Source organism: Metabacillus niabensis, from assembly GCF_902829255.1.
Lineage (GTDB): Bacteria > Bacillota > Bacilli > Bacillales > Bacillaceae > Metabacillus > Metabacillus niabensis.
On sequence record NZ_CADEPK010000033.1, the window covers coordinates 57672 to 100982 of the forward strand.

The window sequence follows — 43311 nt, forward strand, 5'->3', positions numbered from 1 at the left end:
TTAAGCAAAGTTGTCTTCAGAAAGAAGCTAAAATCAAATGCTCAAGATTTGTCGAATTTTGAACAAATATAGCAAAAAAAACACCGTAAAAGCCTTTACACAATCTGTTGATTCTAACATAATACTAGTAAGGGCTTGTTTTTATCATAATTTAAGACCAACCTATAATGATTGGTCTTTTATTATTCGCGTAATCTATTCTACAGCTCGAATATTCTTGGAAAAAGCCGAGAAAAATAATCACCAATATCATATTAAATCGTATAGATTGAACGATATCCTCTCATTAAGCTTCTCGATGGGAACTCGCTTTTCCACGTTTAAACGCTAATTGTAATATAAATAAAAATAATTAGGATTAGTACATACTTTAGAGGTGCTGTTTAATGAATGAAAAAGAACCCTACTATATAACTGAATCAAAACAATTATGTCGAGAACGTGGTATGGATCCCGATATTATAGCAAGTCCGAAGGTGAAGATGACCGAACTAGAACTAGCTAGTAAGAGAAAGTCATACAGTGAGATTTTATCTGTTGTTAGTTTTTTCTCCAAAAAGCTTTTGGATTCACTGAAAGGTACTCCTATCTTAATCGTCATTTCTGATGAGAAAGGATTCTTGTTGGAAATGGTTGGTGATGAAACGATTAAATCCACTGTCGAGCAGTTCGGCATCCAAATCGGCAGTCTATTTACACAAGAAGACACTGGGACGAATGTAATTAGCCTCGCTTTACAGCAAAAACATCCTATTCGATTAATTGGCGAAGACCATTTCCATTCATTTCTCCATGGAATTGCGTGTTACGGTGCTGCGTTTCATTATACAGATGAAAATAGCTTATTAGGCAGCGTTTGTTTAATGATGCCAATTGCCCTTCAAAATCCCCTTTTCCTTACAATGCTCGCACATGTTGTTGATTCAATTGAAAGAGAGCTGCTATTAAGAAAGCAAAATAGAAAGCTAAATATTATGAATCAAATTATGCTCAGCAGAACACGTAATGGAATTGTGATTACCGATGAAAAAGGGATTACAACTGAATTTAATGATTTCGCTGAAGAAATCTCTCCTTTTTATAAAAATGAGGTAATTGGAAGATGTATTTACGAATCAGGCATAACAGGCGAATACTTCAAACGAGTATTACAACATGAAGAAAAATTTGAAAATGTTGAACTAAAATATACTGGTAAAAAAGGCAACCTTATTGTTTGTTTATTTGATGCTCAACCTATTTATGAAAACGATCGAGTTATTGGTGCCTTTGGTCAATTTAGGGATATTACTGACCGCTATTTAATAGAAGAAAAATATAATTATTTAGCCTATCATGATGACCTTACAAATTTACCAAACAGACGATATTTTCAAAAAGAGCTACAAGCATTTATTAAAGCGAACAAAAAGAAAAAGCAGTCGTTAGCTGTCTTATATTTAGACTTAGATCGCTTTAAGGTCATCAACGATACTTTCGGTCATTCAAAAGGTGATCACCTTCTAAAAGAAGTGGCGAAAAGATTATCAAGCTGTATAAGCGAGAATTCTCAATTAGCACGGATGGGTGGAGATGAATTCATTATCACCATCACTAATTTTAAAAATCCGCAGGAGATCACTAAATTAGCTGATAAAATATTGGCGAAGTTTTCAAAGCCGTTTCGCCTTAAATCGATTGAAATACATACATCTGTAAGTATCGGTATTGCCATATACCCAGATTATCCATTAAATCTTGAAGAATTTATGATTTATGCTGATAACGCAATGTATCAAGCAAAGGAACAAGGAAAAAATGGGTATGCCATTTATACAGATGAGTTAATTCATCTTTTAACTGAGAAAATAACGCTTGAGTCTGACCTTAAAAGGGCATTAAATGAGAATGAGTTTTTCCTCCAATACCAACCACAAATTTGCTCTAAAACAGGAGAAATAGTAGGTGTTGAAGCATTAATTCGTTGGAATCATCCTAAATTAGGGATTATTTATCCAGATAAATTCATTCAATTAGCTGAAGAAACAGGATTAATTATTCAGCTTGGTGAGTGGGTAGTTGAGCATGCCTGCTTACAAAACAAAAAATGGCAAGATTCCGGACTAAAGTCAATTAAAGTATCTGTTAATCTCTCTACTCAACAGTTTTTAAAGCAAAATTTGGTAGAATTTATGAAAAAAGTATTAGACAAAACCAAGCTTGATCCTAGATACTTAGTATTAGAGATAACTGAGTCAATGGCAATGGATTTTGATTATTCCTTAAATGTCCTTGAACAATTGAAAGGGATTGGTGTTGGAATTAGCATCGATGACTTTGGAACAGGCTATAGTTCCCTTAGTTATTTAAAGAAATTCCCGATCGATTATTTAAAAATCGATAAATCATTTGTCAGGGATATAAATGATGATGAAAATGATGCAAATATCGTAAAAGCCATCATCACATTAGCGCATAATCTTAATCTTCAAGTCATTGCAGAGGGGGTTGAGACAAACGAACAATTGCAATTTTTAAAGAAAAACGATTGCGATCACATCCAAGGGTATATTTTTAGTAAACCACTTACATCGAGCCAAATTGAGCAGGGGTTTCTTTCATAACTATCAAAAAAGAGAGAGAAAATGGGGAGGAGAAACTTTAACAATGGAATCATGTGCATCAGTATTAGTCAGAAATTTTAAAAGATGGGGAGTTAACCATATTTTTGGTATTCCAGGAAAAGCGGTGTCCCCTTTAATTTTTGCTACGGACAAGCATGATATTGAATTTGTTCTCAGCAAGCATGAATCAGGGGCAGGCTTTGAAGCGACAGGCTATTCAATGATGAATCAAAAAATCGGTGTTGCGCTTGGTACCTCTGGTCCAGGTGGGACAAACTTGCTTACTGCTGCAGGACAAGCAAAATCATCAAATATTCCACTATTGATCATCACTGGCCATCCAGGATTAAAGGATACTGGTAAAGCATTAGGACAGGATTCTTCTATCTTTGGTACAGATTTAGCGGAAATGTTCAAGCCTGTTACGAAATTTAGCGCAAGAGTCGAACGCGGTGATATGCTGAAAATCTACTTACAGCATGCACTCGAAAAAGCATTAACAGGAGTAAAGGGTCCTGTACATTTATCGATTGCATTCGATATCATGCTCGAAGAAATTGAACCATTTGATCTTGATCTACCAGAGTCAAACGAAATGGTATCACCACATATCGACGAAGTTGTTGAATTATTAAATTCTGCAAAGCGTCCTCTATTGTTTTTAGGAAAAGGTGTTCACTCAAGTAAAGCTTATGAAGAAGTTCGTTTATTAGCTGAGCATTGGAACATCCCTGTTATAACAACTCCTGGTGGTAAAGGGACGTTTATTTCCAACCACACTCTTTCTCTTGGCGCCTTCGGATTAGGAGGTACACAAGAAGCAAGTGATTATCTTAAACAAGGTGTCGATCAACTAATCGTCATTGGCACAAAATTAAGTGATATGTCAGTTGCGGGGTTATCAAAAGAAATGTATCCAAAATCAATTATCCACTTTGATTACGATCCAACCTTTATGGGAAAAACACTCAATGTCCCAACAACACCAGTTCTTGGTGACATCCGCTCTAATTTACAGGCAATCCTGAAGGATGTTTCCCCAACTGAGCATAATGAATTTATAAAGCCTAAGCAGCTAAATCAAGTGGAAAATAACTCTGCTGAGGAACGAATGACTGCAGAAACTACATTAAAGGTCGTTAGAAATTCCCTTCCTGATGACGCAATTATTTTTGGCGATGATGGAAGTCATACCTTTTTTGGTATAAAATATTTTGATATCTATACACCAGGTACGTTTTTCTTCGACGATGTTTTCGGTGCAATGGGACATGCTATCGGATATTCAATTGGCGCTAAGCTAGCTGCTCCAGATAAAACGATTGTCTGTTTAGCTGGTGATGGCTGTATGTTCATGCATGGAACAGAAATTTCTACCGCATTAAACTATCAATCACCTGTATTATTCATCGTATTAAATAACGGTAGATTAGATATGGTTGAAAAAGGAATGCGGAAAATGATTGGAAAGTCGATTGGAGCAGTATTTGAAACCCCGCTCGATGTAGCAGCCTTTGCAGAGTCAATGGGTCTCCAATCTTTTAAATGCTTTAATCCTAACGATTTACAAATTGCCCTGCACCAAGCCTTACAAACGATTGCCGATACAAACAAGCCAGTTGTTGTGGAAGTAATCGTTGACGGCGAAGAAATTCCACCAACGATGGGGAGGCAGTAAGATGGAACAGAACAATAGATTTGAAAAAGGAATTACTACCGTAAAGGAAATGGTTCCTGAAGAAACCTTTAAAATGATGGAAAACATGGAAAAGGTATCTCCAGACTTTTGGGAAATGATTGTCGGCTTCGGATTTGGTGAAGTCTATTCAAGAAAAGGACTTTCCTTAACTCAAAGAGAAATCATCACACTAACAGCACTTATTACCCAAGGTGCATTTGACCAGCTTGAGGTTCATATCCGCGCAGCCTTACAAGTCGGCTTAACCCAAGATGAAATCAAAGAAATCATTATTCAATGTGCGGCATATGCAGGATTTCCAAAGGCAACACAAGCGATGCAAATTGCCGGTAAAATCTTTGAATCAGTAAAATAATCCTTATTTATAGGGGGTGTTTGTACTATTTTTGTACAAGCACCCCCTTTCTACTTCCCCCCCTAAAGACTAAGATTACCATTTCAAGTCATACTAACTATTGAACATTAACAACTTTAACAATTTGGGGGTATCAATTTTTTCATGGGTGCAATTGAACGAAGTGGTTATCGATTTGAACCTGAGTATAGTGTTATTGAACAGAATGGTGCAATCCATGTCTACAAAAAAGGAACCTTTATTGAAGAACTTCCCTTCACATTTTCCGGACAAGCTCCAAATTTAGGCGAAATTGAAAAGCTCATCGATCAATATTGTGAGGAGCAAGGCATTTAATACTTTAAGCAGCTAGGTGTTAAATTTAGACACATCAATATAGGAGGAGCTGCTTACCTCTTCCCTGGTGTGTCTCAAGCTCAAAGAAGTGCTTATTGTCTTCTATTCAAGAGTGACTTATGACTCGTGAGGCTAGGTGCTGCAGCTTTAAAAAAACCTACTTTTACATACCTTAATGAAAAGCTTTGACAATATAATGAAAATGATGTAAAGTACCAATGGGCGAACATTTTTAGTTTAACTAAAAATAAATATTCGTGTTTAGGGGTGTTATTCATGGAAAATGTATTTGATTATGAAGATATTCAATTAATTCCGGCAAAATGCATTGTAAACAGCCGCTCTGAATGTGATACAACCGTAACGTTAGGTGGACATACGTTTAAATTACCTGTAGTTCCTGCTAATATGCAGACAATTATTGATGAAACGATTTCAATTTATTTAGCTGAAAATGGCTATTTCTATATCATGCATCGTTTTGAACCAGAAAAGCGAATCGATTTTATTAATATGATGAAATCACGCGGTTTAATCGCATCAATTAGTGTAGGTGTTAAAGAGGAAGAGTATGGGTTTATTGAACAATTAGCAAGTGAACAGCTAATTCCTGAATTTATAACAATTGATATTGCACACGGGCATTCTAATGCTGTTATTGCAATGATCCAGCACATCAAAAAGCTCCTTCCAACTAGCTTTGTCATCGCAGGGAATGTTGGAACACCTGAAGCAGTTAGAGAATTAGAAAACGCTGGTGCTGACGCAACAAAGGTTGGGATTGGACCAGGAAAGGTATGCATTACAAAAATTAAAACTGGCTTCGGAACTGGAGGCTGGCAATTAGCTGCACTTCGTTGGTGCGCAAAAGCTGCAAGCAAACCAATTATCGCTGACGGCGGAATTCGCACTCACGGTGATATTGCTAAATCAATTCGCTTCGGTGCTTCCATGGTTATGATCGGTTCATTATTTGCAGGTCATGAGGAATCACCAGGAAGAACAATTGAAAAAGACGGAAAACTTTATAAAGAATACTTTGGTTCTGCATCAGAATTCCAAAAAGGTGAAAAGAAAAATGTTGAAGGTAAGAAAATGTATGTTGAGTATAAAGGCTCATTGCAAGATACATTAACCGAAATGGAGCAAGACCTTCAATCGTCAATTTCCTATGCAGGTGGAAAGAGATTAGATGCAATCCGTAATGTTGATTATGTGATCGTAAAAAATTCAATTTTTAACGGTGATAAAGTATATTAATAAGCTAAGAAGAGCGAGGGTGTTATTCCTCGCTCTTTTCTTTTTTATGATAATGAAATTTTCACATAAACTGACTGCTTTTATATTAAATATTTCATACATATGACGATATAAGGAATAATGATGAATTTTGTCGAAAAAACACTATTACCATTTAATTAAAGGGGTGCAAACACAATGAAGTTACTCAAGAATCTAAAGATTAGCTATAAAATTGTTGTTTTAATCATTATTTCACTTATTAGCTTATTAGCAGTTGGAACAATAGGCTTTGTACAAATAAAGGATATGGGAAATAAGCTTGATGATATGTATACAAATAAGCTTCAATCAATAGACACTGTAAGCTTACTAAAAACGAATAACCAAATTATCGAAAAATCATTAATTGAGCTGATGATTACTACGGACGACACACGAAATAAAGATTTATTAACTGATATTGAAAAAAGACTAACAGAAATAGAAAAAATATTAGCTTCCTATCAAACAAATAACACAAAGGAACTAGAGACATTAGATAAAATTTCAGCATTATCTGATGAAATCGGAAAATCCTTTCCAAACATACTGGAGTTGTCTGCTAGTAATCAAAATGAAGAAGCATACGAAATCTATGTAACGACTACAGGACCAATTTTAAGACAAATTGATGACAATTTCACAAATTTAATACAGATTAATCGGGATGATGCAAAATCAGTAAATGAACAAAATAAAAGTGATGTTCATTCTTCAATCATCTTAATCATTAGTATTACAATCCTTTCATTGGTTCTCTTTGGCTTAGTGAGCTGGATTATTTCAGCATTGATTGTTAAGCCAGTTAAGCAAATGGAGTCATTAATGAAGCAAGCCGAGAATGGGGACCTAAGTGTTCAAAGTACGTACCAATCAAAGGATGAAATTGGTTTCCTTTCACAATCCTTTAACAATATGTTAAGGCAATTAAACGAAGTAATATCAAAAATTCAATTAGCATCAAGCCAAGTTGCCGCTTCATCGGAGCAATTAATGACAAGTGCAGAAGAGACAAATCGTGCGTCAGAGCATATCGCTGAGGCAAGCACAGTCCTTTCTACTTCTGCTGAAACTTCTGTGAGAGAAACTGAAAATGCTTCAACAGCAGTTCAAGAAATGGCAATGGGTATTAATCACATTACCGAGTCTATCTCACTCGTATCTGAGCATTCGAATACGACCACTGCAGAATCTGAAAAAGGGAATATTTCACTAAAGAAAACGATTGATCAAATGGATTCTATTAACAAAACGGTCCTGTCATCATCAAGTATTATAAAAGACCTAGGTGAACGTTCAAAGGAAATTGAAAATATAGTCGCAATGATTTCTGGCATTTCAAATCAAACAAATCTATTAGCCTTAAATGCAGCAATCGAAGCAGCTCGTGCTGGCGAACATGGAAAGGGTTTTGCCGTCGTTGCTGATGAGGTAAGAAAGCTTGCAGAGGAATCAAATCGTTCTGCAGAACAAATCACTCACCTTATTCAAGAAGTCCAAAACAATACTTTAAATGCAGTAGATGCAATGGATAAATGCATGCAGGAAATGAAGACTGGCCTCGAACTAATTAATGAAACTGGCACATCCTTCAATCACATTCTTCAATCTGCTACAGATGTTTCAAAGCAATCGGAAGAAGTAACAGCAGCTGCTGAAGAGATGTCGGCAAGTGTCGAACAAACAGCATATGGTATTTTAGAAATTTCTAAAAATGCCGAAACCTCCGCCTCTACATCTCAAACAGTGGCCGCTGGAACCGAGGAGCAGCTAGCATCAATGGAGGAAATCACAGCTTCTGCACATACACTAGCAAAAATGGCAGAAGAGCTTCAAACAATGGTTAGTATGTTTAAAATAAAATAGAAAAATATGATAGTTAATGTATTCACAAAAACTACTTTCTCTACTTTATAAATGAGGATGACTCAAAAAGGGTCTCCCTCATTTATTTTGTCTCTATAATTTTTAAAGCCACTCTACGATTAAAGTTGTAAAAACACTAGAAAAATAACTCTATTTTTAACGTTTATTAGAAGAGCAGGGATACTTCCTTGCTCTTTTTAATATCGCTATTTTAAGTAACAAATAGATTTTTTTGGAATTTTTCACATTAAGATAAACATTTCATTATTAATTTCTTCAAAATTATGTCGATATAAAAACTATTGATAAGTTTAATCGAGGAATTGGCACAACATGAAGGAGAGACTATATCTATGAAATGGCTTAAGGATTTAAAAATCATCTTTAAAATTACCATTATAGCAGTAATTTCGTTAATCGGTATTGTCATTGTAGGATTAACAGGTTTTAGCGAAATAAGAAATATGGGAAATAAGCTAGATGATATGTACACGGATAATCTAAAACCGATCGAAACAGTAAGTAAGATAAAATCAAATCTACAATATACTCAACAAAACCTTATTGAATTAATGGTGAATACTGATGAAAGCCGAAACGAGGAATTATTAGCTGAACTCACTGCCAAATTAGAGGAAAATGAGAAGCTATTAGAAACGTATCATACGAATGACCAAGATCAATTAGAAAAGCTAGACAGGGTGACAAATTTATCTAACCAAATCACTGATTCCGTAGCAAAAGTAATCGATCTTGCTTCAGCTAATAAAAACAATGAGGCTTATGAGCTCTATGTTGCTGAAACAGATCCAATTTTGCAATTAATCGATGAAACTTATACAGATTTAATTGAATTAAATAGTAATTTTGCAAAAGCAGTTAATAATCAAAACAGTAAGGATATTCAATATGCAACAATCATTATGATCAGCATTACGATTGGTTGCATTATACTATTTGGTTTAGTTAGCTTAATCATCGCAGGTCTTATCTATAAACCTGTGAAACAGATGGAAGGCTTGATGAAAAGAGCCGAAAACGGAGATTTATCTGTCCAAAGCGATTATCAATCAAAGGATGAAATCGGTTCTCTATCTACATCCTTTAATAACATGCTTATTCAATTAAATCAATTAATCTCAAAAATCGGATTATCTTCAGACCATGTTGCAGCTGCATCTGAACAATTAATGACAAGTGCCGAAGAAACAAATCGTGCATCAGAGCATATAGCTGAGGCAAGTACAGTCCTTGCGTCATCTGCTGAAACTTCAGTAAGAGAAACGGAACAAGCATCAACCTCGATTCAAGAAATGGCAATGGGCATTAATCATATTACAGAGTCTATCTCACTCGTATCAGAGCATTCAAATACAACAACTGCAGAATCTGAAAAGGGGAATGTTTTTCTTAAGAAAACAATTAATCAAATGGATTCTATTAACCAAACAGTTCTTGAATCCTCAAGCATTATAAAAGACCTTGGGCAACGTTCAAAGGAAATCGAGAACATCGTTGCGATGATTTCTACTATTTCTAATCAAACAAATCTATTAGCCTTAAACGCTGCAATTGAAGCTGCTCGGGCTGGAGAACACGGGAAAGGCTTTGCTGTTGTAGCTGATGAGGTTAGAAAGCTTGCCGAGGAATCGAATCGTTCTGCAGAGCAAATCACACAACTCATTCAAGAAATCCAAAACAATACATTAAATGCAGTCGAGGCAATGGATAAATGTATGACAGAAATGAAGGCTGGCCTTGACTTGATAAATCAAACAGGGGAATCCTTTAACCAAATTCTTCACTCCGCGACAGACGTATCGAAGCAATCCGAGGAAGTAACTGCAGCAGCACAGCAAATGTCTGCAAGTGTTGAACAAACAGCCTACGGCATATTAGAAATTTCCAAAAATGCAGAAACCTCTGCTTCTTCATCACAAACAGTAGCAGCAGGAGCCGAAGAACAGCTTGCATCAATGGAGGAAATTACAGCCTCTGCCCAAACATTAGCTAAAATGGCTGAGGAGCTTCAGACAATGGTGAGTACGTTTAAATTAAAATAAACTACTAAAAAACTTAACAGTAGTTTTATCTAATTTACAAATGAATTTGCCAGTTAAGCTTTCACCTTGCAAAGGTCGTCTCACATAAATGAGACGGCCTTTTATTGTACATAGAGAAGAAAATAAAACATTTTCTTCTTACATTTAGAGCTTTTCTATTAGTTCAATTATTTTTGATTCTAGTTTATGTAACCTTTCATTCATTCCCTTCCATTCCCTTTCTAAATATTCAATTCTCCCTTCCGTCTCTTCTTTAGTTGATTCTCTTTCACTATGGTCAGCAGAAGAGGAATTTATAGTACTATTTTTTTCAATTGCATAGCCTTGTTCACCCAGAATTGAAATGAGTTTTTTCCTTTCAGAAGGGTGTAGTGCATTAATTTGTGTAATAATATGTTCTATTCGATTATCCTGTAATTTATCTAAACCAACTTGTCTATCAGTAATAACCTTTACGAAAGGAATTTCGCTCGTTAATTCCTGTATTGTCTCTTCAATTAAGCCCATATACCTTGATTCTAACCAATCTCTAGAGAATTCATTTTGAGCAATAATTGTCCAATTATTCCCCTCTATTTTTGCATCAGTTGCCTTTAACCATGTTTCAAAGGATGGCTTACTTAATTTTCCTTCTATCAGTTTCAACACTTCTAACCAACGTTCATTCATAAGTAGAAACAGCTCCTTTAATTTTTCAATGATTCATAGCAAAACAACATTTATACCATCCAAACAACAAAGGTCTAACAAGATGACTTAACATCTTGTTAGACCTTTGATTTTAGTTATCCTGTACTTCATTCCGTTTTTTCTTAAACATCTTCGATAAAACTTCGTACACGATTGGGACGATTATTAATGTTAATAACGTTGAGCTTGTTAATCCACCGATAACGGTAATTCCAAGTCCCTTCGAAATTAAACCTCCACCGCCTCCTGTGCCAATTGCTAATGGAATTAATGCACCAACTGTAGCAATAGCTGTCATAAGGATTGGGCGTAGACGCGTAGCTCCTGCTTCAAGGATCGCTTCACGCATTGACATACCGTCACGTTCCATATGAATGATTCGGTCAACGAGTACGATCGCATTCGTTACAACAATACCAATTAACATGAGAAGACCCATCATAACCGATACAGAAATTGTTTCTCCTGCGATTAAGAGACCGACAAAGGAACCAATAACCGCAAATGGTAACGAGAATAGAATCGCAAACGGCGCAACCCCTTCACCAAATGTAACTACGAGGATGAAGTATACAATCGCGATCGCTGCAAGCATCGCTACACCTAGCTGTGTAAAGGTTTCTTGCATATCAGCAGTAACCCCAGCAACATCCATTGTTACTCCTTTAGGTAAATCAATATCATCAAGCTTTTTGTCTAGCTCAGATGATACTTTTGAAATATCATCACCAATAACAGTACCTGATACTGTTGCATAATATTCACCTTTACTACGAGCAAGTGTATTCATTGTTGTGCCCTCTTCAACCGTCACAAGCTCAGATAAAGGCATTGCTCCAGCCTGTGTTTGAACAGGTGTTTCTAACATTTCATCGATTGATTTAGGCTCTGCTTCTTGGTCCTGTTGAACAATCACATCAATTGCTTCTCCATCTTTTTCAACAGTTGTTAATACGTCTTTTGTGTTATTCGGACTTAACATCATGACGATTTGACCAGTAGTTAATCCGTATTGCAGCAAATGATCTTGCTCTACATTAAAGACATATTCGACATATGCATCTTCTGCACTTGATGAAACATCTTCAAGCTTTTTGTTATCCTTCATAATGTCTTCAGCTTTTTTAACTGTTTCATTCAGCTTATCTAAATCTTCACTATAGAAGGTGTAGCTAACCTCATTTGTTGAACCCGACATTGAACTAAAGTTTTGGCTCTTCCATTCACCAGACTGACCGATATTGAAAACATAATCTTCAATTTCTTCACGAACCTCTGGGAAGTTTTCCATATCAGGATCAAAAATTAAATACATTAATGCGCCACCAGCGCCGCCACCCATCATAGCCGTTTGCACATCTGCTTCTTCATTAACAGATAACTGAAGAATGTCGATATCATCTCGTTTTAATAATTCTTCCTCAACCTTAGCGACATTCTCTAACGTTTCATCCTTTAGCTCACCTGTCGCAGGAGTATACGTTAGATACATGACCTTTTCCTCTTCACTACCCATAAAGCTAAAGCCAATTAACGGAGTTAAGCTTAAGCTTCCTACTAAAAGAATGATCGCTGCAAGTGATGTCACAATTTTATGATTTAATGTCCATTCAAGCACTTTCTTGTAGACGTTTGAAAGCTTCCCTTGCTCTTTATGGCCACCCTCTGTTTTTTCACTATATAAACGCTTTTTAAATAGGAAGTGTGATAAAGCAGGAACAATGGTAATCGCCACAATTAACGATGCACCTAACGCAAATGTCATCGTTAAAGCAAATGGCATGAACAATTCACCAACCATACCGCCAACGAAAATTAGTGGTGCAAATACCGCAACCGTTACTAATGTTGAAGATAAGATCGGTTTAAACATTTCAATTGTTGCCTCACGTACAAGCGCACGTCCTGATAATTTTTCTTCTTTTAAATGAAGCCGTCGATAAATATTTTCAACAACAACAATCGAGTCATCGATAACACGACCGATTGCAACTGTTACCGCACCTAATGTCATGATATTTAGTGTAATATCAAGCCAGTTCAATAGCAGGAGCGCCATGAAAATCGATACTGGAATAGAAATAATTGAGATAATTGTTGACTTAAAATCACGTAAGAATAGCAAAATAATCAATACAGCGATTAAACCACCAAACAATGCCTTTTCAACCATCGTATGGACTGATTTCTCAATTGGCTCACCTTGGTCAAGTGAGATATCAATAACAAGTCCATCAATTCTCTCTTGTTCTTCTTCTACTAACTCTTTTACCTCATTTACGACATCAACTGTATTATCTTGCTGACCTTTAACGATTTGAATCGCTATTGCATCCTCACCATTTGTTCGTGAAACAGATTGAACCTTACCAACCGTCTCAATCTTCGCAATATCACCAAGCTTAACAAAAGGTGTTTGGACTGTTTCAGAAGGAGTTACAGGAATAACCATTTCTTTTAGTTCATCTGCTGTCATGAACTTACCATCGATCGCAACGGCTTGTTCACCTTCTTCAAACTCGTAAAGACCTAATGATACAGCCATATCACTAGCTTGGATCATTTCCTTTACTTTATCTTCAGTTAGACCGTATTGGGCCATTTTTTCCTTATCATACGTTAATTGAACTTCATCGATATGCTGTCCAGAAATCGTTGCTGAGGCTACACCGTCGAGCTTTTCAATTTTCGGAAGTAAAATATCATTTACTGTTGATGTAAGCTCAACAATATCTTCCTTTGTACTACTAACACTTAACGCAACGACAGGCATCATATTCATACTGATTGCCGAAATCGTAGGTTCTTCTACATCCTCAGGCAAAGTTACATTGCTTAAAGCTGATTCAAGCTGGCGTTTCTTTTCATCCATATCAACACCATAATCATATTCAACTTGAATACTAGATAAGTTAGAGGATGAATTTGAGTAAACTGCATTTACATCTTCTAGTCCTTCTACTGCCCTTTCAATCGGCATGGACACATCTTCCATTACTTTTTCAGGTGTTGCACCAGGATAAATACCTGTTACCATTAAGTATGGAATCGAAATATCTGGTATCGTTTCTGTTTTCATCTGTGTACCAGAATAAATACCTGAAACCGTAATAATTATCGTAAGTAACCATACCGCAAGTTTATTTTTCAGTACAAAATTTACTATAGATTTCACCTTTACACCTACCCTATTTGACTTAATCAATCTATTTATTTATACTAATGACTAATCGGTCATTTGTCAACAACATTACCTAGGAGAGAGATAGAATGTTGAAAAAACAATTAATTATGGAAAAGGCCTTGGAACTATTTGCAGAGCAAGGGTTTGAAGCAACATCAGTACAACAAATAACCGAACGCTGCGGCATTTCAAAAGGTGCATTTTACTTGTCCTTTAAATCTAAGGATGAGCTGATCATTTCATTAATAGACCATTTCATGACGCAAATCGTCAGCGAAATTGACTACAAGGTCAGAACGATAGAAAATGAAAGCCTTTTATATGATTTCTACTATTCAAGCTTTCATGCACTAAGTAAATACTCAAATTTCGCTAAATTATTTATTAAAGAACAAACTCATACGCTTAACGAGGAGTTACTAGCGAAGCTTCACGGTTACAATCAACTACAAGATAAAACAATTTTATCGATGGTCGAAAGATTATATGGCAATAACGTCGAACATTCAAAATATGATTTAGTATATTGCATAAAAGGATTTATTCAAACTTATTTACCACTACTATTATTTACTAATATATCTCTAGATTTAGTAGCTCTAGCAAAGTCACTTACCGAAAAAACGGAGATATTAGCGAAACATGTGACCATCCCTTTTATTACGAATGAGCTAATACAAATCATAAACCAGCCTTTAGAGGAGCACTTCTCAGAAGAACAAATCATTGAAATGATTGATCGAAACCTCGAAGTTATGGAAGAATCAATCGAAAAAGAATCTCTCCTTATATTGAAGGAAGAATTAGTAGAACCTAAACTAGGCCGGGCACTAACAAAGGGATTATTAGAAAACATAAGAAACAATCCACACTGTAAATGGACTTCTTTTATACTTAGAAATTACTTTAATATTTGATTCACTACAAAAGTAACACACGTAAAAAGGCAACTGTATAACGGTTGCCTTTTACTATGTTTTCTCTTTTCATCGCAACATTTATTCAAAACGAATTCTTGTCATTCCTATCACTAAAAAAACAGCAGTGAATGCGAGAAGAATCCCAACTGGTACTAATATGTCCAATACTGTTCCTCCCCTTGCCGAAAGCTCTGCAAAGCCTTCAAGTCCCCAATATTGCGGAACAAACTTAGCGAGCTGCTGCATGAAGTCTGGCATAATCTCAAGGGGCCAATAAACACCTCCAAGCATACATGTCGAAACAATAATAAGATTCCCAAACACAGATTGTTGCTCTGATGATTTAACAATGCTAGCGATGAATAGACCTAATCCAATCGTACAAAGTAATAGGCTTGATACAAGGATAATGTTACCTACTACATTTCCCCACTCGACGTGAAATACAAACTTCGAGACGAGCATAAGAATACCAAATTGAATCCAGCCAATTACGAAAAAGGCAAACAAATACCCAATCAACAGTTCACTTTTCATTGTAGGAGTGGACATCATTCGATACCAGACACCAGTTTGTCTAGCCTCTAATATTACCCCTGTACTTACAAGCATTGTCATCATGACGAACATAATTGAAAAGCCTGCGGAACGGGCAGTCATATCATTCATCATTTCAAGTTCTTTACCTTTCATTATTGACACCATTTCAATTCCATCTGGGGTTGTGGCAAGTTCTTTGGAAACTTTCTCTTGAACTACCTGCAAATCATCCCCTGTCACATTATGATACGTATTTGAAGCCTTTGCCGTCATCAATAGGTTAACGATACTATCGTTGATGACTTGCTCAATTATCGCCGCACCCTCAAATGAAGGTGATGCGATAAACGTAATTTCCGGAACCTCTATCTGCAAAACGTCATCCTCAAAGCCTTCATTGATCTGAATATACCCTGTTATTTTTTGTTCAGAGAATTTGTCACTTGCTTCCTGATGATTTTCAAGATTTATCGTCATGATCTCCTTACTCTCTATCTCTTGAATGAATGCCTCCGAAAAAGAAGACTGATCAAGATCAACGACAGCAATGGTTGGCTTTTCCTCCTCTTCCTCATTAGAAAAGAGCCCCCCAAAAATGAACGTAAATAACAAAGGCATGCCAAACATAAGGAGGTATGATTGCGGCTTCTGAAAAATCCTCTTTAGTTCAAATAATGTAATAGCACCAATCTTTCTCATCGTTTCTCCTCCTTAGCTCACCTTTAATTTAAGCGATCCTAAAATCAAGGCGATTAATCCACTTAAAATAAGTATTGCAATAGGTAAAGCAAGTGTATTCCAGGTCGTTCCGTTCATTACTTCTAAAAAGCTATTAAGAGCCCATTTATTAGGAGCAATATTCGCAAGTCTTTGTAGACCCTCAGGAAAAGCTGTAAGTGGAACCATTGACCCGCCTAAAAGTGCCAAAATTTGAATACCAAGTCCACCAACTGAATCGGCCGTTTTCTCTTCTGTCAACAGCCCTGCAATAATCATTGAAAAGCCTGCAACAGAAATGGAATAAGCTAAACCAATGGCGACGATTTGCAATAGGTTATTCCCCCAATTAACACCAAATAAAAAATGGGTAGTCAGAACAAATATGAAAAACTGGATGATTGAATAATAGAGAGTTCCTAAAAACTTCCCAAATATGATAGAGGAATATCTTATCGGACTGCTCAATAATCTAGCTAATGTTTCAGTTTTCCTCTCTTGAATTATCGATTTTGCACCAATCGTTATATTGAATAATAAAAACATTGCCGCCATCGCAGCTGCATAGTACTGCATTCCTGAAATAGGCTCCTTTCCATCCTTCTCAGCTGTTACCGCATCGACTTTAGAAGACGCTATTTTAGTAAGCTCATCAGCAATTTGCATCGATATGTCAGCAATGTTTATTTTCTGATTAGACGCTGGAACTGCCGTTGCTAGCTCCTCCGTTAAGACTCCTGTTGCAATCGAGACAGATGTCGCTTTTTCTACAAAGGATGTCGTGATTGTCTGAATAATCTTCGACTGAATCTCCTTCTCAGGATCATGATAAATTGTTAAATCATGTACATCACCATTTGCTAGACCTTCTCCCCAGCCAGCAGGAAGGAATAACCCGACATCCACTCTCTGCTGCTCCACCTCTTCTTGTAAACGTTCCTTTGAATCAATTTGCTTAACAGTTAAGCTTTCTTTTAATTCATCACCTTGCAATACGTCATGTATAAATTGATCTGTTAACAGATCATCTGGTGACAATACGACGATACCGACCGTTGTTTTCGGAATCGAGCCATTCTCTCCAAAAACACCGCTAAGTGCTGAACCAAGGATAGCTGTTAAAATAATCGGCATAAGCAGCATCATCACAAATCCTTTTCGGTCGAACAGGCGAATTTTTATATCCTTCAGCGCAATTGTGAAAAAACTCATCCTTTATCCTCCTAATCTCGTAATGAACGCCCTGTTAACTGTAAGAAGAGCGTCTCTAGATTAGGCTCTTTTACTTCAACGGCACCAATTTTCATTCCATGATTAACAGCAGTGGTCATAATATTTCCTAATGTCTCATGAGGATTTTGTACAAAAACCTCAACGACATCGCTTTCCTCTTTCGTCACAACTTGATTAATATTATCTAAGCTCCTTAACGCTTCTACTGCTTCAATCGAAGCTTTTTCAATTGTTAGCTGCACAACCGAGCCACCAACTAAACGGCTGCATAGCTCCGTTTTCGTTCCAATGGCAATAACCTCACCATGGTCAATGATGCCAACACGGTTACAAAGATACTCTACTTCCTCCATATAATGACTTGTGTAAATAATCGTCATTCCTTGTTCATTAAGCTTTTTGACTGTTTCTAAAATATGATTTCGTGATTGCGGGTCTATCCCTACTGTCGGTTCATCCATAATCAGCAGCTCAGGCTCATGCATCAAGGCTGCACCAATATTAATCCGCCGTTTCATCCCACCTGAAAATGTTTCGATTCGCTCCTTTGCTCGGTCGGTAAGTCCCACAAAATCCAACACTTCTTCCACCCGACTCTTCGCCTTCGTCCCTGTTAACCCGTACATCTTCCCCCAAAATAGCAGATTATCTCTAGCAGACATTGTAGGATAGAGCGCAATTTCCTGTGGGACAACTCCGATCTTTTTCTTAATATGCATGGGGAATTTTTTAACAGATCGATCGCTAACAAGCACTTCTCCTCGGTCATATGGGAGAAGGCCACATATCATTGAGATCGTTGTTGATTTGCCAGCTCCATTTGGTCCAAGCAAACCGAATGATTCCCCTTTATCAATTGTAAAGGAAACATTTTTAACTACTTCTTTATTCCCGTAGCTTTTCTTAAGCTCTTTAACCTCTAACATATTTCCACATCCTTTTGAACGATTCTGTTGATTTGAGTATTAACATTTCACTTGATGTTTAAATTTTAGCTTTTAACTTCTCTTTACAAATCTCTCTCTAGATAGATTTTTCCATAAAAAAATACAGCTATGTTAGCTGTATGTCATAGAGTCGATTATGCCGAAAGTCATGATGAAAATGTTGTAATGTTATATCTAACAGCAAAAATAGCTGCTTGTGTACGGTCTCTTAGCTCAAGTTTATTTATAACGTTTGATACGTGATTTTTAACCGTCCCCTCTGAAATAAACAGTTCAGCTGCGATTTCCTTGTTATTTAAGCCTAAACCGAGCTTATGTAACACTTGTAGTTCACGCTCTGTTAATTCGCTTATTTGTTTTTGTACTTCATCATCAGTGACAGTCTCATCAGATGATTGATTCCTTCTCATTTCTCTAACAATATCTGCAGTTAATTCTTTTGGTAAGACCATACCACCTGATTGGACCGTTTTTATCGCTTGAACAATCGTGTCAGTAGGCATATCCTTTAACAGGTAGCCACTAGCTCCTTCTTCAAGCGCTTCAAAAATTAACTCACTATCATTAAAGGTTGTTAACATCAAAACCTTCGAATCTGGTAGGGCGGCTGTAATCAGCTTTGTCCCTTCAACCCCATTTGCAACAGGCATGCGAATATCCATTAACACGATATCCGGCCGATGCTGCATCGCTTTCTCTAACGCCTCTCGTCCATTTACTGCAACATCGACAACATCTAGATCAGATTTAAGATTTAGAATTGTCGCAAGCCCATCACGCATTAGTTCTTGATCATCTGCAATTATTATCTTAATCATTGTCCCCCACCTATCTGCCACCTAATTTCCTTTAAAGGAAAGCTTGCTTTCACGATAAAACCTGTATCAGGCATGCCTTCAAACACAATTCTCCCGCCATGCTCAATGACTCGTTCTCTCATATGCTTCAAGCCAAAGCCTGGACTTATCTCTGATGAACCTTTCCCATTGTCGTTGATCATCGCCTCTACCGCCATATCGGTTACTTCAATCTTAATTTGACATTCTGTAGCCTGCCCATGACGAACTGCATTTGTAATCGATTCCTGGATTACTCGTGTTATGTCTAGCTGCATAGATATTGGGATACGCGAGGCATCGCCATGTAATTGAAAGCTAGATTTCAAGCCTGTCATCTTCTGATAGTCTTCAAGGATTTTCCTCGTTACTGTGATAAAGGATTGCGGTTTGTCCGTGTCTTTTAACGTGCGAACAGACAATCGAATTTCCTGAAGAGCATTTCTCGCAAGCTCTTCACATAACAGCACCGTCTGCTTACTTTTTTCCGGCTGTATATCCAGAAGCTCCTTTGCTACCTGTAGTTGAACAAGTAGTGCTGTCATTTTATGTCCGACCGTATCATGAATCTCTCCAGATATCCGATTCCGTTCTCGAATAAGTGTCAATTCCTCTACTTGTTGTGAAAAAAGATGTAGCTGTTGATGAGCGTCCTTCAAGGCATCATGCGTTTTTTGAAGCTCCTCATATTGCTTTTCATTTTCTACTTGTGCAAGCTCTAGCTTATGAATTAACCGACCGACAACTGCAGAAAAAAGAATAAAAGTAAAGTTTACAATATTGCTCATAACATCAATTACGCCTGTTGCATAGTACGTGTAATAAATACATCCCCCCCATACGAGAAAGAAACCAACGGAGAAACGAGTAATTACTTTCTGACTTTCAGAAAATAAAAAAATTGTTACTGCGTTCACTCCAAATAAAATTAAATATAATGTTGATCCCGGAAAAAGAAAGACAAAGCCTATAGTTAAGATCGAATCCATTACAATTAAGATAGGAAAATAGTTTTTTCCAAACGAGGTAATTAACATAATGTGATTGATACAAAATCCAATAGACGCAACCATAACAAAAATGAACTGAATCGTCGTATGACTTCCAAGGTTAAAGTAATAGATGTAGCTGATTAAAACAAACATAACGAGCCGAATACTTTTCAAAAGAGTAAAATTCAAGAAATCACCTCAATGGAATGGGTAAACAAAAATAATATCGATTAATAAATAGAATACAAATATTATAAACTTATCCTTTATTATTGATAAGGTAATATTTTCAAATAGTCATACATGCAGTTCCCTACTCCTATAAACTTACAAATCCAGCTATATAAAAAAGATTGATCCTTTATAATGAAAGAGGAATGAAATTTGCAATTAATATTTAGTAATCAAAGGAGGAGTTTTTTTGGAATTTAGCACTGAAAGATTAACAATTAGACCGTTTAATCGTAATGACTTACAAGATGTATTTACCATATACAATAACGATGATACGTGTAAATATCTCTTGCATGATAAGTGGACACATGAAAATATGCATGAAAGATTTAATAAAAAGCTAGAAAATCGTGTACTCACAAAAGAAACAAATTTAAGTTTAGCAGTAGTAAACGATACGAAAGTCATTGGTGATTTATCCGTTTGGTATACAGATATGAAAGATACTGTTGAGATTGGTTATAGTTTTTCTAACGAAGCATCAGGAAAGGGTTATGCAACTGAAGCCGTGAGTAGTTTAGTCAAGAAGTTATTTGTTGATTTTGCTGTGCATCGTATACAAGCCAACCTTGATGCAAGAAATAAAGCATCACAAAGGTTGTGTGAGCGTATAGGTATGAGAAAAGAGGCTCATTTTATTCAGGATTTTTGGAATAAGGGTGAATGGACAGATAGCATTGTATATGGGATGTTATTCTCGGATTTAAAATTACGAAAATAACAGAAGGTATCAACGTTTTCGACATACTTATAATCAGACTTTATCATAAAGGTACAGCAAAAAGCACCACATTCAGTTATTTATCTGAATGTAGTGCTTCTTACTTATCATGTCATATTCTGATTTACTAACTGTTAGTTATCTCGGTTTACGATATAATCCATTAAATGCTTTAGAAAGGTCGTATTGTGTGATACGTTACGTACAGCCTCCATCGCCAAACAATAATGATCCCACATTGCTTTCTTTGCACCAACCACACCTAGTATTGATACAAAGGTCGCATTATGATTTTCTTCATCTTTACCAGGAGCTTTTCCAAGTAAACTAACACTACCCTCAACATCTAAAAGGTCATCTTTTATTTGAAAAGCAATGCCTAAATGACGCGCATAGTTTTTCAATGCTTCTATTTCCTCCTCATCCGCCTTTGCGAGTATTGCAGGCATGACAAGAGAAGCCTCAAACGCTATCCCTGTTTTATAAAAACACATCGTATTTAATTGTTCGAGAGTCAACTGCTTCCCCTTTGAATCTAAATCCATCGCCTGGCCTCTACACATTTCTGCTGTAACTTGGACTGAGTATTGGATTAAGCGAAGGACAGCTTCTGATTCAAATGAATTTAGTGATGCTTGTTCTTCAATCGCCTTTTGAGTAAGAAAAAGACCGGTTAATTCCGCTACAGCACTGTTATAAATCTGGTGAAGAGTCGGGCGCCCCCTTCTTATTTTTGCGTTATCCTGAGATGGCAAATCATCAAAAATAAGTGATGCTGTATGCATGTACTCCAATGATTTTAAAAGTGGCATAATCGCCTCACCACTCAAACCATATTCTTTCACACCGATAACCCAGGTAATAATTGGTCTTAATCGCTTGCCGGAACCTTCCAAGCTATAATTTGCTGCCTCAATAATCGGATCATCCATTGAGTTATTTTCACTATTAGAAATTGGGAGACTATGATTTATCTGTTCACGAACTGTTTTTAATTGCTGAAAAAATTCTTCTCGCTCTTTTCGTTCCTTTTTTAAATTTAATAAGATTTGGTCACGCAGAAGCTTATCAAAGAAATCAACATCATCTGCCTTCTCAACCATCTTTTGAATTAATTGATTAAAGGCTGGCATCCCTTTCGTGAAAAGCGCCATCACATCATTGTATTTCTCCGCTCCAATTCGCTCTTTAAACCGTTTCAAGCCATTTATAGCTCGGTTCAACATGACTTCACATGTCTTCGTATCAGATCCGTACACATTGTGAATTAAATTAGCGATAACTGTCCAGTACAATTCAAAGGGATTGATTAAATCCGGTCTTTCTCGATGATATGTTAAATAATACGTATACGGCGTAACCGCACCAGCCTCCAGATCATGAAACATATCGGCAAAATCATCTGCTAGCTGATTATAAATCCCGTATAAAAACGTTCTGTTATCAAAGCCCTCGTCCTCTGGGGCATTAATAACGGAGCGAGCTATTAATCGTGAAAAGGATGATTTTAATATGACCGGAATAAACAAATCCTCATTCGTATAGGTTGCGTCTGAGATCTCCTTCATCCGGTCGACCTCTTGCGCTTGGAAAAAAACAAATGCTTGTTCAAAAAATCCTTTTCTTTGCTTAGGATGCTGCTCTGACTTTATATATTGAAAGGCTTCACGAAGCTCGTTGTGAACAGCTCGAATGAAATCTCCGTTTTCCCCAGTCCATTTCCCCAAACTTGGTACTGTTCCTGTAATAAGAGTTGTGCGTATCAAATTGGAATATCGTTGCTTTTCCAGCTTTGATAACACATTCGCATCTAAAAGATCATCTATAAATGGATACGTTACTCCATAGGAATAACCTAACCTAATCGCCGCATCAAGTTGCCTGGCACGCTCCTCTGCTGTGATATTGTCATCCATCTCCTCTATCACATGCATCATAACACCGGCAATAAGCTTAATTAGCTTACGTTGCGCTTGATCAGCATCCATCCCTTGAGGAAGGATGGAAGAAACCTTTTTTAATTTGTCCATTAGCCAAATGATTGCAGCTTCGACGTTTTCCTTCTGTGCCCATCGATATAACTCGACAATACTAAGCGGATCCGCTTCGTTATCCATGTTTGATAAAAGCCGCTGTTTGACACTGGTTACTACTTGCTGAATTTTCTTTTGCGACTCTGATGAATTCAACGTTTTCCCTAAATCCCGTAGAAATATATACGAAAAGCTACGATCCAAATAATTCTCAAGCTTCCCAGTGTAATTTAACCACTTAATGTAGCTATGATAACCGTCTGAAGCAGATATCCTTTTTCCTCGTGATAAAAAGGACATCAATGAAGACCTGCGAATATGATTCTGTCTCCATGCTTGGATGTCCTTTGTTAAGATTGGGATAAAAGCTTTTTTCTCAACATAAGTAAAAAGTGTTTGAAAATATTCCCCTGCCCGCGTCTCAGCATGCTTATAGCTTTTATCCGCATTTTCAATAAGTTCCTGATTCATATCATCCATTCCTCTACATCTTGTTATCTTCTATTTGTATGCAATGCCTACAATGCTCATTTTCATAATCTATAAGTTTTTCATCCTTTTACGTTACCATCTTTATCATGAGAAATCTAAAAAAATACATAAAAATTGACTCAATGATATCTTTTTAAAGCAATTAAGGGAATAGTTATAATTGTTTTGGGGAAAATAAACTATCATTTCCTAAAAATCAGATTGAAGAAAGGAGAAATACTTGCTAGTACTTACTTTAACTCTTTTATTAGCAACCATTCTCTTACTAATCAATTGGAATAAAGCATTACATCCTGTCGAAATCGTTTTAAATTGGATGGTTAATGCGATGATTAATGAGGTATTTATTCTTATCACTATAGTTAACCTAGACTTAATACAACTGTCGAATAAACCTATTTCAGCTATCACTTTCCTAATAGGGAATATTTATTTAATACCAATGCTAACTCTATGTTTTCTATCCTTATTCATAAGCTTGAAATCAACATGGATGAGAATGGCTCTTTTCATGATTTCGTTGCTCATTCACGGCTCCTGTTTATATGTTGGATATGGGCTTGGGTTAGTAAAGCTCGTTCACTGGTCTTATTATCCTTCAATTTTATATTGGGCCGTCATTTTATGCCTCAATGTATTCATTGTCTTTAGTTATCGAAAATTGTTAGTGAGAGCAGGAATTATGAATGGAAGTATTAACATTTCCAAAAAGCTTTGATGAAAATGAAATATTCGTGCTATTCGTTGCATGCGGATTAATTCTTTTATCACTCATCTTGCCAAAACGGTTTCCAATCCAATTATTTATTTTGCTATTTTTAATAAACTCTGTTATCGGACGCACTGTAGACACTACGCTTGCAACACACCCTCTTGATATTTACAGTAGCTTTGACGATAACACACATGAGGTTTTTGATGAGATAACGTATTCAATCGTTTATTCATTTTACGGTTATTTGTTTTATTATGCTTATGATAAATATTATAAACTACATTCATGGTTTCATGTTGTCATATGGGCTGTTTCTAGTACTATTTTCGAATGGATATCAATCCATTTTGGCGTTTTTCATTATCATCATTGGCATATACTATACTCAGTTGTTGTCTATCTTCTTGTATATACGTTTCACATTTTCTTTTTTAAATGGGCTTCAAAGCAACTGCACTATACGTCAGAGAGAATTCAACAAGTAGAAAAAGGGAATAAATAAAAAAGCTCCTCTAGTCCTTTACGTTACTAATACTAGAGGAGCTGTTATATTTTATGCCAGTTTGTTAATTTCTATTTTCTTCCCTTCATTTCGCCAATCCTTGAATTCTGCTGCCGCCGTAAACAGCGCATCTGTTGAAGAGTTAAGTGCTGTTTCACATGAATCTTGTAAAACCCCAATGATAAATCCTACCCCTACTACTTGCATCGCAACATCAGCTGATATTCCAAATAAGCTACATGCTAGCGGAATTAACAATAATGAACCACCAGCAACACCAGAAGCACCACAAGCACATATTGCTGCAACTACACTAAGAATGATCGCAGTTGGAATATCGACTGAAATGTCCAGTGTATGAACCGCTGCAAGCGTCAATACAGATATCGTAACAGCTGCACCAGCCATATTAATCGTAGCACCTAATGGGATAGAAACAGAATAATTATCCTTGTTTAACCCAAGGTCCTCACATAATCTCATATTTACAGGAATATTCGCAGCAGAGCTTCGTGTGAAGAATGCTGTAATGCCGCTTTCCTTTAAACATTTAAATACAAGTGGATAAGGATTTTGCTTAATCATGACAAAGACGATAATTGGATTAACCACTAACGCTACAAAGAACATACAGCCAAGTAAAACGAGAAGCAATTTTCCATAGCTTAGCAATGATTCTAATCCATTTGTTGCAATCGCCTCAAACACAAGCCCCATAATCCCTAGTGGTGCAAGCTTGATTACCCACGTAACAACCTTTGACACCGCATCTGAAAAATGAATGATGACTGATTTTGTCGAATCAGGAGCACTTCTTAGAGCAAAACCAAGGAGAATTGCCCAAGTTAAAATTCCAATATAATTTCCATTAACAATCGCATTAACTGGATTATCAACAATGTTTAACAATAATGTTTTAAGAACATCCCCTACGCCTTCAGGTGATGTGAAACCTTCAGGACTCTCTGCAAGTGTTAATTCTACAGGGAAAATAAAACTAGCAATTACAGCAATTAAACCAGCCAAAAAGGTTCCTATAAGGTACAGGAGGATAATCGATTTCATATTCGTTTTATGACCACTTTTATGTTGAGCGATGGCAGCCATCACTAGGAAAAGGACTAACACAGGTGCAACCGCCTTTAATGCACCGACAAATAAAGAGCCAAGTATCGTAATAAATTTCGCTCCTTCAGGAACCGTTACAGCTAGGATAATCCCAATGATTAGGCCGATAATGATTTGCTTTACGATACTTAGCTTATTCCACTTTTTCAATATACTTTTCATAAATATCCTCCAATAATTTTCAATTTATATAATAATCTGGATAATTTCATACTTTATAAGTAAATAAACAATTCATTCTACTTACATAGCTTATAAAGCTTAATAAATTTCAAAATAAACCTTTCTACTAAAATATCGGATATATTCCACCCAGAAAGGACAATTGTCTATTTAATGAATACTATTATAAGGACTTTCTCGATATATTACAATATTATTTTGATGTTTCATAATTAATCGAATCTTCATATAATTATGGAGTTAGTAAATCTCACTTTGGTTTTTACTATTTATACGTTATCTTCTGAAAGTTAGTTTAATGGGTATACAAAGTCGGGAGAAATCGGTATACTTATAATGTAAGCACTTTAACTAATATATGGGGGAGAGCAAATGGGAAAAGAAACTAAACCAAACGAACCTATCGTTACACATATTTTTACGGCAGATCCTTCTGCACATGTTTTTGAAGGAAAGCTATATATTTATCCTTCACATGACCTTGATCATGATGAACCTTCAAATGATAATGGTGACCAATATAAAATGGAAGATTACCATGTTTTATCAATGGATGATGTAAACGGACCAGTCGTCGACCACGGGGAGGTTCTTCACTTAAAGGATATTCCTTGGGCTAGTAAGCAGCTTTGGGCTCCAGATGCTGCCTACAAAAACAACAAATATTATTTATTTTTCCCTGCTAGAGATCTTGATGGCATTTTCCGTATCGGTGTTGCAACAAGCGACAATCCTGCAGGACCATTTACACCAGAGGAAAATTATATTCCAGGCAGCTTTAGCATTGATCCAGCAGTGTTAGTCGATGAGGATGACAAAGCTTATGTTTATTTTGGCGGACTTTGGGGAGGACAGCTAGAGAAGTGGCAAACAGGAACATTTAATCCAGATGCAGAAGGTCCAGCTCCTACAGAGCCTGCTTTAGGACCAAGAGTCGCAGAATTAACTGATGATATGCTAACATTTAAAAGCGAACCGAAAGAAATCTCGATTGTTGATGAGGATGGCAACCCAATTCTAGCAAGCGATGAAGACCGTAGATTTTTCGAAGGCCCATGGGTTCATAAATACAATGGCCTTTACTATATGTCCTATTCAACAGGTACAACCCATAAAATTGTTTATGCAGTGAGCGAAAATCCACAGGGACCATTTGTGTTCAAGGGGACGATTCTTACTCCTGTTATCGGCTGGACAACACATCATTCAATTGTTGAATATAAGGATAAATGGTATCTGTTCTACCATGACTGTGAATTATCAGACGGAGTAAACCATAAGCGCTCTGTAAAATACACGGAGCTAACATACAACGAGGATGGGACAATTCAAACAATTGATCCTTATGGACATAAATAATTTAGACTGATAGCTGACTCTAATTAGGGTCAGCTTTTATAATGGAAGATTAAAAAAATGACACTCTCCATAAGTGTCATTTACATCTCTTATTCTTGTGTTTGCAGTGCTAATTTTAAACCTAAGCCAATGTAAAGAACCCCTATAGCTTTCCCAAGCCAGCCATTTCCTTGATTTTTCACCATAACCTTATTGCCTACGGCGCTTGTGATAAATACTAATAATGTTGTATAGATGATGCCCATTAAAACAAAGACTAAACCAAGTATTAATAGCTGTATCGTAACAGGAGTACCATTATTTTGAACAAATTGCGGCAAGAAGGCTAAGAAAAATAGCGCTGTTTTAGGATTTAATAATTCTATTAAAAACGCCTGACGAAATGAACCAGTCGTTGTTACTTCCTTTTCAACAGGATTTTTTGTCTTTTTTGACTTTGCCAGCAACGCACATATTCCTAAATAAATTAAATATGCAGCACCCAAATATTTTACAATCTCAAATGCTAATGCAGATGTCATTAAAATAGCTGAAAGTCCAAGAACCGCTGCAAAGGTATGAACTAAATCTCCTGCAGCTAATCCGATTCCAGTAATGATTCCGTTCCTTTTCCCACCTTTAATCGTTTGAGAAATCGTGATAATAACAGCAGGACCTGGAATAAGAAATAACGCTAAAACTACTAAGATAAACGCAACCATTTTCATTACTTCCTTCCTTTAAAAACAATACTACAATAATATTAAAATACCTATAAATTAAAATACCTATAAATTTCCTATCTGTCCATGGTAATAAAAGTAGATAGTAACAGAGACTTCATCTTTTGTTCGTTGCACTAATTACTATACAGAAAAAGAGTGTGTAACGACACACCGAATATTGTTTTTTTGAAAAAATTGATGATTATCGTAAACTCTGGAAATCAACGAAAACGCAAACTTAATAAAAAACAACAAAGTTTATGAAAAAGACGAATTAACCTCAATATTTATTGGGCAAATTAACATTATTCGTCTTACAAAGGAGGAAAAGCTTTGTCTGATTTTTGCGCTTCATTATGGCCTGAAGAATCTACACCAGAGGAGCAAATAAACTGCAGTGATTGCGGTCTTGATAAGCATGGGTCACGAATGGTTTGGGGTGAGGGGAATCCAGAGGCATCGCTCATGATTCTATTGGATAATCCGGGGGCACGTGAGGACCGAGATAACAAGCCATTTGTCTGCGGGACTAGACAAACGTTACAAAAAGCAGTTGGTGAAGTTGGCTTAACAGCAGGTGATTTATACATAACGTATATTTTAAAAAGAAAACCGACACGATCATATGAAAAGGAACACACTAGACAAATTTGCATGAACCACCTAAACCAACAACTGCTAGCAAAGCAGCCTAAATTAATTGTTTGCCTAGGAAACGTTGCTGTTCAATCCTTTTTTCACAATCCTGAAGCTGATGTGAAGTCATTACGGGGCAAATTTCATCATGTACATGGCTATAAAACAACAGCTGCCTACCATCCTTTAGCTGTAAGAAGACGCCCAAATCTATGGAGATTATTTTTAGAAGATTGGATGCTTGTTGCTAAGGAATATTTAACGTCCAAAAAACCTTATATCAAGGAATAATGAAGTTTTGATATAAGGCTTTTTAGGATGCCTTTTTGTTTAATTTTATCCATATTCATATAACAAACCTTGGCGGTTATGAGAGTCATTTAACACTTTCATTATTCTAATACAATGGTTGGTGTTGCCTTCTTTACAATAATGATTCCATCGTATGCTTCATTTGGAACCATTTTTATCGTGTAAAACATCTTCATCAATTTATACCAAGGTTTAAATTCGTCTCCTATATTTGCCATTTTTTGCTCCTTTGCAATAATCGCTGATAACTCCTCTGATTCAAGGGCCTTTTTAAAATCTACGTAAAAAATATTTTGCTCTACTTCACTGAACGCATCTACTAATTCATTATGATTCTCTACTTTGTAATTTTCCCGTTCAGTTGAACCACCTTTTAATGCTTGGAATGTACTATCGATAAAGTCTGTACCGATTGCAAAATAATCCTCACCATATACCTCATCTAAATAATTCCCCATTGATTTATAGTCTGCAAGTGATGCCGATGTTTTTTCAATATGTCCATTATGAGCAGAGATAAATATTTTATCATGACCGTTAGATGTCTCGAAATCAACAATCCATTGTAGATTTTCCGCCAAATATTGGTCACGAAGCTTTGTATAGTCCTTCTCATTTAAAAATAATTGTGTCCGTTGTTTCATAACTTGCGCGTATTGTAAAGCAAAAGCATAGGCATCAGGAGAGGAGCTTTCCACATACGTCGCTTGATTTTCCTGCAAATTTAGGATGATGTTGTCTATTTTATTCTCCAAATCTTCCAGTTGCTTCATTGTTAAATCACGCATTGTATCATTTGATACATGTTCCAACTGCTTCGTATATTTTTTAGCCCGATCATCATTAACCATGTCATAGTAATCGAGAAGGCCTTTCTTACTGTAATCATAGCGCTGCATATCATTACCATAAAAATATACCTTTTCTTCCTCGTTAACAGTTAGGTTATAATCATGCATCCATTGAACAAGATCAATCATTTGTTCTGTTTTATATATATTATAATCAAGAGCATAAACTGCTTCCTCAGCTGAACCAGTACCGTCTAAAATAAACTGATTAATTTTCTGTGCCCCTCCAAAATCTCCTTCTAAGACAAATACTCGGACTTTTTCATTTAATACTAATGTTTCAAATAAATCCTTTTTAAGCTTTTGAAATTCACTATTTCCATGTGTTGCCTCTCCAAAGCCAATTACCTTCACATTTTCCGGGATATTTATTTTTTCTACCGGTGATAAATATTGTGCTGCATCATCAATTGCCTTTCCTCTCCCACATCCTACTAGTAAAAAGAAAAGTGATATAGCCAAAATGACTACAGAGCCGATTTTTGATAAAGACATTAGATATCCTCCTATTTTCGATTACTTTTTGTTACCTTTCAAAATCCACCATTAAAATTGAAAAGCATATCACACTTGCGTCTATACTGTGTATACTGTATATTCCATATATGTACAGTATATACTGTTTTGTTTTAATATTCAACATATACTAAAAAACAAAAAAACTGTCTATTATCAAGATTTGATAATAGACAGTCTTTTACAAACTACAAAAAGTGATATTTAAAGGTGATTAACAAACAAAAACGTTACAGACATTTTCTTATTCTTGACTTATTGTGTCACAACAACACGTCTTACTTTTCTATCGTTAAATAGAGATTCGCTAGGTAGAAAGTGCATTATTTCATTTCATATTTTCTCCAATAATCATATATAGCTTCCTTGATGATATTTGATAAATCCCCAGTTTTTTGCTCACTTAACCACTCTGTTTGCTCAATTGGTAATTTTAATTTCAAAGTAATTTTTTCACTTGGCATTTCATATTTTCTAATTTCCTCTAAAGTGATTCCGTCCTCTACATTAGGATAAGACGAATCATTTTCGTTTATCATAAGAAAATCATGAAAATCATCAATATCATTTAGTTCACAAAATAAGTTTAACTGCGGTAATCCTCCTGACAATCGTTTCAAATGCATAAATGAAGTAATTTGTCTTCCATCCTGTAATTCTATTTCTACAAGTAGGGTTTCCTCATTTTGATATTTCAGTACAACAACCTCACTTACAACGGCATCTAATTGCAACGTATAGCCTGTACTCGATTCAATAATATAGATTGCACTATTAAAAACATGAAGACCCTCACCGTCAATTTTTATCTCCTGAACCTTAACCATAAACTACTCTCCTTTTAAGGATTATTTCCTAAAAGTGGCTTTGAATTTCTTCTCTCCTGTTCAAAACCTCATGTATTTATCTACTATTCTATCAAAAAAAGACACTCGATTATGAGTGTCATCTTCGTCAGTTTAATTTTAAAGTGAAAGGAGCTAGGAATCTACCACTGCACAATGTTACATTAATCAATCTTCGTTAATTTACCATGTACGACTAATCTTCCTTCATCTGGGTCAGACAGGTTGTTACATGTCGATAAGGTGATAATATGATCCTTTTCATTTACTTGGACATTTGTCTGTACTTCTGAGTTTTCTTTGATTACTTTCAAGTATTGTTTGTATTCTTCATCGCTCGCAAAATCAGTTTCAATATAATGAAAATCTGTTGTCGTTACATACGCTGAAAAGACTTCCACATCATAGCTTGCATAAATTGTATTAAACTGAAAATGCTTGTTTTGTGAAGCAAATTCCTCATCTAAAAATTTCTTTAACTGCCCGAACATCGAGCCGTCCTTCATTTCATGTCCGTAAATAATCGTCTGTTTATTTAGTGTATCTACTTGATTCCGATAATCCATAAAGATACTTCCTGCTTTTGATTCCTCCTTTTTATAATTTCGCTTTAAATAATATTCATTATCTGAGCTTTGCAAAATAGGATAATGAACCTTTGTATGATCAATTGTTAGCCAACCGACAATATCGGGATTTATTTTTAAAAGACTTTGGAATGGAGAACGAATTTGATTTTCCTCTGCCACTGGCTCACTGTTTTGCTGGATTTCTTGATACTCTACTTGAATTTCGTTCATAACCTTTTCATTTTTTGAATACTCATAGTAAATCGTCGCAATTTTTATAACAGAAAATAGAAATGTGCCTAAACAAATGATGAGGATTAATGATTGAATCCAGCTCAGTCTTTTCCTTTTCCTCAAATTCAATCCACACCTTTACAGTTCAAAATTTTCTTTTGTTGAATTTTCTCGGTAAAAACAAAATGTGCCCCTTGATAGACAAAGACTCAAAATGAACAGTCTATAGTCACAAGGGGAACATATTCTAGCAATCTTCCTTAATTTTGTTATGTGATTGTTTTAATTATCTACTCTTTTTAACTTTCTCCTAAAGAGTACAAACCCTGCTGTAAGCACTGAACCAACTAATAGCACGACATAGGGGATTAGGTTTGTATCATCTCCTGTTTTAGGGTTTTTAACTGTATCAATTTCTTTTTTCGTTGAATCGTCCGCATTTATTTGTTTACTCGTTTCTGATTGCTTACTTGCTTCATAAGTTGGATAGTCTACGTCTGTATGATTTTTATTATCTTTTTTATTTTTATCATCTTCTGATTCTACTGGAACATTAGGTACATCATCTGTATCTTTCTCATTTTCTGTACCATTGTCTGTTTCAGTGCCGTTATCAACATCTTTGTCTGTTTCTTTATCAGTATCTTTATCAGTATCTTTATCTTGATCTGGTTCTTCCTTAGTCGTGTCTACAACTCGTAATGCTTGTTCATCATAAACGACATCGTAAGTATCTGGAAGACCATTTATTTCTACTGATGAGAATGTACTGCCTTTTGCTAAAGTAGCATAGGTAATAATTGCTGAATCCTCATTAGGAACATAACCGTCAACAAAATTCAGATTTAACGTTCCGCCAAATGTCGCTTCACCATCAATCGCAAGAACTTCCTCACTGTTTCCGATCGTAAGCTTAAGTGTACCTGCCTCTGCTTGTGTAAAATCATCACCTATATTTAAGCTGCTTGTTACATCTTCATTTAACGTACCACCGTTATTAATCACTTCACCTTGTCCTAATGCAGTGCTGGAATCTGCTACTAAAGATCCTTCCTCAATAACAGTACCACCAAAATAACTGTTATCACCAGTTAAAGTTAAAGTACCCGTACCTAATTTTGTTAACTTTCCAGGACCAGCGATATCATTTTTCCAGCTGTCTGAAGCATTAAATCCTCCTTGCGCGGCATCCATTGTAACAGTTACATCTGTCTCAAACGCTTCATAACCACCTGCAGCGGCAAAAAGGTTTAATCTACCCCAGCCTTCAGCATCGTCTAATACAGGATATCCAGATGGCAGACCTGTCGTATATAAAATCCAACGGCGTTGTGTCGCATCTAAATATGGGAAACGAGACTCAAGTAGTACTTCAGCACCCTTAGGTACGATCATTGGTTTTGTCGTATCACCAATTTGTTCAAACCCGTAAGTTAGGCGCTCAATAAATTTTTCTTTGTTTGCTTCATAATTTTCTGACGTGCCCTCTTGTGTAAGTAATACATCATGTGCTTGCTGATAGGCAGCTTTCTTCAGGCTTGCATTTGCCGGGTCATTTAAAACTGCTGCTGCTGTTGCTGTCGCCATAACTCGTCCACCGATAACATCTAACGGTGAATGCATACCAGCTACGATTCTGCTATTCCCTAATTCAGAGGCTCTCGTCATCAGCTCTTCATATTTTTCAGGCACGGAATACGCTAAAGCATAAGCAGCTAAATAAGCGGCATTTGTATGACCACTTGGAAATCCACCATCACTAGTAGGATCGTCCTTTTTCGCTGGGACTAGTGCTGGAACTAAGCTTACCTCATCACTCCAGCGAAACGGACGCTTATAATTATAGTAGGATTTTGCTGGATTCGTAGTTGCTGCATTTCCACGCAAAGTATTAACTAGTTTCACCATACTACCAAGGCTGGAATCCTCATCAGCCCAATTCCCATTACGATTGCCGCCGTCCTCATACTTCACTGATGTCGCATCTTCTGGGATATCATCTGAAATCGTTGTCCCAGCATTGGCACCTTCTTTAAACTTAGCTGAATAATTACCAAGACCTGAAATGACACTATAGCTCTGATGGCGTCGATCATCTAAGTAAGCTGCCGCTGCCTCCTCTTCAGTTCGATTGTTTGTAATTGAAATCACCGTATCGATATTGTGATTATGTACTTGAGCATTTAAAACTGTTCCGTTATCCCATGATGTTCCAGGTGTCCAAAGCTCATGAAACTTTGAAAGCACACCAATAGCCGGGTTTGATTCTGGAGTCATGTTATCCTTTGAATTATTTTGATACGCGTCTACATAATATCCATATGCTGCTGCTTCCGGTTCGATTGCAGAGTCATCAACAACATTTGCTGCAAAGGTTGTAGTTGCACCTTGAATACATAAAACCGATGTTAACAATAAAACAGGCCATTTAGCTTTTCGCTTTTTATTGAATTTTCCTCCATTATTGGATAAAACCATTTTACCGTCTCCCTAGATTTATATAATAATTACAAAATTCATTTTAATTTTTAATTGTAAATTTAATGTGAATTGACGGTAAAGAATTATATTTTTTTACATATTGTGATGAATTTCTTGCCCTTTTGACAAGGTCCACTTAGCCCTTTGTTTCATAGAAAAAGCTTCCCAAACATATAGATCGGGAAGCTTTTCAAATCAGTACAACAACATTTGGTTTGCAGTAGGATACACACGCTTTAAGAAAAAATGTTATTTTTTAGACTTGTCTTTACGTGGTTTAGGCTTTATATATAATCCTAATTCTTTTCTTTCCTTTGTTAAGGAACGGTACAACGAAATCATCATCAACACAATGATAATCGAGAATGGAAATGCAGCAGCAATTAACGAATTTTGTAGCGCCTGTAGTCCACCACTATATAAGAGAATTACTGCGACTAAAGACTGGGCAATTCCCCAAGTTAGCTTCACTGAATTTGGCGGAGTAAGCGAGCCATATGTTGTTTGCATTCCAAGCACAAATGTTGCTGAATCAGCAGAAGTAATAAAAAATGTACAAACAAGGATAATCGCTACGATTGAAAGAAGCATCGACCATGGGAATTCACTAAATACTGCAAATAAGACTTCCTCTGTAGCAAAACTTGTTAAATCAACATTTCCAGCATTCTGAACTTCGATTGCTGAAGTACCAAAGACTGCAAACCATAAAAAGCTTACAACCGCTGGAAGTAATAAAACGCCTATCATAAATTCTCTTATTGTTCTACCTCTAGATACACGAGCAATAAAAATTCCTACGAATGGGGACCATGATATCCACCATGCCCAATAGAAGATCGTCCAACTATTAATCCAAGCACGATGTTCCTCATTAAGAGGAGCAATCCTAAAGCTCATTTGAACGATGTTTTGAATATAACCACCGAGCGTATCAGTAAACATATTTAAAATAAGGATTGTAGGGCCCGCGATAAACATTAATAGAAATAACAAAATTGCCAAAACCATATTTGTGTTACTTAAATATTTTATCCCTTTGCCTAGTCCAGACCATGCTGAAATCATAAAAAGCACAGTAACAGTCACAATAATTATTAATTGTACGATGAAATTATTAGGTATTCCAAATAAGTAGGTTAACCCACCATTAATTTGTGCTGCCCCAAATCCAAGGGTTGTTGCAACACCGACTACTGTAGCAAAAACAGCTAACACATCTACAATTGTGCCTAGAGGTCCATCCATCCACTTTCCTAATACTGGTTTTAAAGTAGCCGAAATTAGTCCTGGCTCATCTTTACGAAATTGAAAATAGGCTAAAGCTAAAGCAACTATTGCATATATTGCCCAAGCATGAATCCCCCAGTGAAAAAATGTATATCTCATTGCTTCTTTATGTGCAGTAGCTGTTCCACCTTCTGCCAATGGAGGGTCGATAAAATGTGATAATGGCTCGGCAGCTCCCCAAAACACAAGACCGATCCCCATCCCTGCACTGAATAACATGGAAAACCAAGAGACCTTCGAAAACTCAGGCTTTTCATCAGGTTTACCTAATCTAATCATTCCAACAGGACTAAAAATAAGAAAAATACAAAAAACAACAATGATCGTAACCAAAATTAAATAATACCATCCAAAACTCGTTGTTAGAAAAGCCTGTAGATTATTTGTAGCTTCTTCAAAGCTATCAGGTGCCGAAACACCGAATATTACTGCTACTAATACAATGGCAACAGTTATCCAAAACACATTTGATATTCTTTTCATCTGATTTTCCTTTCTATAAAATATCTCTTCTATAAGATAGGAATTTTTCACTTTGTCCGTTCACATGCAGCTATTCCTTCAGATGAATCTTAAAATCGACTAAATGAAGGGTCCTATATACACTTCATCATAATAGTTTGAGCTATTTTTCTATTTTTTATTATCAATATATTGCATATCTTACTATGAATTTACTTGTTGGTAATTTATTCCCCGAATTATTAATTCTAAACTATATATACATTTGAATTCAAGTGAAATGGTTATCAAGTTTGTCGTGTTAATAAATCTTTGAAAAATACATAAGGTTTCCATTATAGTTTAATTAGAGAAAGTAAAATAAAAATTGGAGAGTGATAGTTTATGGCAAAGGTTGCATTTTTACTCGCAAGCTATTTTGAGGATTCCGAAATGAAAAATCCTTACGAAGCAATTAAGGAGGCAGGTCACGAAGCAACAATCGTTGGTCTTGAAAAAGGGATTGTTTGCGAAGGAAAACAAGGCACCGTTTCATATACTAGCGATGTAGCTGCTTCTGAAGTAAATGCAAGCGATTTTGATGCAGCTATTATTCCAGGAGGCGCTGCACCAGAGGCATTACGTGTTAATGACGATGTTGTCCGCTTTGTAAAGGAACTCAATGAACAAGGAAAACTAATTGCCGGAATTTGTCATGGACCACAGGTCATGATTAGCGCTGACATTTTAAAGAACAAAGCTGCAACAAGCTATATTGGCATTCGTGATGATGTAAAATTGGCTGGTGCCGAATATCGAGATGAAGAAGTCGTTGTAAGTGAAAATCTTGTGACATCTCGGACTCCAAAGGATGAGCCTGCGTTTATCCGTGAAATTTTAGCAAAATTGTAATATACATAAAAGGCTTGGAGGAAGGAATTCTCCAAGCCTTTTCTACTAAAAAACGACAATAGCAGAAAACACTAATCCGAACCAAGACGAAATATTCATCCCGACATTGCCAATAACACCAGCTGTATAAACCCCATATTTGGCGAATCTAACGCAAATTGATCTAGCAGGTTAAAAGTTTATGTACAACTAGTTTAGTTGTTTTATCGTCCATTTCTTAACCCTTTATATACCAATTAATCATTATGTTGTTCATTGATTAATCGTCCAAGAAAGAGAAAAGAAGCTATACCAGAAAGTTTCAAACTTTTGGCACAGCCTCTTGTTCATCTTTTTTCAATATCAACAAACGGAGGGATATCCCTATTTAAGGATTATCTTGAAAGAGTATAATGTACGATTCCCTACCTCTACCCTAATTTGATATTTCCCCGCAGACATAGACTTCGTGCTGAGATTGAAAATATATTGATTTGCCCTAGCATCATAACGGAACTGATTATCTTTTACAGCTGAACTTATCGATACTCCATTAGCATCTTCTACATAAAGCCTTGCAGTAGCCTGAGTAAGGTAGTTCCCAGCGTTATCCTTCAATTGGAACTTAATGGGAAGTGTTCTACCTGCCTTATAAGTAACAGATTCATCGGTTTTTACAGGTGGAAGAATTCCGCTTGAGTGAATCGTGTCGCTTGCTGGTACGATCGGTAAATTCGATTCACCTTCACTATTTACAGCCGTTACCTTATAATAAGAAGTTCCGATAGGTGCAGTATTGTCGGTAAATTCCGGTACCTCTGAAGTCCCGATTTTTGTATATTCTCCATTTTGTGTTGCAGAGCGATAAATATTGTATTTTTCTACCCCTAATATCGGAATCCAGCTTACGTTAATATCTGCCCTGTTTGTTACAGCTGCCTTAATCCCAGCAGGTACAAGATTTTTAATTGTCAAATCATATCTTCGCGAATCATACCTGCTGAAATTATAGTTTCTAAAATCAGGCATACGCGGTTCACCAGTAATATGCTCCTTCAAATTGCTTGTTCCATTAGAATAAATTGATACGGTAAGTTCACCTGTCAGATTATAAACGAGAAGCTCATCTCTTGAATCTCCACTCATATCAGCAACCATGACTTGCTCTTTTGCATCTGTATGTTCATTAAAGGTAACAATCGGATTAAAATACCCATCATATAGCTTTGGTACGATTCCGTTTGGATTTTCTGCATCCTTTCCTCTTCTGTATGCAGTAATAAGTGGTGCATAGCTTCCAGTCCAGTTATCAAGTGGACGTACAATTGTTCCCCAATCACCCATAGCCCGCTGTTCGTGGTATAATGTTTTACCATCTGAGTTGAAAAGGAACATTCCATCCTGCCCCGGATTTCCTCGATTTATTCGATCAAGTCCCGCAAGCTCTAAGCCCGGAGAATCGATACGATAATTCCCTACAAGTATCTGTTGTGGCTCCACAGTATCGCCATTTCTAAATAGTTGGTTGCCATTAACATCGAAGGCAAATGTATCAGAACCACCAAGAATGATTTCTTGCTCTCCATCACCATTGATATCAGCTACCCAGTGAGTATCTACATGATCCGGTAAGTCATGTCTCCATAACTCCTTGCCATCGTGAGAAATTAAGGAATAATTGTTAACTAATTCATCTCTGCCATCTCCATCAAAGTCATAAGGGAGCAACCCATGTCCAGTATTGCCAGGATAATGCCATAGCTGGTTAAAATTTTTGTCCATCGCCCAAATCTTTGAATATCGATCCTTCAATAAGATGTCTTGCGGTGTTTTGTTACCTGAGAAATTAGCGATAAAAATTGCATCATGTGCTCTTTGATCTGGAAGCTGATACTTTTTCTCCATCTCACCCGTTTTCCCATCAAAAATATAAAAGTACTTTTCCGTATCTTCTCCTAGCTTCATTACCGTTAATACTTCATTTTCACCATCTGCATCAATATCATAAATTTGAACAGGCTCATCCGCACCACTTGTTGTCACCCGCGGATCGACTGTTCCTTGCTGCCACAATAAATTCCCTTCGATATCATATGCTGCTAAATGTCCGACATAACGAGGATTATAAGCATCTCTGCTTTCATATGCTGGCTGTACCATTAAAATATCATTGCGGCCGTCCCCGTTCATATCGCCAATACGCATACGATTCCCAGTACCAGCAGCACTTATATCAATCTTAGTAACAAGGTTTGGAAAAGACCATTGAGGCATCCCTAACACCTCTTGAGATCGCTCCCCTTCACCAGAAGCATTTAAAGCTGAAATTTTATACAAATAACTGGAATCGCTTTCAACTTTGACGTCTACAAAATCAACAGTTTTTGTATTCCCAATAAGTTGATAATCGTTATATCCTAATCTAGCCCGATACACATTATAGCTTGAAGCACCCTCTACAGCCTTCCATTTCAAGGAAATAGAGTCCTTTGTTACAGAAGGAATTTCAATTCCACTTGGAGCTGGTATTGCCGTATGTACTTCATTTGCAGCAGAAACAGGTTCCTTTAAAAAAACAAATTCAGACACTATTGATAATGTTAAGATCGTCGCAAGTGCAATTTTAGATTTTTTAAACATGATTTTCCTCCAAACAAAAATAGTATGATGCTTAAAACATGAAAGCAAAGTTGTTACTGGAATTAATGAATTATGCAGTCACACCTCCTATAGCCTTTTTCATTTCACAATGCCTAATAATATGTCTGATTCCACTACATTTTGAGAGTTAACCTCAAATTAGGCAGCTTGTACATTATTACGTATATGTTCAGTTTATTGAGATCATTACATATGTGGAGGGATTTACTGGGGGTTTTTAGGAAAGCATTTGAGAAGTTTTTTGTATAAATAAAAAATACTCTTACTGATTTAATCATAAGAGCATTTTTCTAGTAAGATAATTCTATTAATAAGGACCAGGTTAAATAATTTAACAATTTATTGTTTCTTTCTTCTAATTAAAAGCTTCATTAAGAAATTTATTACGAAGAGTGCGAGAATAGCTGAAACTATCCATAAATAGATAGGATTTTGCCCTTCACTTTCAATTTCCTGCACGTTATGTGGTAATGTTAATTCTCCAGCAATTATTTTATCCTTTTCTCTATAAAAATTATTAACTTCTATAATCGCATTATCTATAATGTTATCTAACTCTTCCTTTTTAATATTTTCATTATGAACATCTGCATACATATCTAAATAATTTCCGTATACTACATCATCATGAAAAAACCGGTGTTCCCTGATTCTTCAAGATACTTATCAATTTTCTTATCATTTTATCTCTTTTGCTCCATCAAGAAAATCATCTTCCCATAAAACTATTCCCCAAGCTCCCATCTCTTTCCCACATTTCTAGTAATATTATCCTAGTCGTCTTTAAGAAAGATTATCTTTTAAAACAACTAACTACGTATACTCTTATTTCATTAACTTAACCAACAAAGTTATCTACTTAATTTCCGACAATCAAATGTATGTAAAAAACAGCTATTCGACAATTTCTAATGCAGGCGAATCGTTCGTCAGTTCAAAATCATAGTTGCTAGCATTTTTATATCCTGGATTTACATAACTAGAGTCCTTATCACTTTTTGAGGCCTTTTTAAACTTCGAAAAAGATGTGTATTCTTCTTCTTTCCATACCCATATTCCCTGTTTATTCTTTTCCTTATGAAAAACATTTTTCTTAAGAAGATTATCTTTGTTAGTCGAGAAATAGTTAACAATAAAAAGGCGTGATGGTCCAGCAGTGATGATATTTCGTTCTATCACATTATTTCTCGTATCATGCTGTAATAAAAGCTGTCCTCCATCTAGTCCCTTCGTATCATTTCGATAAATAATATTTTGCGAGATTGTAGAATTGATCGTACCTCCCCGCTCTTCATCATACCCACCAATTGATATTCCCGTGTAATGATTGTCATAAATAACATTGTTGATAATTTTAATATCATCAGCATATTTTTTCGCATGCTCAGAGGTTGCTTCAATTCCAATATCACTTTTATAGATCGTATTTTGTTCGATCGTAATATTTTTCCCACCATCGACATATATTCCGCCAGCTGAGTATTCTTCTCCATAAGCTGGATTTCCGTATGAGGAAATTTCATAAACTTGATTATTTTTTATAATCCCATTTCTTACATAATCAGCCTTTTTATCAGAGGATATACCTTCATAACCAATTAAATCGATCCCGATATTATCATTTCGACGAACAACGTTATGTTCAACTCGAAAGCCATCAATATTCCCATTAAGAACAAGAGCTTCACTAGCACCAAGCTTCAAATCCTCAACCGTGTTATTGATAATATTAATATCTTTCATTGCGCCAGTTCCATAGACAGCAATTCCATGAGCATTTCCATCATCCCCAAAGGTTTTGATTTGATGAACATGGTTATTTTCTAATGTAATATGACTGCTAGAGCCTGTTACATAGAACCCCATGACCGTTTCATCTGTTAAATCAGTCGTTAAATCCTGTATTGTTAACCCGCTAATCTTCAGGTAATGTTTATTATGTATCAACACTAAAGCTGTATCACCTTCAACATTCTTCAAACCATCTCCACTCAGGACAACCTTTTCCTTTTGATAAGCTTGAAAACGAACAGGTTTGGATTTTGTACCACTATGCTTAATGACAAGCTTTTCATTATACGTTCCTTCTCGTATAAAAACCGTAGTCCCCGCTGTAGCCTCTGCGGCAGCCTTTTTCAGGGTACGAAATGGTTTTGATTTTGTACCATTATTTTGGTCATTCCCATTTTTAGCTACGTATATTGTCTTTTCTGGCTCTGCATTTGTGTTGTTTAAAGTAAAAACAATGATGAATGCAGCTAAAGTTAGGAGTATGAGTATTAGTTTTTTCATTTTTTCAATTCCTTATTGATTAGTCGCGATACGTTTTTTATAGGTGGTTAATCTTTCAGTAAGTCTTCATGTAGCCAAATGTCACCGTAATCATAATTTTCTTCATTTAACGCATCATTTAATTTAAGTAAACGTAGAAAGTCCAAGAAACTAGCACTGATTAATTCAATATTTTCATAATATGAATTAATGTCTGCTTCAGAGTTTATACCACCTATCATTTTCCAAGCTTCCAATTCATTTTCATGACCCCATAATAGGATTTTGCCAAACATCTCATCTTTTACACCAATACAAATTTGGTCACCATTTGGGCACATCCCAATTGGTATTAAAGCTTCCGGTATTCTAAATAAATAGGTTTCAAGCTGTTCAATAAGACTATCATTACCTGTTAAACAGTATAACTCTTCAAGCACCCTTTCTGACTTTCCATGTTGAAACAATATCATATCTTTGAAAAAAACATTATCACATAATAAAAGAAAACATTTATAGCTATCAGGTAGAAAAAAATTATAGCTTTCCTCTATTAATTGAATTCGCTTTAATTTGTTTTGGATGAAATCATTATCTAAAATTGTATAATTAAATTTTGATAGGGTCGTTAAAATTTCTTTCTTATACTCTTTATACATTTTTATTTTTCCGCCTTTTAAAATTCGTTATTAAACTTCCTGATCCATCGATTTTTTCTATTTGCTTCGCATGTAAAGTCAGTATCTCAATGACTTTTCCTTGATTATTAACAAATTCAACTTCGTACATATCCCCTTCAAATACCACTATGATTGCTCCAATATCTCCTACCTTAACATGTGTAGCATCTATACTTAATTCCTTTAAACGTACGACATCGAATTCGTTATACAAAGCTTTTTCACCTCTATTTAATTACCCATTCTTTTCTAATTTATCAACCAATCAAAAATATATCTTCTCCGTTATATAATTGATAC

General features: G+C 36.0%; 35 protein-coding genes (1 of these 35 cut by a window edge). 15 read left to right on the top strand and 20 right to left on the bottom strand.

Annotated elements, in window-relative coordinates:
* The 8 genes from tatC to HU235_RS06280 all read left to right on the top strand — a co-directional run.
* Positions 1-72, top strand: partial view of a twin-arginine translocase subunit TatC gene (gene tatC / locus HU235_RS06245; RefSeq protein WP_095302611.1) — the final stretch only. The gene continues 672 nt to the left of window position 1, outside the view; only the last 72 of its 744 coding nucleotides appear in the window; its start codon lies off the left edge, out of view; it ends in the stop codon at positions 70-72.
* A 314-nt stretch (positions 73-386) separates the two neighbouring features.
* A complete protein-coding gene (locus HU235_RS06250; protein WP_174879642.1) occupies positions 387-2603 on the top strand; it encodes an EAL domain-containing protein in 2217 nt (738 codons plus the stop codon).
* Positions 2604-2646: 43 nt separating this feature from the next.
* Positions 2647-4281 (top strand): thiamine pyrophosphate-binding protein, encoded by a 1635-nt coding sequence (locus HU235_RS06255; RefSeq protein WP_174879643.1) that lies wholly within the window; start codon positions 2647-2649, stop codon positions 4279-4281.
* Between the two features lies 1 nt (position 4282).
* Positions 4283-4657 carry a carboxymuconolactone decarboxylase family protein gene (locus tag HU235_RS06260; protein ID WP_095302607.1) on the top strand — a complete coding sequence of 125 codons (375 nt, stop codon included), beginning with the start codon at positions 4283-4285 and terminating at the stop codon, positions 4655-4657.
* Between the two features lie 144 nt (positions 4658-4801).
* Positions 4802-4993 carry a YbxH family protein gene (locus HU235_RS06265; RefSeq protein WP_145581116.1) on the top strand — a complete coding sequence of 64 codons (192 nt, stop codon included), beginning with the start codon at positions 4802-4804 and terminating at the stop codon, positions 4991-4993.
* A 276-nt stretch (positions 4994-5269) separates the two neighbouring features.
* Positions 5270-6253 (top strand): GMP reductase, encoded by a 984-nt coding sequence (guaC, locus tag HU235_RS06270; protein ID WP_174879644.1) that lies wholly within the window; start codon positions 5270-5272, stop codon positions 6251-6253.
* Between the two features lie 177 nt (positions 6254-6430).
* The gene (locus HU235_RS06275) at positions 6431-8140 is read left to right on the top strand and encodes a methyl-accepting chemotaxis protein (protein WP_174879645.1); all 1710 of its coding nucleotides are present in this window, start codon (positions 6431-6433) and stop codon (positions 8138-8140) included.
* A 353-nt stretch (positions 8141-8493) separates the two neighbouring features.
* Positions 8494-10203, top strand: a complete 1710-nt coding sequence (locus HU235_RS06280; RefSeq protein ID WP_095302599.1) for a methyl-accepting chemotaxis protein — start codon at positions 8494-8496, stop codon at positions 10201-10203.
* Between the two features lie 144 nt (positions 10204-10347).
* Here the strand turns inward: HU235_RS06280 and HU235_RS25365 are convergent, their stop codons facing one another.
* Positions 10348-10872, bottom strand: coding sequence for a DnaA N-terminal domain-containing protein (locus HU235_RS25365; protein WP_174879646.1), 525 nt, complete (start codon positions 10870-10872; stop codon positions 10348-10350).
* A 112-nt stretch (positions 10873-10984) separates the two neighbouring features.
* Positions 10985-14068, bottom strand: coding sequence for an efflux RND transporter permease subunit (locus HU235_RS06290; protein WP_095302595.1), 3084 nt, complete (start codon positions 14066-14068; stop codon positions 10985-10987).
* Positions 14069-14163: 95 nt separating this feature from the next.
* Here HU235_RS06290 and HU235_RS06295 point away from each other — a divergent pair, with 95 nt between their 5' ends.
* A complete protein-coding gene (locus HU235_RS06295) occupies positions 14164-14994 on the top strand; it encodes a TetR/AcrR family transcriptional regulator (RefSeq protein WP_174879647.1) in 831 nt (276 codons plus the stop codon).
* Positions 14995-15075: 81 nt separating this feature from the next.
* Here the strand turns inward: HU235_RS06295 and HU235_RS06300 are convergent, their stop codons facing one another.
* The 5 genes from HU235_RS06300 to HU235_RS06320 all read right to left on the bottom strand — a co-directional run bounded on the left by HU235_RS06300 (position 15076) and on the right by HU235_RS06320 (position 20451).
* Positions 15076-16236: an ABC transporter permease gene (locus tag HU235_RS06300; RefSeq protein WP_174879648.1), complete on the bottom strand. Its 1161-nt coding sequence runs from the start codon at positions 16234-16236 to the stop codon at positions 15076-15078.
* Positions 16237-16248: 12 nt separating this feature from the next.
* Positions 16249-17466 (bottom strand): ABC transporter permease, encoded by a 1218-nt coding sequence (locus tag HU235_RS06305; RefSeq protein WP_174879649.1) that lies wholly within the window; start codon positions 17464-17466, stop codon positions 16249-16251.
* A gap of 11 nt (positions 17467-17477) precedes the next feature.
* Positions 17478-18413 carry an ABC transporter ATP-binding protein gene (locus HU235_RS06310; protein WP_174879650.1) on the bottom strand — a complete coding sequence of 312 codons (936 nt, stop codon included), beginning with the start codon at positions 18411-18413 and terminating at the stop codon, positions 17478-17480.
* A 167-nt stretch (positions 18414-18580) separates the two neighbouring features.
* Positions 18581-19252: a response regulator gene (locus HU235_RS06315; RefSeq protein WP_174879651.1), complete on the bottom strand. Its 672-nt coding sequence runs from the start codon at positions 19250-19252 to the stop codon at positions 18581-18583.
* Positions 19249-20451: a sensor histidine kinase gene (locus HU235_RS06320; protein ID WP_145581125.1), complete on the bottom strand. Its 1203-nt coding sequence runs from the start codon at positions 20449-20451 to the stop codon at positions 19249-19251. The genes HU235_RS06315 and HU235_RS06320 overlap by 4 nt, the downstream gene beginning before the upstream one ends.
* A gap of 232 nt (positions 20452-20683) precedes the next feature.
* Here HU235_RS06320 and HU235_RS06325 point away from each other — a divergent pair, with 232 nt between their 5' ends.
* Complete coding sequence (locus HU235_RS06325) at positions 20684-21217, top strand: GNAT family N-acetyltransferase (protein ID WP_174879652.1); 534 nt, start codon at positions 20684-20686, stop codon at positions 21215-21217.
* 134 nt (positions 21218-21351) lie between these two features.
* Here the strand turns inward: HU235_RS06325 and HU235_RS06330 are convergent, their stop codons facing one another.
* Positions 21352-23730 carry a polyprenyl synthetase family protein gene (locus HU235_RS06330; RefSeq protein WP_174879653.1) on the bottom strand — a complete coding sequence of 793 codons (2379 nt, stop codon included), beginning with the start codon at positions 23728-23730 and terminating at the stop codon, positions 21352-21354.
* Between the two features lie 232 nt (positions 23731-23962).
* Here HU235_RS06330 and HU235_RS06335 point away from each other — a divergent pair, with 232 nt between their 5' ends.
* Both HU235_RS06335 and HU235_RS06340 read left to right on the top strand, forming a co-directional pair.
* Complete coding sequence (locus HU235_RS06335; protein WP_174879654.1) at positions 23963-24460, top strand: hypothetical protein; 498 nt, start codon at positions 23963-23965, stop codon at positions 24458-24460.
* Entirely contained in the window at positions 24429-24959 is a 531-nt protein-coding gene (locus HU235_RS06340) for a hypothetical protein (RefSeq protein ID WP_095302580.1), read from the top strand. Before HU235_RS06335 ends, HU235_RS06340 begins: the two co-directional genes overlap by 32 nt.
* Before the next feature lie 51 nt (positions 24960-25010).
* Here the strand turns inward: HU235_RS06340 and sstT are convergent, their stop codons facing one another.
* Positions 25011-26249: a serine/threonine transporter SstT gene (gene sstT, locus HU235_RS06345; protein WP_174879655.1), complete on the bottom strand. Its 1239-nt coding sequence runs from the start codon at positions 26247-26249 to the stop codon at positions 25011-25013.
* A 393-nt stretch (positions 26250-26642) separates the two neighbouring features.
* On the opposite strand from sstT, the gene HU235_RS06350 reads away from it, so the two are divergent.
* On the top strand, positions 26643-27629 hold the full coding sequence (locus tag HU235_RS06350) for a glycoside hydrolase family 43 protein (RefSeq protein WP_174879656.1): 987 nt from the start codon (positions 26643-26645) through the stop codon (positions 27627-27629).
* An 89-nt stretch (positions 27630-27718) separates the two neighbouring features.
* On the opposite strand, the gene HU235_RS06355 is transcribed toward HU235_RS06350, so the two are convergent.
* On the bottom strand, positions 27719-28330 hold the full coding sequence (locus HU235_RS06355) for a LysE family translocator (protein WP_174879672.1): 612 nt from the start codon (positions 28328-28330) through the stop codon (positions 27719-27721).
* A gap of 336 nt (positions 28331-28666) precedes the next feature.
* Between HU235_RS06355 and HU235_RS06360 the strand changes: the two genes are divergently transcribed.
* Positions 28667-29260 (top strand): uracil-DNA glycosylase, encoded by a 594-nt coding sequence (locus tag HU235_RS06360; RefSeq protein ID WP_174879657.1) that lies wholly within the window; start codon positions 28667-28669, stop codon positions 29258-29260.
* A gap of 101 nt (positions 29261-29361) precedes the next feature.
* On the opposite strand, the gene HU235_RS06365 is transcribed toward HU235_RS06360, so the two are convergent.
* From HU235_RS06365 to HU235_RS06385, 5 genes are all read right to left on the bottom strand, one after another.
* The gene (locus HU235_RS06365; RefSeq protein ID WP_174879658.1) at positions 29362-30627 is read right to left on the bottom strand and encodes an erythromycin esterase family protein; all 1266 of its coding nucleotides are present in this window, start codon (positions 30625-30627) and stop codon (positions 29362-29364) included.
* 344 nt (positions 30628-30971) lie between these two features.
* Positions 30972-31475 carry a hypothetical protein gene (locus tag HU235_RS06370; RefSeq protein WP_174879659.1) on the bottom strand — a complete coding sequence of 168 codons (504 nt, stop codon included), beginning with the start codon at positions 31473-31475 and terminating at the stop codon, positions 30972-30974.
* Between the two features lie 182 nt (positions 31476-31657).
* Positions 31658-32425 (bottom strand): class B sortase, encoded by a 768-nt coding sequence (gene srtB / locus HU235_RS06375; protein WP_145582018.1) that lies wholly within the window; start codon positions 32423-32425, stop codon positions 31658-31660.
* Between the two features lie 153 nt (positions 32426-32578).
* On the bottom strand, positions 32579-34774 hold the full coding sequence (locus HU235_RS06380; protein ID WP_174879660.1) for an acid phosphatase: 2196 nt from the start codon (positions 34772-34774) through the stop codon (positions 32579-32581).
* A gap of 252 nt (positions 34775-35026) precedes the next feature.
* A complete protein-coding gene (locus tag HU235_RS06385) occupies positions 35027-36550 on the bottom strand; it encodes a glycine betaine uptake BCCT transporter (RefSeq protein WP_174879661.1) in 1524 nt (507 codons plus the stop codon).
* 363 nt (positions 36551-36913) lie between these two features.
* On the opposite strand from HU235_RS06385, the gene HU235_RS06390 reads away from it, so the two are divergent.
* Entirely contained in the window at positions 36914-37420 is a 507-nt protein-coding gene (locus HU235_RS06390) for a type 1 glutamine amidotransferase domain-containing protein (RefSeq protein ID WP_174879662.1), read from the top strand.
* A 363-nt stretch (positions 37421-37783) separates the two neighbouring features.
* On the opposite strand, the gene HU235_RS06395 is transcribed toward HU235_RS06390, so the two are convergent.
* From HU235_RS06395 to HU235_RS06415, 5 genes are all read right to left on the bottom strand, one after another.
* Complete coding sequence (locus tag HU235_RS06395; protein WP_174879663.1) at positions 37784-40039, bottom strand: PxKF domain-containing protein; 2256 nt, start codon at positions 40037-40039, stop codon at positions 37784-37786.
* A 360-nt stretch (positions 40040-40399) separates the two neighbouring features.
* A complete protein-coding gene (locus tag HU235_RS06400) occupies positions 40400-40657 on the bottom strand; it encodes a hypothetical protein (RefSeq protein ID WP_174879664.1) in 258 nt (85 codons plus the stop codon).
* Between the two features lie 297 nt (positions 40658-40954).
* Positions 40955-42352: a right-handed parallel beta-helix repeat-containing protein gene (locus tag HU235_RS06405; protein ID WP_174879665.1), complete on the bottom strand. Its 1398-nt coding sequence runs from the start codon at positions 42350-42352 to the stop codon at positions 40955-40957.
* Between the two features lie 47 nt (positions 42353-42399).
* Positions 42400-42990: an SMI1/KNR4 family protein gene (locus HU235_RS06410; RefSeq protein ID WP_174879666.1), complete on the bottom strand. Its 591-nt coding sequence runs from the start codon at positions 42988-42990 to the stop codon at positions 42400-42402.
* Entirely contained in the window at positions 42983-43225 is a 243-nt protein-coding gene (locus HU235_RS06415; protein WP_174879667.1) for a DUF4926 domain-containing protein, read from the bottom strand. The genes HU235_RS06410 and HU235_RS06415 overlap by 8 nt, the downstream gene beginning before the upstream one ends.
* Positions 43226-43311: the final 86 nt, after the last annotated feature.

Bases quoted from the DNA above. Each gene is read 5' to 3' on its own strand.
- HU235_RS06340 (WP_095302580.1), top strand. From the start codon at position 24,429: ATGGAAGTATTAACATTTCCAAAAAGCTTTGATGAAAATGAAATATTC.
- HU235_RS06395 (WP_174879663.1), bottom strand. From the start codon at position 40,039: ATGTTTAAAAAATCTAAAATTGCACTTGCGACGATCTTAACATTATCA.
- guaC (WP_174879644.1), top strand. From the start codon at position 5,270: ATGGAAAATGTATTTGATTATGAAGATATTCAATTAATTCCGGCAAAA.
- HU235_RS06405 (WP_174879665.1), bottom strand. From the start codon at position 42,352: ATGAAAAAACTAATACTCATACTCCTAACTTTAGCTGCATTCATCATT.
- HU235_RS06410 (WP_174879666.1), bottom strand. From the start codon at position 42,990: ATGTATAAAGAGTATAAGAAAGAAATTTTAACGACCCTATCAAAATTT.
- HU235_RS06350 (WP_174879656.1), top strand. From the start codon at position 26,643: ATGGGAAAAGAAACTAAACCAAACGAACCTATCGTTACACATATTTTT.
- sstT (WP_174879655.1), bottom strand. From the start codon at position 26,249: ATGAAAAGTATATTGAAAAAGTGGAATAAGCTAAGTATCGTAAAGCAA.
- HU235_RS06300 (WP_174879648.1), bottom strand. From the start codon at position 16,236: ATGAGAAAGATTGGTGCTATTACATTATTTGAACTAAAGAGGATTTTT.
- HU235_RS06355 (WP_174879672.1), bottom strand. From the start codon at position 28,330: ATGGTTGCGTTTATCTTAGTAGTTTTAGCGTTATTTCTTATTCCAGGT.
- HU235_RS06310 (WP_174879650.1), bottom strand. From the start codon at position 18,413: ATGTTAGAGGTTAAAGAGCTTAAGAAAAGCTACGGGAATAAAGAAGTA.
- HU235_RS06260 (WP_095302607.1), top strand. From the start codon at position 4,283: ATGGAACAGAACAATAGATTTGAAAAAGGAATTACTACCGTAAAGGAA.
- HU235_RS06295 (WP_174879647.1), top strand. From the start codon at position 14,164: ATGTTGAAAAAACAATTAATTATGGAAAAGGCCTTGGAACTATTTGCA.
- HU235_RS06250 (WP_174879642.1), top strand. From the start codon at position 387: ATGAATGAAAAAGAACCCTACTATATAACTGAATCAAAACAATTATGT.
- HU235_RS06400 (WP_174879664.1), bottom strand. From the start codon at position 40,657: ATGTATGCAGATGTTCATAATGAAAATATTAAAAAGGAAGAGTTAGAT.
- HU235_RS06380 (WP_174879660.1), bottom strand. From the start codon at position 34,774: ATGGTTTTATCCAATAATGGAGGAAAATTCAATAAAAAGCGAAAAGCT.
- HU235_RS06305 (WP_174879649.1), bottom strand. From the start codon at position 17,466: ATGAGTTTTTTCACAATTGCGCTGAAGGATATAAAAATTCGCCTGTTC.
- HU235_RS06275 (WP_174879645.1), top strand. From the start codon at position 6,431: ATGAAGTTACTCAAGAATCTAAAGATTAGCTATAAAATTGTTGTTTTA.
- HU235_RS06330 (WP_174879653.1), bottom strand. From the start codon at position 23,730: ATGGATGATATGAATCAGGAACTTATTGAAAATGCGGATAAAAGCTAT.
- HU235_RS06315 (WP_174879651.1), bottom strand. From the start codon at position 19,252: ATGATTAAGATAATAATTGCAGATGATCAAGAACTAATGCGTGATGGG.
- HU235_RS06280 (WP_095302599.1), top strand. From the start codon at position 8,494: ATGAAATGGCTTAAGGATTTAAAAATCATCTTTAAAATTACCATTATA.
- HU235_RS06265 (WP_145581116.1), top strand. From the start codon at position 4,802: ATGGGTGCAATTGAACGAAGTGGTTATCGATTTGAACCTGAGTATAGT.
- HU235_RS06255 (WP_174879643.1), top strand. From the start codon at position 2,647: ATGGAATCATGTGCATCAGTATTAGTCAGAAATTTTAAAAGATGGGGA.
- HU235_RS25365 (WP_174879646.1), bottom strand. From the start codon at position 10,872: ATGAATGAACGTTGGTTAGAAGTGTTGAAACTGATAGAAGGAAAATTA.
- HU235_RS06385 (WP_174879661.1), bottom strand. From the start codon at position 36,550: ATGAAAAGAATATCAAATGTGTTTTGGATAACTGTTGCCATTGTATTA.
- HU235_RS06390 (WP_174879662.1), top strand. From the start codon at position 36,914: ATGGCAAAGGTTGCATTTTTACTCGCAAGCTATTTTGAGGATTCCGAA.
- HU235_RS06370 (WP_174879659.1), bottom strand. From the start codon at position 31,475: ATGGTTAAGGTTCAGGAGATAAAAATTGACGGTGAGGGTCTTCATGTT.
- HU235_RS06365 (WP_174879658.1), bottom strand. From the start codon at position 30,627: ATGTCTTTATCAAAAATCGGCTCTGTAGTCATTTTGGCTATATCACTT.